Genomic DNA, 56,001 nt, shown 5'->3' on the forward strand with positions numbered 1-56,001 from the left:
CGCATGCCGGTCAGCAAGCCAGGTGAATTGCCGGCGGGCGGAGACGGCCGCTGGCCGCTGTGCGCCTCGGGATTTCGCTCCGTCCAATGGGGCGATCTGGAAGTCGGATTCACCACCACCGGCGCCGGCGATCACACAGCGCTGTACCAGGGTCTGCCCGGCGGCGTCTGCCCGTGCCCGCACTACGGATATGTCTTCAAGGGCACGATCCGCTGCCGCTATCCCGGACAGGATGTCGCCGACGAGGTCGCCCGCACCGGCGATGTCTATTACTTCGAGCCGGGACATGTGCTGATCTACGAAGAGGAAACCGAGGCGCTGGAACTCAATCCGGCGGAACAGCTGAACGTGCTCATGGACCACGTCGAGTCTGTCGCGCGCCGGGCCAGCGGCTAGTATTCGTTCGTGTCGTGGGTGGAACGCGCCGTTGAACGATCGGCGTCCGTGCAACGGTCACGGCAGCGGATCGCTCAGCAGGGTCGCCAGATGATGGACGCCGCTCTGACGCTGATCGCGGTCAAGGGTGACGAATTCACCACTCAGGAGCTGGCCGCGGAAGCCGGAGTGGCGCTGCAGACGTTCTACCGCTATTTCGCCAGCAAGGACGAACTGCTGCTCGCCGTGATCGGCGACGCCATGCGTGAGGCCTGCGAGCGCTGGGCTGAAGAGGCGGCGAAACTGCCCGACCCGCTGGCGCGGCTGCGCTATTACATCACCGCGACGCTGGAACGCCTCGACGGCGACGGCACGGACGTCGCGACCAGCCGGTTCATCGTCTCCACCCATTGGCGCCTGCATCGGCTGTTCCCCAAAGAGCTCGCCGACGCCGAGAAGCCGTTCGTCGACCTGCTGCGTGCCGAGGTGCAGGCCGCCACGGCCGCGGGCCAGCTGAATCCGTCTGACGCAGAATGGGATTCATGGTTCGTCACCGAACTTGTCCGGTCGGTGTATCACTACTACTCGTTCGCGGCGCATCCCGAGGGTGAGCTCGACGTGGTCAAGGAGCGGCTGTGGCGCTTCTGCCTGACCGCTCTCGGCGGCACCGCGTCCTGACCTCGATACCGGCCCACCCAGCGGCTGGCAGTTAGACGCTTGTTGAAACAAGATTGACGTTCTACTGTGAGCATGTGATTCGCACTCGAGCGATTCCGGCCGACCTGAGGACTCAGTACCAATCCGACGGGTGGTGGACGCGCGACACCCTCGGCGATCTGCTGGCCGGGGCGCTCGCGGCTGCGCCGGACAGCTCGTTTCGGGTGTACTCGGCTGACCGGCCGTACGAGGGCACGTTCGGTGACGTCGAGTCGGTGGCGCGCCGGCTGGCGGCGGGTCTGCGCGAACGCGGCGTCGGTCCGGGCGATGTGATCGCGTTCCAGTTGCCGAATTGGATGGAGGCCGCGGCGACGTTCTGGGCTGCCACATTGCTCGGTGCCGTAGTGGTGCCGGTCGTGCACTTCTACGGTCGCAAGGAGCTCGGCTACATCCTCGAAACCGCTCGGCCGAGAGTCTTCATCACCGCCACCGAGTTCGGGCGGATGAGTTACCAGCCGGACCTCGCCGCCGAGGTTCCCATAGTCGCTCTGGTCGATCGCGACTTCGAGGATCTACTCGCACCGACGCCGATGCCCGGGGTTCTCGACGCTGATCCGGCCGGGCCGACGCTGATCGCGTTCACCTCCGGCACCACCCGCGCGCCGAAGGGAGTCGTGCACAGTCACCAGACGCTGGGCTGTGAGATCCGTCAGCTCGCCCTGAACCATCCGGACCACCCGTCAGGACATGTCATGGCCTTACCGGTGGGGCACTTCATCGGAATGCTGGGTGGCCTCCTGTGTCCGGTGCTGAAGGGCGCGCCAATCCACTTGTGCGACGGCTGGAATCCCGATCTGGTTCTGACCCTCATGGCCCGCGACGGAGTGGCGTTCGGCGGGGGACCGCCGTATTTCATCACGAGTCTGCTCGACCATCCCGACTTCACCGACGACCACCTGCGCCACATCCCGTATGCGGGCTTGGGCGGGTCCGCGGTGCCGACGTCGTTGACCCGTCGGCTCAGTGATCTGGGAATTGTGGTGACCCGCTCGTACGGCAGCACCGAACACCCGTCGATCACCGGTGCCGCCCCGCACGCTCCCGAGGACAAGCGGTTGTTCACCGACGGCTGCGCGCGTCCCGGCGTCGAGGTCCGATTGGGCGCCGATGGCGAAATCTTCAGTCGCGGCCCGGACTTGTGCCTGGGCTACCTGGATCCGGAGCTGACCGCGAGCGCCTTCGACGCCGACGGCTGGTACCGCACCGGCGACATCGGTGTGCTCGACGCGGACGGTTACGTGACGATCACCGACCGCAAGGCCGACGTCATCATCCGGGGTGGCGAAAACATCAGCGCACTCGAGGTCGAAGAGGCCTTGCTGGCGATGCCGGAGGTGGCCGAGGCCGTGGTCGTCGCCGGCCCGGACGAACGCTTCGGCGAGCGTGTCGTCGCGGTCCTGAGGCTGCGGCCGGGTGCGACGATGCCCGTTCGCGAGGAAGTCAGGGCGCACTTCGAGGCACTGGGGCTCGCCCGCCAGAAGTGGCCCGAGGAGCTGCGCCAGGTCGACGACTATCCTCGCACGGCCAGCGGCAAGGTGCAGAAGTTCGTTGTGCGGCAACATGTCCGAGATTCCTGACGGCTGAGGAGAGATCGTTGACTGGACGAGTGGACGGCAAGGTGGCCCTGGTGACCGGTGCGGCGCGTGGCCAGGGCCGCAGTCATGCGGTCAGGCTGGCCGCTGAAGGCGCGGACATCATCGCGGTGGACATCTGCCGCCACATCGAGAACACGCCCGAGCCGGGGTCGAGTCCCGAAGAGCTCGCCGAGACAGCCGAACTGGTGAAGGCACATGATCGCCGGATCGTCACCGCCGAGGTCGACGTCTGCGACTTCGGCGCGCTGAAGTCGGCGGTCGACGCCGGTGTGGAGCAGCTGGGCCGCCTGGACATCATCTGTGCCAACGCCGGCATCGGCACACCCGGCGCGATGCTCGACGAGATGGACGAGGCGCGATGGCAACAGACGATCGACGTCAACCTCAGCAGCGTGTGGAAGTCTGTGAAAGCCGGTGTGCCGCACATCAAAGCCGGGGGCCGCGGCGGGTCGGTCATCCTCACCAGTTCGGTCGGCGGGTTGAAGGCCTACCCGCACGTCGGCCACTATGTCTCCGCCAAGCACGGCGTCGTCGGGCTGATGCGCACGTTCGCCGTTGAGCTGGGCCAATTCTCGATCCGCGTGAACTCGGTACACCCCACCCACGTGAGCACCGACATGCTGCTCAACGAGTCCACCTACAGGTCGTTTCGCCCGGATCTGGAGAACCCGGGGCCCGACGACCTCAAGCCGATCTGTTCGATGTTCCACATGCTGCCGATCCCGTGGATCGACGCCATCGACGTCAGCAACGCCGTACTGTTCCTGGCCTCCGACGAGGCTCGCTACGTCACCGGTGTGACGCTGGCCATCGACGCGGGCAGTTGCTTGAAATGACCGGCGCTTTCGACGGAATCCGGGTTGTCGAACTGGCCCAGTGGGTGTTCGTACCGGTGGCCGGTGCGCTGCTCGCCGACTGGGGTGCCGACGTGGTCCGCATCGAGCGGCTGGACGGCGACCCGTACCGGGGCCTGGCCACCCAAGGCATCGGCGCTGACCGCGGTGGCGTGAACTTGTCACTCGCGCTTGCCAATCGCGGCAAGCGGTCGGTCGCGTTGGACCTGCGCAACCCGAAGGGACTGGAGGTGCTGCACGAGCTTCTCGCCTCGGCCGACGTCCTGTTGACCAGTCTGCGGCCCGGTGCGCTCGAACGCCTGGGCCTCGACGAGCAGTCGGTGCGCGAACGCTATCCCCGGCTCGTCTACGCCAGGGGAACCGGTTTCGGTGTCCGAGGCCCCGACGCCAATCAGCCGGGCTACGACAGCTCGGCGTTCTGGGCTCGCGGTGGAGTGGGTTACATGCTGACCCCCCGCGAGCGGGACTACCCGATCAGCCAGCGCGGCGCCATGGGTGACCGCAACGGCGCGATGGCGCTGGCGTTCGGGATCTCCGCGGCGCTGCTCGAGCGGACGCGTACCGGAACCGGTTCGGTGGTTGACGTGTCCCTGCTGGCGACCGCGATGTGGATGCTGTCCTCGGACCTGCTCGCCATCCTGAACGACGGTGACGCTCAGCCGGTTTCGGGCCGCGGACCACAGGTGAACCCGCTCACCGCGACCTATCGCACCAAGGATGACCGGCACATTCAGCTGATGTTCCTGCAGGCGGACCGGTACTGGCCGGATTTCTGCCGGGTGATCGGCCGCCCCGAGCTGGTTGACGACGCCCGGTTCAGCGACATCGCCGCGCGGCGGACGAATGTCGCGGCGTGCTTCGCCGAACTCGATGCGATCTTCGCCCAGCGGACCTTCGAGGAGTGGAAATGCGTCCTGGGTGCGCTGGACGCGCCATGGGCGCCGATCCAGACCCTCGACGAGGTGGTGAGCGATCCGCAGGTGGTGGCGAACTCCTACATCGGCGATGTCGTCACCGACGAGGGAGTGTCCTATCGATTGCCTTCGGTGCCGGTTCAATTCGACGGTGAACCACCGACTCTGCGGCGGGCACCCGAACACGGCGAGCACACCGAGTCGGTGTTGCTCGAGCTCGGTTATGACTGGGACCGAATCGGCGCCCTCGCCGACGAGGGGGTCATCCCGTGACGGCAGCCCGCCCGCTGCCGGTGCCCGACGAGGCCTCCGCACCGTACTGGGCGGCCGCGGCGCAGCACGTCCTGACGGTCGCCCGCTGCGGCCACTGCGGATTCCTGGCCCTGCCACCCGATGCCGTCTGCGCCTCCTGCGGATCGACCGACCCCGGGTACACCTTCGTGCCGGTCAGCGGTGGGGGCACCGTGCGGTCCTGGACCGTGGTGCGGCAGTCCTTCCTGCCGGGGTTCGAGGTGCCGTTCGCGCTCGTGGACGTCGAACTCGACGAGCAGGCCGACCTTCGGGTGATCGGCCGGTTGCTCGGCCGCGTCGACGACGTGGCACTCGGCACGGCGGTTCGCGTGGTATTTGAGGATATTGCACCCGAAACTGCCATTCCCGCTTTCGAATTGGTGTCATGAGTATCGCGAACCGGGTGGCGGTCGTCGGTTACGCGCAGAGCCCGACGCGCCGCCGCGCTGAGCGTCCGCTGGGTGCCATCGCCGTCGACACCGCCCGAGCCGCGATCGCCGACGCCGGACTCACTGTGGATGTTGTCGATGGTTTCGTCAGCTCCAGCATGCTGCCCAGCGCCGGTGGGCATCAGATCGTCGACGGTGTCAGCACCGTGACCTCGGGCTGGCTGGCGCGCTCGCTGGGTGCGGAGCCACGCTACGTCGCCGGTTTCGACGGTATCGGCCAACTCAGCGGATCGATCGGCATGGCGGTCAACGCGATCATTGCCGGCGCCGCCGATTACGTTGTCGTGCACCGCGCATTGCACAACCCGGCGGGCTCCTATCACACCAACCCGAACCGGGAGTTCGGCGGTGCTCAGCAGTGGACGGCACCGCAGGGCTTCTTCGGGCCGCTGGCGATGATTGCGTTGCCGTACAACGAGTACCTTCATCGCTTCGGTGCGCGGCGCGAATCGATGGCCGCCGTCGTGACCGAGGCGCGCAGGAATGGCGCGCGGCTGCCCACCTCCTTTTGGGCCGGGCGGTCGCTGACCGTCGACGAGTATCTGGCCGAGCCGACGCTGGTGGACCCGGTATGCCGGTTGGACTGTGACATCCCGGTCGACGGCGTCGCCGCGTTCGTACTGACCTCTGCCGAGCGGGCTCGGGATCTACCGAACCGGCCGGTGTATGTCGCGGGCTTCGCGGGAAGTGGGCCACCACCGCGGCGGCTGCCGCTGCACTGGCCGCTCGACGACATCTTTGCCGGTGGCCTCGGCACGGTTGAACGACTATGGCAGCAGACCGGTTTGGGCATCACCGACGTCGACTTACCCCAGGTGTACGACGGCTTTTCGCCGCTGGTGTGGTTCTGGCTCGAAGCGCTCGGGCTGTGCCCGGTAGGCGAGGCGCACCGATTCGTGGCCTCGGGCGGGATCGACGCCGACCACGGTGGAGTGCCGGCGCTGCTGAGTGGCGGCGCGCTCGGCAACGGCCGCCTGCACGGAGTGCCGCAGATGGTCGAGTGCTACCTGCAGCTGGCGCGGCGTGCCGGGGAGCGGCAGCGTGACGCGTCGATTGGGCTTGCGTGCCAATCCTCGCCGCATTACGGCGGGGTTGTCGCGTACTCGTCATCACCGATCTGACGTTCAGTGCGGCATCAGGTCCTGCCAGTTCTCCGGTGTGGCTGCCAGATCGCTCTGTTGGTAGAGCTGGCCGTCGCTGCCGACGTAGCGGCCGGTGCGCGGGTCGTAGTTGGCGATGTACCCGTTCGGCTCCGAGGCGGGCGGCGGTGGCGGTGTGCCCTCCAGGGGTCCGAAGATGTTGGCGCCGGGGTTGATCCGTGAATCCGGTGGGACACCCTGAGCGATCAGGTTGGGGTCGAATGGGGAAGGGCCGAGCACGTGCTGGCGCATCGCGAGCGGCTCGAACGGCTGGTCGCTCTTGCAGATCTCGACAGTCGGTGCGCGTTTGCCGGGCTTGTCCATGCATGGCAGATTGCGCACCCCGCGCACGGCGATGGGGGAGTCCTGCGGCAGCTTGCAGTACAGGTTGTCCGGCGTGTCGACCACCGATTCGTCGGCGGGGGAGCGCCATTGCGACGGCGGGAGGAAGCCAACCGTGCACGCCGGCGGATCGGAGCTCTGCAGGGTGAACGCGCCCAGCGAGAGTCCAACCGGATTGTTGAGCTGCGACAGAGAGCCGAAGCCTGCCACATAGGGCGGCAACAGCACCAACAGCTGGCGCAGCGCCGGATTGTAGGTGACTCCTACTTCGCCGACCGTGGTCATGTTGGTCAGCAGCACCGGCAGTGTCGGCTGGAGTTGGGCCAGCAGTCGCGAAACCTCGTCTGCGGTGCCGGGGCCCGTCGCCAGCAGGGTACGGAAGTCGTCGTCATTGTTGACCACCTGGTGCGTCACCGCGCTCAGCTTGTGGGTCCAGGTGCGCAGCGCATCGGTGGTCCGGGCCTGTGAATCCAGCAGGGGCGCACTGTCGTCAAGCAGCGTCCGGGTGCGCTGCGCGGTCGCATTCGCATCGGCGGCGATGCGCGATCCGGAGTCCAGTAGTGACCCCACGTCGTACCCCGCTCCGTTGAAAGCCTGGAACGATTGATCGAGAAGGTCGGAAAGCTTCTGTTTGGGAACGCTTTTGACCAGCGCGCTGAGTTGGTCGAGTACGGGGCCGACCTTCTGCGGGACGCTGGTGTTCGCCTGCTCGATGACCGAGCCGTCGATGAGGAACGGCGGCCCGCCGCCGCGCGGGATCAGGTCGATGTACTGTTCGCCCACCGCGGACACGCTGCGCACGTTGGCTTGGACGTCGGCGGGAATCTCGGGCGTGGCGTTCAGCGCCAGCTCAGCCGTCGCCCCGGTGGCCGTCGGTGTCACGCTGGACACCCGGCCGACCTGCACGCCGCGGTAGGTGACGTTGCCGAATCGGTAAAGCCCACCGGTGTCCGGCAGCTGAACGGTCACGGTGATGTGCCCGATCCCGAACCAGGTCGGTACCTGGAGATACCCGAAGATCATCACCCCCATCCCGACCAGTGAGGCGATCGTGAAGATGACCAGCTGGGTTCGTACCAGGCGCGTGAGCATCAGTTGCCCCCAGCGCCCGCCGGATAGGGCCCGGCGAACACGGACTGGTCAGTGGTGGATGCCGATTCCGGCGGAGCGAGCGGTAGCAGTGGTTGCTCCGCCGGAGTCGGAGCTTGCGGTGCATCCTCCGGCGGTGGAGGCGCCACCCCGACGCTCAGTGGCTCGTAGGTGTAGTTGAGATGTACCGGGTCGCCGGGTGCCGGCACCAGCTGGGCATTGGGGTCGCCCCAGCGGGTTCCGAGGAACAACGAACGTTTGAGCCGCGGCACAGTGAGATCCATGCTCGCGAAGATGTTGACGTAATCGCCGCGGATCGCGCGGTCGATGAAGTTCTGCGGGAACGGATAGGTGGGCACTAGAGCCAGCACGGTGTCGAGGTAAGGCCCCACGTCGGCCAGCGCGCCGAGCGTCGGGTCCAGGTTCGTCAGATTGCGGACGAGGTCCTCTTGAGTGGTGTTGACGAGGCGCGTGGCGAGGTCGCTGAAGCGACCGAGTTCCTGCATCGCGGCGACGATGCGGGCACGTTCCTGTAACAGCACGTCGAGTGCCGGCGGCACGGTGTGCAGCGCCTCGGTGATGTCCGATTTCTGCGCGGCCAGCGTGGTGGTGAACCGGTCGAGCTCCTGGATCGAGGTGGCGAAGTGGTCGCGCTGGTCGTCGACGGTCCCGATGACGGTGTTGAGTCGCGAGATGATCTCGCGCACTTCGCTTTCCCGGCCGGTGAGCGCGGTGGCCGTGCTGTGGATGAACTCACCGACCTGGCCGAGGCCGCCCGCGTTCACCACCGCCGAGATCGACGCCAGGGTCTGTTCGGTCGACGGATACTTCGACGATCGGTTCACACCGATGGTCGCGCCAGGTTGCAGCCGGCCCCTGGGTGGTTCCCCGAGCGGTGGATCCAGAGCCACGTGCATAGAGCCGAGCAGGCTCGTCTGACCGATGGTCGCAACCGCGTTGGCCGGCACCACCACCTCCGGGCGCACCCGCACTTCGACGTCGGCGACCCAATTGCGCACGCGCAACGAGCCCACACTGCCGACGACGACGTCACTGAGCATCACCGGCGAATTAGATTCCAGCGTACCGATATTCGTGATCTGCACGTGGTAGACCGTGTTGCCCGACCCGGACGCTACCGCTCCGGGCAGCGGTAGCGAGTTGACGCCCTCGAAGGCGCAGCCCGAAGCCGACACAACGATGCACAGCGCTGCCGCGGTCACGCGCACGAGCCTCATGGCTGGCCTCCGGTGTAAGCCGACACCGCCGGGGGTTGGTCGGGGGGAGCGGGTGTGGGGCCGGGTCCACCGGGAGCGAGCGCCGGATCGGTGTACGTCACCTTGTCGGGAGTCAGCGACGGCATCAGCGCCGGGTTCATCGGGATCGGCAGATAGTTGAAGTTGAGCAGCCGCAACGCCGGGCCGAGATATTGGGCGCACAATTTGGCGCTTTCCTGCGCGGTGGTGTTGGCAACCGCGCCGATCGCCGAACAGATGAACGTGACGGGATTGGCGAAGTTGTTGACCACGAAGGTGCCCACTGCGCCGGGGAGGTTCGGGTTGACGATGTTGTAGCTGTTCGCGAAGGCCGTGGGGGCGACGTGCAGGATGTTCTCCAGGTCCGAGCGGTGGTCGGCCAACACCTGCGTGACGTTGGCGAGGCGCTGGACCTGCTCGGCCGTCTTATCCCGGGTACCCGCGACGAATCGCTTGACCTCACCTACTGCGACTGCGAGTTCGGACATCGCGGCGTCGAGATCGTCGCGACTGTCGGACAACACGGTGCTCAGCGTCGCCAGCCGATTTTGGAACGAGATGATCTGATCGCTGCTGTCACGCAGCGCCGTGACGAACGTCTGCAGGTTCTCGATGGTCGCTACGATGTCGCCGCTGCCGTCGGAGAGAATCCGCGCGAGCGAAGACAGCTGGGCGAACGTCTGCCGCAACTTCGGACCGTTGCCGTTCATCGCATCCGCAGTGCTTTCGATGAATCTGCCGACCGAACTGCTCGACACATCGCTGTCCGGCCCGAGTGCGGTTGCCAGCCGGGACAATTGGGTCTTGACCTCATCCCACTCGATGGGGACGGCGGTGCGTTCCTGGGGGATGACCGCCCCATCGCCCATCCGTGGCCGGCCCGGGACGTACAGCGGGGCCAGCTGCACATAGCGTGCGGCCACGAGGTTCTGCGCCACGATCACCGCCTTGGCGTCCGCGGGAACCCGCACGCCATGCTCGATCTCCATGGTCACCACGGCCCGTTCCGGCTGCGGCTCGATCGTCCGTATCGTGCCGACCTTGACCCCGGCGATTCGGACTTCGTCGCCGGCATACAGCGCAGTGGCCGACGAGAAGTACGCGGTGATGTGGTTGGGCCCGAAGTAGGTTTGGCGCACCAGAAGTGAGGCGGACCCGATCAATAGCGCGATGAGCAATGCGAGCAACGCGCGGGCCGGCCAACGCTTCATCGGCTACCGCCCGGTATGCCGTTGGTGGGCCACGGAAACAGCGCGCGTGGCTGCTGCGCGTCGCCGGCCCGAAAACCGAAGGCGTAGTCCAGGAAAGGCTGGAGGAGCTGGGGCGGGATGAGGTTGGGCACATACGCGCTGTAATAGGGCCCGTTGGCCACGGACTCGCTCGTTGTCATCTCGAACTTCTTCAATCCCGGCAGGGCTTTCGACAGATTGTCCCGGTTCTTCTCCAGCACGGCGGTTACCCGGTTCAGTCGATCCAGGGTCGGGGCCAATTGTGCTTCGTTTTCTTTCACCAGCCCGGTCAGGTTCGTGGCGACCGCGGCTGTGTTGGCCAGCAGTTCACTGATGGCCTGTCTGCGCTCGACGAGGACGGCGATCAGATCGTTGGCGTTGAGGATCAGCGTGTCGACCTGCTGGCTGCGCTTGCTGAGCACGTCGGTGACGGCCGAGGCGTTGTGCAACAGCGACGACAAGGTCTCACTGCGGCTGTTCAATGACCGCGACAGCCGCGTCAGGCTGTCGAAGGTTGGACCCAGTTGCGGCGCAACCTGATCCAGCGTCGCCGATAGCGTGTCCAACGATTGGTTGAGGGTGGCCGTATCGGTCGCGGCCACATTGGTGGTGAGGTCGTTGACGGCTTCGTTGAGTGAATACGGCGAACCGGTTCGCGAGGTCGGGATGGTGTCCCCAGGACGCATGGCAGACGGCCCGGCGGGCTCGAGCGTGACGATCCGCGCACCGAGAAGCGAGCCGGTTCTGATGTGCGCGGTGGTCTGCGAACCGAGCCGAACACCATCGTTGACCGCAAGCGTTGCGACGGCGCCGTGGTCGCCGAGCACGACCGCGGTGACGGTCCCGACTTTGACGCCGGAAACCTTGACGTCGTTACCCTCCGCCAGGCCGCCGGCTTCGGTGAACTCGGCGTAGTAGCGGATGGTCGTCGCCCACGACACCAGACGTTCGGGTTGGAGTCCGACGGCGATCACCAGAAGCACGAGGACGGTGCCGAGGAAGCCCGCCCGGACGAGTTCGGGTCTGTGGTACTTAAGCATTGGGCTCTGCACACCTCCCGTCACGCTGTTTGATGAAGGGGAAGACGGCGGTGCGGCCCTGAAGGTCGGAAACCCGGATGCTTATACCGCACAGGTAGTAGTTCACGAAGCTTCCGTAAGACCCAAGCCTCACCAGCTTGCGGTAGTTCTCGGGCAGGCGTTGCAGCGACGCGTCCACGAGGTCCTTGTCCTGGTCGAGTAGCGGTGCGAGCCGGTTGAGTTGGTTGACGGTGTTCGCCAGCGGCGGCCGGGTAGCGGTCAACAAATCGGCGATGGATGCCGTTCCGGCGCTCAGTGATTCGATCGCCGAACCGATCGTGTCGCGGTCGGCTGCCAGCTCGGTGGTCAGCCGCTGGAACTTGTCGATGGCACCGGAGAACCGCGCCCCCTCACTACCGAGTGCGCCCAGCACGGTGTCGAGGTTGTCGATGAGGTGTTCCAGTGCCCCGTTGTTATCGGCCAATGACGCCGAGAACGACGACGTTCTGCTGAGCAGTGACTGCAGATTGTCGCCCTGACCCTGGAAGATCTCAAGCAGCGCATTGGTCAGCGCGTTGACGTCCTGGGGAGCGAGCCCGCGGATCACCGGCTTGATGCCGCCCAGGAGCAAGTCGAGGTCGAGCGCCGGTTGAGTTCGTTCCGGCGGGATCTGCGACCCGCGCGGCAGCATCCGGCTGGAACCCGGTCCGTCGAGCAGTTCAAGGTAGCGATCGCCGACGAGGTTCAGATACCGGACTGCGGCCCTGGTTCCGGTGGTGAGGACGACATCGTCGTCGGCGGTGAAGGACACCAGCACCGTGTCGTCGGCGCGTAATTTCACGCCGTCGACCGTGCCGATCCGGACACCGGCCACACGTACGGAGTCGCCGGCCTTCAGGCTGGATGCGTCGCGGAAGACAGCGGAGTAACCATGCGCAGCGCCGCCCCGGAATTCACCGAAGACCAGGAACAAGAACACGGTCAACGTCGACATGACGATGACGAACACGCCCAACTTGGCGGCAGTGCGGCGCGTGGTCATCCGGGCTGCCCGATCTGGGCGGTATTGCGAGGCGGCCCGTCGATCGCGCCGAACAACCATTGCTTGAGCGCATCGGAATTCAGCACGATGCCCTGATTGCCGTAGCGCGTCGGGTCGGTTCCCACATCCGCGACGACCTTGGGCGGGTATGTGTTGAACTGCAACGGCAGTTGGCCCTTGCACTGCGGCGCCCCGGTCGCGGCGACCTTCGGCAGATCCTGTGGGTAGCGGTAGCGGTCGATCCCCAACGTAAGAGCGCCGAGGTCGTTGACGCCCGGCACCCTTGCCGGCGGCTTGAGGGCGAAGGCGATCATGCCGGTCAGTGAGCACGTCAATGCTTCGTGGTACTGATTGGTCAATTCCGTCGTCGGGACCAGCAGGCGCATGACGTTCGTCAGGCCTTCACGGTTGGCGCCGAGCACGTCGTTGCCGATGTCGGCCAGGCCGATGGTCGACACCAGGAACCGATCCAGATCGGCCTGGGTGTCTGTCAGGGTGCGGCTGATGCGGGTCCCGTCGGTGACGATCGTCATGAAATCCGGTGCGGCGTCGGCGTACGCGGCACTGACCGCAGGCAGCTTCTCCAACTCGTTGCTGAGCTCGGGAAGGCTGGGCTCGATCGTGCCGAGGAACGCGTTGAAGTCGCTCAGCGAGCGACCGAACGCCTCACCGCGACCACTCAGTGCCGTGGAGATCGCACCCAGGGTTTCGTTCAGCTTCGGTGGATCGATGTGCGCCAGAAGCGAATTGAGATCATCGAAGATGGTATTCACTTCGACGGTGACGTGCTGGGCGTCCAGGGTCTGACCGGCGCGCAGGGGTGTCCGCGACGGCTGCGGCGGTGGGACGAATTCCACTGTCTTGGCGCCGAACACGGTGGTGGCGCCGATGTCGACGAGCACGTTGTCGGGAATGACTCGCAGCCGGGCCGGCTCGATAGCCAGCTTGAGTTCGGCGCGGCCGTCTGCGGTTTCCCGCACGGCCGAGACAGTGCCGATCTGCGCCCCGTGCAGCTTCACCTTGGCGCCCGGGTCCATGAGCAGACCGGCCCGGTCGGCCATCACGACGACGGGCGAGGTGTCGTCGAACTTTCCGTTGAACATCGCGATCGCGACGACGACGACGGTGGCCATGACCACTACGGCGACCAGCCCGACCACCGGCCGCACGTAGCTTCTGGCACCGAAATCGCGTCCGGGCTTGGCGGCTACCGGCGCCGATGCGGTCGCTGCGCTCCACGTCGAGCGTGTCATGAGCTCCTGCACTGTGATGGGAATCTCATACTCGGATGACCGGGAAGATTACACACCGCCAGAACAATTGGATAGCTCTTGTTAAAAAGAGAGTGCCGTTCTACCCTCGAATGCGAGTTCGTCCCCAACAGCGGTCGGGAGAGTTCATGGCAGTGGTTTCCGAGCAGCGGACCTACGTGGCCGGCCGATGGGTCACCGGCGACGAGTTGATCAGCGTTGAGAACCCGGCCGACGAGACGCATGTCCACGACGTGACGGCCACACCGATCAGGGAGGTCGAGCGCGCGATCACCGAGGCGCGCGGCAGCTTCGACCGCGGGGTATGGGCCGACTTGGCCGTCGCCGATCGGGCGCGAGTGTTGCGCGATTTCGTCGACTTCATCGAGAGCAGCGCCGATACTCTCGTGCCCACTCTGGTTGCCGAGGCGGGGCAGTCACGCCGATTCGCCGAGATGACCCAGCTGCAGGCCGGTCTCAACCTGGCGCGGCAGACCATCAATCTCTACCTGTCGATGAAACACGAACAGGCCAGCCCTGTTCCGGTCGATGATCTGGTCCGCGGCCGCGTGGCGTTGAGCATCCGCCGTCATGAACCGGTCGGGGTGGTCACCGCGATCACGCCGTACAACGCTGCGCTGATCATGGGCTTCCAAAAGCTGATCCCGGCGTTGATGGCGGGGAACTCGGTGATCCTGCGACCGAGTCCGTTGACCCCGATCTCGTCGCTGATCTTCGGCATGGCGGCCGAGGCCGTCGGCCTTCCCCCGGGGGTGTTGAGCGTCGTCGCCGAGCAGGGCACTGCCGGGGCGGAGTTGCTCACCAGCCACGGCTGCGTCGACATGGTCTCGTTCACCGGCTCCACACTGGCCGGCCGCAAGATCCTGGCGCAGGCCGCGCCCACGGTGAAGCGGGTGTCGCTGGAACTCGGCGGGAAGTCAGCGCAGATCTACCTGGCCGATGCGATCGAGCGGGTCGCGGCGGGTGCGGCCATGGTGGTGATGAGCACCGCAGGCCAGGCATGCGTCGCGGCGACCCGCATGCTGGTCCCCGAGGATCAGCGTGAGCGGGTGCTCGAAACCGTTGGGGCGGTGTACAAATCCATCAAGGTCGGACCGCCGAGCTCGCCGGACGCAACGATGGGGCCGGTGATCAGCGCAGCCCAGCGTGAGCGGTGTGAGCGGCTGGTCGCAGCCGCGGAGGAGCACGGCGGAAAGGTCGTCTGTGGTGGCGGCCGTCCACCCGGCCTCGATCGCGGGTACTACGTCGAACCCACCGTGCTCGACATCCCGGACAACGCCAATCCCGCCGCCCAGGAAGAGATCTTCGGCCCGGTGATCGCGGTGCTCGGCTACCGCGATCTCGACCATGCCGTCGAGATCGCCAACGACAGCATCTACGGCCTGTCGGGTCAGGTGTACGGCGCCGACGTAGCGGCCGCGCTGTCGGTGGCGCGGCGGCTGCGCACTGGTGCGGTCAACGTCAACACGACCGTGTTCAGTGCCTATGCGCCCAGCGGTGGTTACAAGCAGAGCGGCCTCGGCCGCGAGCGGGGTCCCGACGGGATCCGCGAATTCCAAGAAGTCAAACACCTGTCGATAGGGGAGCTTTCGTAATGAGCGGCAACGGCAATGGCAACACCGACATCGACCTGAACTGGTTGATCTCGGTCGACGATCACATTCTCGAGCCGCCCAACCTCTGGATCGACCGGGTGGCCGCCAAGGACCGCGACCGCGCCCCGCACATGGAGAAGAACGACCACGGGGTCGACAACTGGGTATACGACGGGAAGCGTTATCCGAACTCGGGTTTGAGCGCGGTCGTCGGTAAGTCCAAGGAGGAGTTCAGCCCGGAACCGCTGTCCTACTCCGAGATGCGGCCGGGGTGTTACGACGCCAAGGCTCGCATCGAGGACATGGACCGATCCGGAGTGCTTGCATCGCTGTGCTTTCCGACGATCACCCGGTTCTGTGGCCAGCTGTTCATGGAGGCCAGCGACCGCGAATTCGGCTTCGAATGCCTGCAGCTCTACAACGACTGGCTGGTCGAGGAATGGTGCGGCGCAGCGCCGGGCCGCTACATTCCGCTGATGCTGATCCCGATGTGGGATCCCCCGCTCGCCGCCAAAGAGATGGAGCGGATGGCGGCCAAGGGGGTGACGACGTTCGCGTTCTCCGAGAATCCGGAACCGTTGGGACTGCCCACGATCCATGACGCCAACGGATATTGGGAGCCCGTGATGGCGGCGGCCAATGATCTCGAGATGGTGGCTAGTATGCACGTCGGGTCGTCGTCGACGCTGCCGAAGATCTGCGCCGATGCGCCGTTCATGGCCAACCTCACCTGGGGTGCCTCACGGACCTCGGGAACGATGCTCTCGTGGCTCTTCAGCGGCATGTTCCAGCGTTACCCGAAGCTGAAGATCGCACTCTCCGAAGGAGAAGTCGGCTGGATGCCGTACTTCCTGGAACGCGCCGAGCAGGTACTCGACAAGCAACGGTATTGGGTGATGCGCGGGGCGAAGTTCGATACCCACGCGGGGGCGGGCAATGCGATCGACCTCGACACGCTCGATATCCGTGAGACGTTCCGCAATCACATCTACGGCTGCATCATCGAGGACCGTCATGCGGTGCGAAGCCTCGACGAACTCGGTGAGGACAACATCATGTGCGAAACCGACTACCCGCACTCCGACTCGACGTGGCCGGACTGCATCGACGTCGCGCGCAACACGATGAAGGACCTCCCACCAGAAGTGCAGTACAAGTTGTTGCGCGGCAACGCCGAACGGCTCTACCGCTTCACCCCCGCTGAACCCCCCGTCCTGGCTGGCGCCTGAGCGTGGCCGGAGTACTGAACGGCAAGAGCGCCGTCGTCACCGGCGCGGGATCTGGGGTCGGACGCGCGTCTGCGCTCAGATTCGCGCAGCAAGGTGCGCGAATCGTCGTGGCCGACATCGACATCGAGCAGGCCAAGGAGACGGTCCGGCGGATCGAGGCGGCAGAGGGGACCGCCACGGCCGTCGGCGTCGACGTGTCGAACGAGGCGGCCGTGGAGGCGATGATCGCTGCTGCGGTGGACAGCTACGGCCGCCTGGACATTGTGTTCAACAACGTCGGCATCCCGACACCGCGGCTCGGCATGACGTTCGAGGACCACACCCTCGACGACTTCAACCGCCTGGTGGCGGTGAACCTCGGCGGTGTGTTCCTGGGTTGCAAATACGCTGTGCTGCAATTCAAGAAGCAGGGCAGCGGAGGTGTCATCCTCAACACCGGTTCGGTCGCCGGGCTGGTCGCCTGGGGCGGCACGGTGTACGGCGCGACGAAGGGCGGAGTGCTGCAGCTGACCCGTGCCGTCGCGGTTGAAGCCGCACCGTTCGGCATCCGGGTGAATGCCATCTGCCCGGCGGCGATGCCGCTGACCGGGTTCATGGCTGCCGGCGGGTTGGACGTCGACGACACGCAGCTGGCCGGCATCGCGGAAAAGGTCGGCGCACAGCACCCATTGGGCAACGCCATCACCGCCGAGGATTGCGCCGAGGCCGCGCTCTATCTGGTGTCGGACGCGGCGCGCAACATCACCGGGGTGGCGCTTCCCGTCGACGGCGGGTACGTGGCGCGATGACCACGCCCACGCTGGACCGGGACCGGCTGCGGGAGCTGTTCGACCTGCGCAGCTCCTACAACTCCTTCAGCGGCGGTGCCTACGAGGGCGACCCGTACCCGGCCTGGCATCGGCTACGGGAGCAGGGTCCTGTACTGCCGGGCGTCCTGCATGAGCTCACTGGCTGCACCGAGCCCATGTACTTCCACGGTCTGCCGTACCCGGACCGACCGCACTTCACCCTGTTCGACTACGAGACCTGCTTTGCGGCGCACCGCGATCCCGACGTGTTCGCGTCGTCGGCGGAACCGGTCGATCTCGACAGTGGCCCACTCGGACTCACCAACAGCATGCTGTCGATGGACGGTGCCCAGCACAAGCGTTACCGCGCCCTGGTTCAGCCGTCGTTCCTCTCGTCGAACGCCAGATGGTGGATTGACAATTGGATCTCCGAGACCGTTGACATGCTCATCGACAGCTTCGCGCGCGACGGTCGCGCCGAGCTCAACGTCGACTTCTGCGCGGCCATACCGATTCTCACGATCACCGGCAGCTTCGGGGTGCCGGTCGAGCAGGCACTCGAGATCAGGGAAGCGCTCACCCGCGACCCGCAGCGGGTCGTCGACATGCTCAAACCCATTGTCGCGGTGCGCCGTGCCGAACCGAAGGACGACCTCATCAGCGTTCTCGTGCAGGCGGAGCTCACAGACGAGGACGGCACGACCACCCGGCTGACCGATCGTGAGATCGACTCGTTCGTGCTGCTGTTGCTCGGCGCCGGTTCGGGCACCACCTGGAAACAGATGGGCACCACACTGACCGCACTGCTGCAGCGACCCGACCTGCTCGATGCAGTCCGGCAGGACCGGTCTCTGTTGCGGCCCGCCATCGAGGAGTCGGTGCGCTGGATGCCGACGGATCCGATGTTCTCCCGCTGGGTGGTCACCGACACCGAACTCGGCGGCGTCGAACTCCCTGCCGGCTCGGTGGTGCACATCAACATCGGTGCGGCCAACCGGGATCCGGAGCGGTGGGACCGACCCGACGAATACGACATCACCCGCCCGCTGCGGCCGAATCTCGGTTTCGGACAGGGTGCGCACATCTGCCTGGGTATGCACGTCGCCCGCGCCGAGATGGCGGTGGCGATTTCGACCCTGCTGGATCGGCTGCCGAATCTGCGGCTGGATCCCGACGCCGAGCCGCCCCGCTTCGTGGGCATGTACGAGCGCGGCGCCACCGCGATCCCGGTCCTCTTCGATCCAGCCTGAGGTGAGTATGGCCGAACAGAACTACACTGCTCCGGATCTCGTCCTCGTCGGTGCTGATCATGTTGCGGCATACCGTGATAGCAGCGGCGAGGTCGGCTATCTGTGGAACGGGGTGCCGACCCTGCTGTTGTCGGTGGCGGGCCGGCGTAGCGGGGAGACCCACACCTCGGCGCTGATCTTCGCCCGCGACGGCGACGACTACCTCGTCGTCGCGTCGATGGGCGGGGCGCCCAGACACCCGAATTGGTATTTGAACCTGCAAGCCAACCCCGCGGCGATGATCCAGGTGCGCGACCAGGAGATCGCGGTCACCGCGCGCACCGCCACACCTGACGAGAAGCCCCGGCTCTGGTCGATCGTGACGAGTGTGTGGCCGAATTACGAGGTCTATCAGTCACGGACGGACCGCGACATTCCCGTTGTGGTGCTGTCACCGTCATGACGAGCGTCGGCGTTCCGTCCGAGTCGTGGGTGGACCGCGCCGTCGAGCGGTCGGCGGCCGTGCAACGTTCGCGGCTGAGAATCGCCAAGCAGGTACGCCAGATGCTTGACGCCGCCCAGCGGCTGATCGCCGACAAGGGCGACGAGTTCACCACGCAGGAGCTGGTGACCGAGGCCGGTGTCGCCCTGCAGACGTTCTACCGGTATTTCGCGAGCAAGGACGAACTGCTGCTCGCGGTGATCGGCGACGCGATGGTCGTGGCCTGCGAGCACTGGGTGGCGAATGCCGCGCAGCTTCCCGATCCGCTGGCCCGCCTTCGGTACTACGTCCTGTCCACCCTCGAACGGCTCGACGGTGACAGTCGCAATGCCGCAATGTCGCGGTTCGTGGTGTCGACGCGCTGGCGGCTGCACCGGCAATTTCCCGAGGACCTGGCCGAAGCTGAAAAGCCGTTCGTCGACCTGGTGCGCGGCGAGGTCGGCGCTGCGATCGAGGCCGGCTTGCTGAATCCGCCCGACCCCGACTGGGATTCGTGGTTTCTCGCCGAGCTCATGCGCGCGGTGTACCACTTCTACGCCTTCGCCGCGCACAGCGAGGGTGAACTCGATGACGTCAAAGACCGACTGTGGCGGTTCTGCCTGGCTGCCCTGGGCGGCAGGCCGGAAACCGTCCGCGAGAAAGGTGTTGCCCCATGATCGATTCCAGTGTCGACTTCTTCACCAGCCCGGAGTTCGTCCCCGATCCGCACCCGTACTTCGACTACCTGCGCAGCCAGGGTCCGGTGGTGAGAGAACCCCACCACGGAGTGGTGGCCGTCACCGGATACGAGGAGACACTGGAGGTGCTCAAGGACGGCGAGCTGTGGTCCAGTTGCGTGTCGGTGGGCGGCCCGTTCCCGCCATTGCCGTTCACCCCGGAGGGCGACGACATCAGCGAGCAGATCGCAGCGCATCGTACCCAGATGCCACTGCACGAGCACATGGTGGCGATGGACCCGCCCAACCACACCAGGGCGCGTTCGCTGCTGTCTCGGCTGCTGACACCCAAGCGGCTGAAGGCGAATGAGGACTTCCTGCTCGAACTGGCCGACGCTCAGCTCGACGAATTCGTCGGAGCCGGCGAGTGCGAGTTCCTGACCGCCTACTCGAAACCGTTCTCGTTGCTCGCTGTTGCCGACCTGCTCGGTGTGCCCCGCGAGGACCACCCGCGGTTTCGCGGTGTGCTGGCCAGCCCGCACTTGATGGGCAACATCGAGGGCCAGGGTGCGGCGATCAATCCGCTGGAGTTCCTGGACGAGATGTTCAGCGGCTACATCGAAGACCGCCGCGCCCGCCCGCGCGACGACGTGCTGACCGAACTGGCGCTGGCCACCTATCCGGACGGGGCGCAGCCGCCCGTGACCGACGTCGTCCGCACCGCGAGCTTTCTGTTCGGCGCCGGCCAGGAAACCACCGCCAAGCTGCTCGGTGCGGCGCTGCGTATTCTCTGCGAACGTCCGGAGCTGCAGCAGGCGCTGCGCGACGATCCGACCCTGATCCCGGTGTTCGTCGAAGAGACCCTGCGCGTGGAGAGCCCCGTCAAGACCCAGTTCCGGTTGGCGGTTCGCTCGACAAAGCTTGGGGGAGTTGATATCCCAGCGGGTACCGTTGTGATGGTGTCGGCGGCGGCGACCAACCGCGACCCGGACCGGTTCGCGGCCCCGCACGAGTTCCGGCTCGACCGCAAGAACGTCCGAGAACAGATCGCGTTCGGTCGGGGCGTGCATTCATGTCCGGGGGCTCCATTGGCGCGGGTGGAGGGTCGGGTGTCGCTCGAGCGGATCCTGGCCCGGATGACCGACATCACCGTCGACGAGCGGTTCCACGGCCCGGCGGGTGCCCTCACGTTCACCTACGAGCCGACATACATTCTGCGCGGTCTGACCGATCTGCATCTGAGGTTCACTCCGGCCCGCTGATGACGAGTCGGGGAAAGTTCTGCACTGCAACGGCTTTCGGGCTCGCTGTTGCGGCACTGGCCTGGTCGCCGAGCGCATCGGCGACCGACGCGGCGCTCAACGGCACCTACGTGGCGACGTCCAACGGGGACTGGGCGAAAACCAACGACGTCTTCCACAACGAAGCCAGCGTCCGCAGCACCTGGACCATTCGCATGTCCTGCAACGACGCCGTCACGTGCAACGGCACCGTCGTCAGCGACGCCGGATGGAGCGCCGATATTGTCATCACCAACGGCGAATACGTCGTCAAACGCGAGCTGCCCGGTTGGGAGCGCTGCGCCGACGGAACCGGCCGCGTCGCGACCGGGCATCAGCGCTACCGCTTCTTCCCCGTCGGCCCCGACGGCTTCGTCCGGCCCGGGTCGCGGGTCTTCGCGGGCTTCGACAAGACGTCGGGCGACAGCGGCGCGTGCAGCCGCAACGAAGAACTGGAGATCGAGCTGCCGTTCCGGCTGGAGAAAGTGGACTGAAACTACTGCGCGCGGATATCGGCGGTCACCGCGTCGGTCAGCCGGACCAGATCCTGCGGCGCCAGCGAGACGTCCCAGCCCCGCTTGCCTGCGCTGCACAACACCCGCTCGAACCCCAGCGCCGACGCGTCGACCACGGTAGGCAGCCGCTTGCGCTGGCCCAGCGGCGAGATCCCGCCCAGCACATAACCGGTGGCGCGTTCGGCGGCCGCCCGATCGGCCATCGCGACCTTGGACAGTCCCAGTGCGGCGGCGGCGGCCTTCAGTGACAGCTTCCACGGCACCGGCAAAACCGCGACCGCCAGCACCGAACCGGACGCGATCACCAACGTCTTGAAGATCTGCTCGGGCACCAGCGAATCGCCGGCCAGGGCGGCGACCGCCTCGTCGCCGTAGGACTCCGACCGCGGGTCGTGGTCGTATCGCAGCACTTCATGCGGTGCTTTGGCGGCGATCAGCGCGACGATCGCCGGGGTCGCGGCACGACTCACGGGGCACAGCCTAACCACGGGAAATAGCGCGGTGAGAAATCCTGTTGTGGACAGTGGTCGCAGCAAGCAAGCCCGCGATCGACGGTCTCAACGAAAAAAGTGTTGGTCACAGCCTTAGGATTGGAAGGAGAGAAGTCCGGTGTCAGCTGCAGTCTGCATGATGGCCGAAGAGCAGGCACCCGCATTTCTCATCCGTCCGATACCGCTGCCGGAGCTCTTGAGGGGCGCCGCGGCAGAAGGGACTGTGTCACCCACGATGACCGACATCGACATCGAGGCCCCGCAGCGCGAAGAGTCCGATGCGGAGTTGACGGCACGCTTCGAGCGTGACGCCATTCCGCTGCTCGATCAGCTTTACGGCGGTGCGCTGCGGATGACGCGCAATCCGGCAGACGCTGAAGACCTGTTGCAGGAAACGATGGTCAAGGCCTACGCCGGCTTCCGCTCGTTCCGCGAGGGCACCAACCTCAAAGCCTGGTTGTACCGGATTCTGACGAACACCTACATCAACAGTTACCGCAAGAAGCAGCGCCAGCCGGCCGAGTATCCGACCGAGGAGATCACCGACTGGCAGTTGGCGGCCAACGCCGAGCACACCTCGACGGGTCTGCGTTCGGCTGAGGTCGAGGCACTCGAACTGCTGCCGGACACCGAAATCAAAGAAGCTCTGCAGGCATTGCCGGAGGAGTTTCGGATGGCGGTGTACTACGCCGATGTCGAGGGCTTCCCGTACAAGGAGATCGCCGAAATCATGGACACCCCGATCGGAACGGTGATGTCCCGGCTGCACCGAGGCAGGCGCCAGTTGCGTAGCCTGCTGGCCGATGTGGCCAAGGAACGCGGATTCTCCCGCGGACAAGCGGAGGATGCACCGGAGGAGGTGTCGTCATGAGCGACGATCAGGTACGCGGCGAGGAAGACTGGCGCCCGCCCATCGGCCCGGTGGACCCCGATCACCCCGAGTGCGCTGCGGTGATCGCCGAGGTGTGGACGCTGCTCGACGGTGAATGCACCACCGAGACCCGCGACCGGCTGCGTCATCACCTCGAAGAGTGCCCGACGTGCCTGCAGTACTACGGGGTTGAAGAGCGGATCAAGAAGCTGGTTGCGTCCCGCTGCAGTGGAGACAAGGCGCCCAGTCATCTGGTGGAGAAGGTCCGGCTACAGATCAGTCAGACCACGATCATCCGGCGCGGCTGACCCGCGACAAAAAAGTGCCCGGCAGATGCCGGGCACTTTTTGCTGTCAGGCGTTGGGCCGCTTGCCGTGGTTGGCCTTGCTGTGCTTGCGGTCACGCTTCTTACGGCCACGCTTGGCCATGATGTACCTCCATCGATCAGACGCTTGCATACAGTGTCTCACGGCCCGGTAGCGCCTCTGACCACCCGGTGTTGTGGTTCGATAGAGCGGCACTTAAGAGATGAGCAGTACCAAGAGTGAGGTGAAGATGGCCGAGGATGTGCGCGCCGAGATCGTGGCCAGTGTGCTCGAGGTAGTGGTCAGCAAGGGTGACCAGATCGGTGCGGGCGACACCCTGGTGCTTCTGGAGTCGATGAAGATGGAGATCCCGGTGCTCGCCGAGGTCGGCGGCACCGTCACCGAGGTCAGCGTTTCCGTTGGCGACGTCATCCAGGCCGGCGACCTCATTGCCGTGATCGACTAGCTTCGTGTCCACCCTCGGTGACCTGCTCGCCGAGCACACGGTGCTGCCGGGCAGCGCCGTGGACCATCTGCACGCAGTGGTCGGCGAATGGCAGCTGCTGGCGGACCTCTCGTTCGCCGACTATCTGATGTGGGTGCGCCGCGACGACGGCGCCCTGGTCTGCGTGGCTCAATGCCGGCCCAACACCGCCCCGACGGTCTTGATCCGGGACGCGGTCGGGACAGTCGTCGCCGCCGGCGACCTGTCGCTGGTGACGGCGGCGTTCACCTCGGGTGCGATCGGGCGGGGCGGCAGCGATCTCGAACTGCGCGACCCCGGCATGAACGTCGAAGCGGTCCCGGTCCGCTACAGCAATCAGGTGGTGGCCGTGCTGACCCATCAGACCGCGCTGGCCGAGCGGCGCACGTCGTCGCCCCTGGAGCGGGCCTACATGGACTGTGCGGGCAACCTGCTGCACATGCTGTCCGAGGGCACCTTCCCCAACGTCGGCGACCTGGCGCTGTCCCGGTCGAGCCCGCGGGTCGGCGACGGTTTCATCCGCCTCGACGTCGACGGTGTGGTCGCCTACGCCAGCCCGAACGCGCTGTCCGCCTACCACCGGATGGGGTTGGCCGCCGAGCTGGAGGGCCACAACCTGGTGGCGATCACCCGGCCGCTGATCTCCGACCCGTTCGAGGCGCAGGAATTGGCCGAGCATGTGCGCGACTCGCTGGCCGGTGGGTCGAGCATGCGCCTGGAGGTCGACGCCGGCGGTGCCGCGGTGCTGCTGCGCACGCTGCCGCTGGTGGTTCACGGCGCCGCTGCGGGGGCGGCGGTGCTCATCCGGGACGTCACCGAGGTGAAACGCCGCGACCGCGCTTTGCTGTCCAAGGACGCGACGATCCGCGAGATCCACCACCGGGTAAAGAACAACCTGCAGACCGTCGCGGCGCTGCTGCGCCTTCAGTCCCGCCGGACCAGCAATGAGGAGGCGCGCGAGGCGCTGATGGAGTCGGTGCGCCGAGTGGCCTCGATCGCCCAGGTGCACGAAGCCCTGTCGATGTCGGTGGACGAGGAGGTCAATCTCGACGAGGTGATCGATCGGATCCTGCCCATCATGAACGACGTCGCCCGGGTCGACACGCCCATCCGGATCAACCGGGAGGGCGCCTTGGGGGTGCTCGACGCTGACCGGGCCACCGCGTTGGTGATGGTGGTGACCGAGCTGGTCCAGAACGCCATCGAGCACGCCTTCGACTCGACGGCGAAAGGCGGCTGCGTGACGATCCGGGCCGAGCGTTCGGCACGGTGGCTGGACGTCGTGGTGCACGACGACGGCCGCGGGCTGCCGGATGGCTTCTCCCTGGAGAAGTCCGACCGGCTGGGCCTGCAGATCGTGCGGACGTTGGTCACCGCGGAACTCGACGGTTCCCTGGGAATGCACGACGTTCCCGGCGGCGGGACCGATGTTGTGTTGCGTGTACCACTCGGACGGCGTTCAACTGCCCGAGTTCCCCAATAGCAAATGTGACCGACACGACATTTGTAAATGAAAATCGCGGCCCTGGCATTTGCCGGGGCCGCGATCTGCAGAACTTCGAAAGTGCGGGCTAGACGCTGCTGCGCGCGCGGGTGCGGGCGTTGCGACGCTTCAGCGCGCGACGCTCGTCCTCGCTCATACCGCCCCAGACGCCGGCATCCTGGCCGGAATCCAAAGCCCAGGTCAGACACTCCGTCGTCACCGGACAGCGGTTACATACGAGCTTCGCGTCAGCGATCTGGGCGAGCGCCGGGCCGCTGTTCCCCACGGGGAAGAACAGTTCCGGATCCTCGTCACGGCAGACCGCCTTATGGCGCCAATCCATTTGTCGCTACTCCTTACTATGTGCGCAGCGAAGCGCACTCGCTTTTCGTTCGGCTGTTAATGCAGTGCACACAAATGTTTCTGTGTTGTTGCATCCGATCGTTTCACAGCCTCGACGGTTGTCAATAGAACTCAGTTAACAAGTGGGCAACCTCACTACAAGCTCTGGCTGGGGGTGGGTTACCAAACCCTCTACCCGTTTGTACTACACTCAACCCACCTGCGCCCTGAATATTTGGCGCGACTCTATTTCTGCAGGTCAGAGCGCTCCGCCGCGGGCGGAGCGAGGACGCAGAGGGCCCCCGGAACCGATCGGAACGTCATTTCCGCGCGTAGGCCCAGAAAATCCCCGTCGATCTGGCTGGCGACCGGTTCGTCGGCCGTGACCCGTACCCACGCCACGTCGTCCTCGCGGATCAGGTGCTTGGCCTTGATGACCGGCTTCTTCGACAGCATTCGGCGCACCAACATCAGGTTCCTCCAGACGTTCATGCTGGTGATCGCGAAAACCCCCAGGCCGGTCTCGAACGTGGTGTCCGGGTTCGTCCACACCGGCCTGGTGTTGGCGTAGGTCCACGGGCTGGAGTTGGAAATGAACGCGAAGTAAACCCCGGTTCGGGGCGGCTGGCCGGGCATCTCGAGGGTCAGCAGCGGCTCGTTGCGGGCGCTGGCCAGCATCTCGCGCACTGCCACCCGGACGTAGCGGCCGGCGGTGACCTTGCGGCCCTTGGCACGCTGCGCCTCGACCGCCGCCACCACGTCGCCGTCCACACCCATCCCGGCGGTGAAGACCGCCCAGCGTTCGCCGCAGTCCATCAGCCCGATCTCGCGCCACGGCGCGCCGTCGCGACGGGCGCTGAGCAGGTCGACAAGCTGATTGGTGGCGACGATCGGGTCTGGGCTGATGCCCAGCGCCCGGGCGAAGACGTTCGCGGAGCCGCCTGGCACCACGGCTACCGCGGGCAACGTCTCGGGCCGTTCCCGGCCAGGCCTGCCGAGCAGACCGTTGACCACTTCGTTCACCGTGCCGTCGCCGCCGTGGACGATGACCACGTCAGTCCCGTCCTGCCTGGCGGCTTCGGCGATCTCGATGGCGTGGCCGCGGTGGTCGGTGTGGACGACGGACAGGTCCACGCGGCTCTCCAGCGCGTGGGCGAGCAGGTCGCGGCCGGCTGCGGTGGTCGATGTGGCGTTCGGGTTGACGATCAGGACGGCACGCACGAGCCATGAGCCTAGACCGGTGCGGCACCGCTGTTCGAAGTGTTTGCCTGCTCATCACGAAGGGGACAGCTGCCGGTGGCATGCTCGCGATGTGATCGTGGGGTCGGAGCAGGGTTCGGCCAGTGCCGTCGGGTGGTTTCACCGGGCCTGCGAGGCGGTGGTCGCGCGGTTGCCACTCGGGCTGAATTCGCTTGTGCCGCCGACCTTTCTGGGCTTCGTGGTGATCAACTCCGGCACCTTCGCATTGGATCTGCTGGTGCTCACGCTGCTGCACGGTGTCCTTCATCTGCCGTTCGGGGTGGCGGTGACGGCGGCCTATGTCGGTGCCTTCGCGGCCAGTTACGTGCTCAACCGGGTGGTGAACTTCCAGTCGCACGGTGCGGTCGGTCCGCAGGTGGCCGTCTACGTCGTCGTGGTGGTGATCAACTACCTGGCGTTCATACTCGGGGTCTCCAGTGCGTTGCGTGCCCTCGGCGTCGAGTACCACCTGGCCCGGATCGCGGCGGGGGCCTGCGAGGGCCTTTACATGTATTGCGCGATGCGGTGGGTGGTGTTCCGGCGCTGAGCGCTCGGTACCGTACTGGCGTGACCGAATCCGCTGTCCCGCCGCCCGTGGTGCGTTATGCCGGTTTCGCGGCGGCTGCCGAAGGGGCGGTGGCGATCGTCGTGGCCGTGGTGTTGGTGGTGCGTGGGCTGGCCGGCGCCGACCAGCACATCGTCAACGGATACGGGACGGCCGGCTGGTTCGCGGTGATGGGCGCCGCAGTGCTGGCCGCGGGCTGGGCCCTGGCCACCGGACGGCGCTGGGGCAGGGGCATCGCGGTGTTCGCCAACCTGTTGCTGTTACCGGTGGCCTGGTACATCGTGGCCGCCCACCAGCCCGTCTACGCAGTGGCGATGGGTGGAGTGGCGATCGCCGTGCTCGCGCTGCTGTTCAGCCCGCCGGCTCTGCGCTGGGCGTCGCGCGCCGACGACTAAACCTCGGCGGCCAGCGCCTGGAGTTCCGCTCCGCTGACCCGGTAGTTGATCCATTCCGACATCTGCTTGCCGCCGACCGCGTCATAGAGCGCGATGGCGTTGACGTTCCAGTCCAACACTTCCCACGCCAGCCGGGTGTAGCCGTTGTCGATGCACTCCTTCGCCAGCGTCGCAAGCAACGTACGCGCCAGGCCGCGCCGGCGGAACTTGTCGCGCACGAACAGGTCTTCGAGGTAGATGCCGGCCACACCGTCCCACGTGGAGAAGGTGCGGAACCACAGCGCGACCGCGGCCGCTTCGCCGTCGATCTCGACCAGATGGCAGGACGCAGGCGGGTTGTCGCCGAACAGTGCTGCGGTGATTTGACTTTCGGTCACCGTGCATTGATCGGCAGCATGCTCGAACTCGGCGAGCTCGCGGATCATCGCGACGATCTCGGCCTCGTCGCCGGGTTGGGCCATCCGGATCACGGTCATTGCTGCACCCCCAGAGCTGACAGAATGGTGTTGAACTTGGTTGTGGTTTCGGCGACTTCGTCATCCGCGTCCGATTCGGCGACGATACCGCCACCGGCCTGGGCCAGCGCCGCGCGCCGGTCGGCCGACAGCTGCGCGCCGCGGATCGCCACCACCCAGCGGCCGTCGCCGCGCGCATCGCACCAGCCGACCGCGCCGGCGTAGAAGCCGCGGTCACCTTCCAGCGCCGCGATCAGATCGACCGCCGCCTGCGTCGGCACCCCGCCCACGGCCGGAGTGGGGTGCAGTGCCAACGCCAAATCGATTGCGGTGGTTGAGGTATCGCGCAACCGGCCGCGGATCGGCGTGGCGAGATGCCACAGCGCGGCGGTGCGACTCAATTGCGGTTTGGGTGCGACGTCGAGGTTGGCGCACAGCGGCTCCAGTGCAACACGCATGGTGTCCACGACGAGCTGGTGTTCGTGCCGGTTCTTGCCCGACTCGGCCAACGCGGTGCCGTTGGCGGCGTCCACCTGCGGGTCCGCCGACCGCGGCGCGGAACCCGCGAACGGCTGGCAGGTCACCACGTCACCGAAGCGGGCGACCAGCAGCTCAGGGCTGGCGCCCACCAGAGCGGTACCGGTGTACTCACCTCCGGCGACCGAGAGGTCGGCCAGGTAGGCGGTGGCTTCGGGATCAGCGGCCCGCAAACGACTCAGAATCGTCCGCTCGTCGAGCGCGGCGTCGGCGACCAGCCGCAGCGCGCGCGCCAAAACGACCTTCTGCAAAGCGCTTTCGGGATCGGTGAGGCGGCCCAGGGCACTGCGGATGCGGGCCCGGTGTTCCTCGGGTGCCGGCAGCATCGCGTCGATCCGCACCGCGGGCGACGCCGTCGTCGACCATGCGGGCAAGTGGTCACCGAACGTCACCGTCGTCGGCGTCAGCAGTGCCGCCTTGCTGCGAATGTCGAACGGCAGCGCACCCACCACCACGTCGGCCGAACCGTCGGTCAACGCCGCCGATGCCGCGGCGACATCGTCGTATCCCGTCTCGATGCCCTCGGCGACGACTGTTCCGGCGGGGCCGCTCAGCACAAAGGTTGGAACCGCGATCACGTCCCGGTGACCGGCTCGCGGTGGCTGGTCAACCCCAGCGCCGAGAGCTGCCGCAGTCCGTATTCGAATCCGCACACCGCGACCGACGCCGCGCCGAACCCGTACCGGGCACCTTCGCGCAGCGGCTGCTCGACCCAGCGGGTCAGCACCGAGCGGGAGAAGTGTCCGTGGCCGACGAACACCACGTCGCGGTCGACCATGTGGTCCAGCGCGTACGACACCGCCTGGTCGGCGCGCATGCTCACCTGGTCGACGCTCTCGCCGCCCGGGCAGCCGTAGGTCCACAGCAGCCAGCCGGGGGTGTCAGTGCGGATCTGGTGGGTGGTGAGCCCCTCGTAGTCCCCGTAATTCCATTCGGACAGCAGCGGGGACACCTCGTCGACGGTCAATCCGGCGAGCTCGGCGGTGGCCAGGGCGCGCTTGCGCGGGCTGCTGACCACGATCGGATTGTCCAAACCCAGGCGCTCGATCGTGTGCGCGGCCAATTCGGCCTGTTCGCGACCGTGCTCGGTGAGATCGAGGTCGGTGGTGCTGGTGTGCTGGCCACTCTTGGACCACTCGGTCTCGCCGTGCCGAAGCAGGACCAGCCGATGCGTACCGACGCTCACACCCACTGATTCTGCCCGATGACCAGGCGCGCCGTGGCGGCCGGGACGCAACGGCGGCGAACCTGCAAGGATGGTCCCCGTGACCCGAGTACTGGCGGTAGCCAATCAAAAGGGTGGGGTGGCCAAGACAACCACGGTCGCGTCTCTGGGGGCGGCTTTCGTAGATGCGGGCAAGCGTGTCTTGCTCGTGGACCTGGACCCGCAAGGCTGTTTGACGTTCTCGCTGGGTACCGACCCGGACAAGCTGCCGGTGTCGGTCCACGAGGTGCTGCTCGGCGACGTCGAGCCGAATGCGGCGCTGGTGGAAACGGCCGAGGGCATGACGCTGCTGCCGGCCAACATCGACCTGGCCGGCGCCGAAGCCATGCTGCTGATGCGGGCCGGCCGCGAGTACGCCCTCAAACGCGCGCTGGACAAGCTCGACCAGTTCGATGTGGTGATCATCGACTGTCCGCCGTCGCTGGGCGTTCTCACCCTCAACGGGCTGACCGCCGCCGACGAGGTGATCGTGCCGCTGCAGTGCGAGACGCTGGCGCACCGCGGGGTGGGGCAGTTCCTGCGCACGGTCGACGACGTGCAGCAGATCACCAACCCGAACCTGAAGCTGCTGGGTGCGCTACCCACGCTGTACGACTCGCGCACCACACACAGTCGCGACGTCCTGCTCGACGTCGCCGACCGCTACAACCTGCCGGTGCTGGCCCCGCCGATCCCGCGCACGGTGCGCTTCGCCGAGGCCAGCGCATCCGGTTCGTCGGTGCTCGCGGGCCGGAAAAGCAAGGGCAGCACGGCATATCGCGAATTCGCGGCCGCATTGCTCAAGCATTGGAAGTCCGGAAAGGCGCTGCCCACCTTCACTCCCGAGGTCTAAGCCTTCGGGCCGAACGCGGCCAGCGCGTCACCGTGCTGCTCGATCACCATCGAGCCGGTGACCGTCGGGACCACCGGTCCCGAGCCGGCCGGGTGCGCGACCGCGATAACGCGCTCGCTGGTGCCGCTGCCGGGTTCGTACACCCCGATGCCGTTGGTGAGCGGGATCAGGAGTCGGCCGGCCATCATCGCGCCGGGGCCCAGCGGCGCCACCGCGCCGGCGGCCTCGATGGTGTAGCGGTACGACAGCCGGGTGTCGAAGACCTCCACGCTGTCGCCGGTCCACCAGGTGTACAGGTCGCCGGCGTGGGTGACGGCCTGGGCCGAATTGGCAAGCACCGGAGGCTTTTTCAGCAATGTGCTGGCGATCTTGCTGCCGGTCTCGTCGTACACGGCGATCTGGGGTTGCGGGGACGGCAGGTACACCGCGGTGGTGGTGCCCGCCACCGCCAGCACGCGCGCCTCGGAATCAGCGGCGACACCGGGTAGCGGGACGTTCTTGGTGTCGGGCTCGTCTTCTTCCTTCGCCGGCTTGAGCAACGTCAGGCGCAGGTCCTTCTGGTCGCGGCAAGCTTCCAGCACCGACACCGCTTCGTCGCTCGCCGCTGCCGACATCAGCGTGCAACCGGCACCGATGCCCTGGTTGACCGGTTTCACCCGGGCGTCGATCTCGCCGTAGGACAGCATCCGCACCAGATCCGAGCGCCACAGCTCCAACCGGGTCGGCCCGGCCGAAAGCACGGCGCTGCCGTTCGAGCTGAGCACCACGTGCTCGTCGGCGTAGGCGGTGCGGGTCGGGCCGCGGCGTCCCGAGCCGCCGCTGATACTGCTGACCTGTCCGCAGCCGCGACGGTCCGGATACACCGCGACGGCGAGGTCGTAGACGTAGGAGACCCCGCACAGGGAGGTGTCGCGGGCGAACGTCCACCGGATCTGGCCGGTCTGCGGGTCATGACCGTCGACGGTCCGCCCGTTTCCGGTCACCACCGTGCCGCCCACGACGATCGGGCTCAGCGTGCGCGGGCTGGTCGCGGTCCACAGCTGGTTCAGCGTCTCGGGAACCACCCGCGCCGGGATCGGGTTGGGCGTCGGCGACGTGGCGGGCCGGCTGATCGTGGCCCGCGCAGAGCTGTTCCACCAGAACAGTGCGGCGATGACGGCCACGACAAGCGCGATCGTCGTAGCGGCGACGAGGTCGCCTTTGGTGCGGCGCTCGGGTCTGACCATCTAGGCGACGATAGCGGTCGTCAGCCTGCTGTTGCGGGGGCCTCGGCGGCGTTGCGCGGACGCCGCCGGCGCCGCCGCTTGCGGGCCGGGCTGTCGTCGCCACCCTCGGCCGATTTGGCGCCGCCGCCGTCGGCGGGTGCGTCCGTCGCCGTCTCGACGTGCCCGCTCGCGCCCTCGCCGGCGCGGGTGCGACGACGAGAACGATTGCGGGAGGGCCGCTCCCGATTCGAGTCGGTGGAGCTGATCCGCGTTCCGTCTTGCGCCTTGTTGCTCGGCGCCTTGGCGCCCTGCGACTTGCGTGCGGCACCGATCGCGCCGCCGGCATCGGCGGGGATGCCCAGTTCGGAGTACAGGTGCGGGGAATTGGAGTAGGTCTCGGCCGGGTCGGGGCAGTCGAGCTTGAGCGCCTTGTCGATCATCGACCAGCGCTCCAGCTCGTCCCAGTCGACCAGGGTGATCGCGATGCCGGTCTTGCCGGCCCGCCCGGTGCGCCCGATGCGGTGCACGTAGGCCTGCTCGTCCTCGGGGATCTGGTAATTGATCACGTGGGTGATGTCGTCGATGTCGATGCCGCGGGCCGCCACGTCGGTGGCCACCAGCACGTCGATGTCACCGGTGCGGAACGACTTGAGCGCCTTCTCGCGGGCGATCTGGCCGAGGTCGCCGTGTACCGCGCCGACTTTGAAGCCGCGCTCGGCGAGTTCGTCGGCGACCTTCTGCGCGGTGCGCTTGGTGCGGGTGAAGATCATCGTCGCGCCGCGGCCCTCGGCCTGCAGGATGCGGCTGACCATCTCGACCTTGTCCAGCGCGTGCGCGCGGTAGACGAACTGCTCGGTACTGTCGTGGGTCGCTGACCCCTGAACGCCTTCGGCCCGGATGTGGGTCGGCTGGTTCATGAACGTGCGGGCCAGGGTGATGATCGGGTCCGGCATGGTCGCCGAGAACAGCATCGCCTGGCGCTTCTCGGGGATCTGCTTGAGGATGCGCTCGATATCGGGCAGGAACCCAAGGTCGAGCATCTCGTCGGCCTCGTCGAGCACCAGCATGCTCAGCCCGCCGAGTTGCAGGTGTCCCTGCTGAGCGAGGTCGAGCAGCCGACCGGGCGTCCCGATCACGACGTCGACGCCCTTCTGCAGGGCCGCGATCTGGGCCTCGTAGGGGCGCCCGCCGTAGATGGAGGTGACGGACAGCTTGCGATCGCCTTGGCCCGCAGCGTCCACCTTTAAATACCGAGCGGCGCTCGCGAGGTCTTCGTACACCTGCAGGCAGAGCTCGCGGGTCGGCACCACGACCAGCCCGCGCGGGATACCGCTGAGTTCGCGCTCGGTGTCGGTGGTGATGCGCTGCAGCATCGGCACGCCAAAGGCCAGGGTCTTGCCCATGCCGGTGCGGGCCTGGCCGATGAGGTCATCGCCCGCCAGCGCCATCGGCAGGGTCTGCTCCTGGATCGCGAAGGCGAATTCCTTGCCGTCTTCGGCCAGTGCCCGGACGATCTCGTCACGCACTCCGAGCTGGGCGAACGTGAGCTGGGGATGGGTTGTCAAAGGTGTCATGTGGTGGCGTTGTGCCTTCCGTAGTCGGTCCTCGAATGCGTTGTCACGCGCGCACGAGTTCTGACTTCGGAATGGAGTCGGCGCCATCGTTTCGATGCTCCGAATCGCCGGGCCCTGCACTGAGGGAGGCGGGCCCACTGCGTGCACGCACATTTCCTTGACCACGCCTCACGGCGTTCGTCAGCCCCCATCATAGCTGGTTGCGCTCTCCGGGACTGATCGGCGCTCCCGCCGGGACTACAGTGGCGGCCATGACCGCCCCTCAGCCCGCCGCGGACTCACCGGCGCGGATCACCGCCGACCATCCCGGCGTCAACGAGTTGTTCGCGTTGCTCGCCTACGGCGAGGTCGCGGCCTTCTATCGGCTGACCGAAGAGGCGCGGATGGCTCCGGACCTGCGGGGCCGGATCAACATGGCCAGCATGGCCGCTGCCGAAATGGCGCATTACGAGCTGCTGCGCGAGGCCCTGGAGGCCCGCGGTGTCGACGTCGTCCCGGCGATGACCCGCTACGCGTCGGCGCTGGAGAACTACCACCGGCTGACGACGCCGAGCACGTGGCTGGAGGCGTTGGTCAAGACCTACGTCGGCGATGCGCTGGCGGCTGATTTCTACCTCGAGATCGCCGACGTGCTGCCCGACGAGGTTGCGGCCGTGGTGCGGGGAGTGTTGTCCGAGACCGGTCACTCGCAGTTCGTGGTTGCCGAGGTCCGCAAGGCCGTGACCAGCAGTGGACGGCAACGCAGCCGATTGGCGCTGTGGTCGCGCCGGCTGCTCGGCGAGGCGATCACCCAAGCCCAGTACGTGCTGGCCGAGCGCGACGAACTCGTAGACCTGGTGCTGGCCGGTCCGGGTGGCCTCGGGCAGGTCGCCGATTTCTTCGACCGGCTGCAGCGCACGCACGCCGAGCGGATGGGCGAGCTCGGACTCGCTTGACTAGCGGTTGCAGGTGGCCGAGATCGTGTTGTCGGTCGAGGCGGCCACGGTCGCGCCGCGCGCGTCGGTGATCCAGCAGTTCAGCTGGCTTCCGTTGCTGCTGGCCGTCACGTAGTTCACCGGCACGGTCGGGACGACGGTCAACCGCCACGGCAGCGAGACGTTTTCGACCGTGCGCAGCGCGCCCACCTCGTCGGCGTAGGTGATCGTCACCGGGTCGTCGGGGCGCTGATTCCCGGCGACGGTGTAGACGATCTCGCCGGAATCGACCTGAACCTGTGCCATCGGGGCGGCGGCCGCGCTGGGCGGTGTGACCATCACCGGTGTCTCCACCGGCAGGCCGGGAACCGTGACGGTGACCGGCGCGGGGGGTGGCGTCGACGTCCGGGGACCGGGAACGGCCACCACGGTGCGGGTCGGGGTGGCGCCGGAGTCGGCGGTGATGCTGGCCGCGTCGCCGGTCCGCACCACGAACGTCGTCGCCGCGGCAGCGGCCACGACGCCGGCGGTGGTCAGCGCCACGCGGGGCCACTGGACCAACCGCTGTCGGCGCTTGTTGTCGCTCACAAGGCAAGGTTATGGACGCCCACGGCTCGGCACGGCGCGCCGCGCGGTCTGTTGCCATGCTGTTATCGCAGCTTGACGCCCTATTCGCTAACCGCGAACGACTGGCCGCGACTGCGCGCATCGTTTGTTTCGAGGCGTCCACTAGCCTTCTGGGAGTAGACGCGCATGCGACGCAGACGAGAGAGAAGGGGCCAGCGTGGAGGTCAAGATCGGTGTCACGGACAGTCCGCGTGAGCTCGTGTTCAGCAGCTCCCAGACGCCCGCTGAGGTCGAAGAGTTGGTGACCTCGGCGTTCTCCGGGGAGGGCCCGGATGTGCTGAGCCTGTCCGACGACAAGGGACGCCGCTTCCTGGTGCAGACCAGCAAGATCACCTATGTCGAGATCGGTGTCGCGGACGTGCGCCGGGTCGGATTCGGGATCGCTGCCGGCGGACCTGCCGGCGCGTAACCGCTAGGAGCGCGTCAGCGGGACGTGTGACAGTCCGCCCCAGGCGAACTGCACCGTCCCGTCGACCGCGACCTCCTTGGAGACCGGGCGGTCGGCGTCCAGCCAGTACCGCGCACAGTCGACGCTGATGGCCACCAAGCCGACCGCGATCATGCGGGCGCGATGTGGATCGAGCCCGGAATCGCGGCTGATCAGGTCGAACACCGCGTCCGTGCAGGATTCGGTGGCCACCTTCACCTGCGAGGCGACCTGCGGCTCGGTGACGTAGTCGTTCTCGAAGATCAACCGGTAACCCTGGCCGTCGTGCTCGATGAAATCGAAGAACGCCTGCACCGCGGCACGCAGCCGCTGACGGTTGTCGGTGGTGGTGCGCAGGGCCTGCCGAACCCCGGACACGAGGTTCTCGATATGCCGGTTCAGGACGGCGAGATACAGCTCAAGTTTGCTCGAAAAGTGTTGATAGAGAACCGGTTTGCTGACACCGGCCCGATCGGCGATCTCGTCCATCCCGGCGGCGTGATAGCCGCGGTCGACGAAGACCTCACTGGCTGCGATCAGCAGTTGACCACGACGCTCATCACGCGGCAGGCGGCTCCCGCGCCGCGGGGTGGTGGCGGCGGGACGGTCGCCATTGGCCGTTCGAGCGGACTTCCGCTCGGCCGTGTCGGCGAGTTCGCTCATCGAGTCCTCAATCTGGTGTTGTGGCCGGGCGCAATGCCCCCGCGCTCCCAGCCCCGTCGGATCGACATTACTACCCGGGCGGGGTTACTCGCCCGTAGCAGCGTTCGGCGGCACGGGCGCGCCGGAAGTCCGGTGTTCGGCTGTTGTGCCATCCTGGGGCGGTGACCTACGACCCGGGGCACCGCGGCGGCGGTCGTGTGCCGGTGCTGCGCGACGAGTGGCGCGAGCCGCTGCGTGCCTTGCGCGATCCCCTGGCTGGGGAGTCGGGCCGCCCCAGATCCAACCGGGATCAGCGTCGTCAATGGCGTAAGCAGAGCTGGCTGGGCCGGTTCATCTCCACCTACGGCTGGCGTGCGTATGCGCTGCCGGTTCTGGTGGTGCTCACCGGGGTGGTGCTGTACCAAACGATGACCGGGACCGCCGCCCCCGCCGTCGAACCCACCGCCCAGCGCGCAGTACAAGGCCCCCCGACCATCGGGTCCAGCGGCACCGCCATCATCGGCGCGCCGCCACGCGGGCTGACCGAGTTCGACGCCAACCTGCCGACCGGGATCCTGCCCGAGGGCGGGGCGTTCTCCGAGGCCGGCGCCAAGACCTGGCACATCGTGCCGGGCACGACACCGAAGGTCGGTGAGGGCACCGCCAAGACGTTCACCTACACCGTGGAAGTCGAGGACGGCGTCGACACCACGTCGTTCGGCGGTGACGAGGGATTCGCCCGGATGGTCACCGAGACACTCGCCAACCCCAAGAGTTGGATTCACAATCCGCAGTTCGCCTTTCAGCGGGTCGATGCCGAGAACGTCAAGCCCGACTTCCGGGTATCCCTGACCTCGCCGATGACGGTGCGCGAAGGCTGCGGGTACGAGATCCCGCTCGAGTCGTCCTGTTACAACCCGGCCTACGGGCCCGACGCGCAACCCCGGGTCTTCATCAACGAGTCACGCTGGGTACGGGGTGCGGTGCCGTTCCAGGGCGACATCGGTTCCTATCGGCAATACCTGGTCAACCACGAGGTCGGCCACGCGATCGGATACCAGCACCACGAACCGTGTGCCGACAACGGTGGCTTGGCGCCGGTGATGATGCAGCAGACGTTCTCCACCAATGACAATGACGCGTCGCGGTTCGACCCGGAGTACGTCAAGGCCGACAGCAAGACCTGCCGGTTCAACCCCTGGCCGTATCCGATCGCCTGACGACCGATGCGGGGCGAGGTACGAGCCCCGAGGAGGAGTCAGGCAATTCGGCCTGCGCCTAGTCATCGGGAAGCTTTCGCCGGTGTTTGCCGTTGTCCTGGCCAGCTGCTGAGATGGATGTGAACGTCTTTCAGGCAGCCGCCTACTGAGCGATCCGAGGAGTGCCGGTGCCGTCGTTGCCGCCGCTGGTCGAGCCAGCCGCCGAACTCACCCGCGACGAGGTCGCGCGCTACAGCCGCCACTTGATCATCCCGGATCTCGGCGTCGACGGTCAGAAACGCTTGAAGAACGCCAAGGTGCTGGTGATCGGCGCGGGCGGCCTCGGCTCACCCACGCTGCTGTACTTGGCGGCCGCTGGTGTCGGCACGATCGGCATCGTCGAGTTCGACGTGGTCGACGAGTCGAATCTGCAACGCCAGATCATCCACGGCCAGTCCGATATTGGTCGTTCGAAGGCCGAAAGCGCCCGCGACTCGGTCCTCGAGGTCAATCCGCTGGTGACGGTCCGCCTGCATGAGCAGCGGCTGGAACCCGACAACGCGGTGCAGCTTTTCGAGCAGTACGACCTGATCCTCGACGGCACCGACAACTTCGCCACGCGATATCTGGTCAACGACGCCGCGGTGCTGGCGCACAAGCCCTATGTGTGGGGTTCGATCTACCGCTTCGAGGGCCAGGCCTCAGTGTTCTGGGAGGACGCTCCCGACGGCTTGGGCCTGAACTATCGCGACCTCTACCCGGAGCCGCCGCCCCCGGGCATGGTGCCGTCCTGCGCCGAGGGCGGCGTGCTGGGAATCCTGTGCGCGTCGATCGCGTCGATCATGGGCACCGAGGCGATCAAGCTGATCACCGGAATCGGCGAGACGCTGCTGGGCCGGCTCATGGTGTACGACGCGCTGGAGATGACCTACCGCACCATCAAGATCCGCAAGGATCCCGAGACGCCGAAGATCACCGAGCTCATCGACTACGAGTCGTTCTGCGGGGTGGTGTCCGACGCCGCCGCCGTAGCCGCGCAGGAGTCCACCGTTACGCCGCGTGAACTGCGTGAGCTGCTCGATGCCGGCAAGAACCTGGCGTTGATCGACGTCCGGGAGCCGGTCGAGTGGGAGATCAACCACATCACCGGCGCCGAGCTGATCCCGAAGTCGGTGATCGAGTCCGGTGAGGGCCTGGCGAAGCTGCCGCACGACCGCACGCCGGTGCTGTACTGCAAAACCGGTGTCCGCTCCGCGGAAGCACTGGCTGTCGTCAAGAAGGCCGGTTTCGCCGATGCGCTGCATCTGCAGGGCGGCATTGTGGCCTGGGCAAAGCAAATCGATCCCGACATGGTGGTCTACTGACGGCTACTTTGCTCCGCGACAATTTAGGCTGTCGGGGTGGCTGACGGGGTTAATGACGAGCGCCCGCCTGAGCATGTGCTGGCGGCGTTCGGTCTCAAGGCCCACGACCCCGAGCCGCTCGGCACGGGCTGGGAAGGCGGCTTCAAGTGCGGCGAGGTGGTGTTGTCGGTGATCGCCGACCATGCCAGGGCCGCCTGGTCGGCGAAGGCTCGCGAGACGTTGTTCGTCGACGGGGTCCGTCTGGCGCGGCCGGTACGGTCCACCGACGGGCGCTATGTGGTCTCGGGTTGGCGGGCAGATACATTCGTCGCCGGTAGCCCTGAGCCGCGCCACGACGAGGTGGTTTCGGCCGGTGTGCGGTTGCACGAAGCGACGGCCAAGCTCGAACGGCCGCGGTTTTTGACCCAGGCGCCGGTCGCACCGTGGAGCGACGTCGACGTGTTCATCGCCGCCGACCGTGCGGCGTGGGAGGAACGCCCGCTGCACTCGCTGCCGCCGGGCGCGCTGGTGGCGCCCGGCTCGGCTGACGGTGAACGGTCGGTGGAACTGATCAATCAGTTGGCCGGCTTGCGCAAGCCCACCAAGAGTCCCAACCAGCTGGTGCACGGCGACCTGTACGGCACGGTGTTGTTCGCCGGGACGGCCGCGCCGGGTATCACCGACATCACGCCGTACTGGCGGCCGGCCTCCTGGGCGGCCGGAGTGGTCGTCGTCGACGCCCTGGCGTGGGGCGAGGCCGACGACGGTCTCATCGAGCGGTGGGATGCGCTGCCGGAATGGCCGCAGATGTTGTTGCGGGCATTGATCTTTCGCCTCGCTGTGCATGCTCTGCATCCGCGTTCGACGGCGGCTGCGTTCCCCGGTTTGGCCCGCACCGCCGCACTGATCAGGTTGGTTCTCTAGAACTCGTGGCGCGCTTGCGCCAGATTCACCCGGCCGTCGTCGGCCAGCACGCCTTCGGCGCGCAGCAACTCGAGTTGACGGGTCACCAGATGGGCGGCAGGGCGGCCCGACGCGGTGATCACCCGGTGCCACGGTAGGTCCGAGGAGTCGGTGCGCATGATCCAGCCGACGATGCGCGGGCTGGAAAGCTCTGCTGCCGAGGCGATGTCACCGTAGGTGGCGACCCGGCCCGCCGGGATGGCGGCCACCAATTCGCGCACCCGCTCGACCTGCTCATCGGTGATCGGGGCCATCGCTAACGCTTCAGCAGATCCCGGATGACCGTTGCGGTCTCCTCCGGTTTGGCGTGCGGCACCATGTGCTGGCAGTCGAGGTCGACCAAGGTGAAGTCGTCGCCGAGCCGATCGGACAGGCCGTCGGTCAATTCCCGGCTGACATACGGCGGGTCGGTCCACTGCGCGCGCACCAGCGTCGTCGGAGTTCCTATGTGCGGCAGCACGATATCGCGGGCCAGTTCACTCCAGTACGACATCATCGCGGGCACACAGATCCGCCATCCGACGCGGCCGTTGGGAAGTGCGATGAGATGCTCGTCGAGATCCTCGTCGAGCTCGGTCGGGTCCACGTCGGCCCATGAGCCGCTGAACTTCTCGGTGCGCGCCTCGTCGCGATCCGGGTAGTCGGGGGAGGCCAGCATCGAGTCGGCGATCTCGCGCATCCACTGCCCGTCCAGTCCGATCGCGGGGTCCAGCAGCACCAACCCGGACACCAGATCCGGGCACGCCGCCGCGAGATGCAGCGCGATCGCGCCGCCGAACGAATGGCCCACCACCAGCACGGGCCCCTCGGCGTCGTTCTCCACCAGCGTCGCCAGCGCGGCGACGTTGGCATCTATCGTCCACGGCGCCGACCACGACGATCTGCCGTGCCCGATCAGATCGGGTGCGGCCATCGCGAATTCGGGAAGGTGGTGCTCGGAGAGGACCCGCCAGCGACGGCCGTGGCCGGTCAATCCGTGGATGGCCAGAATCCGGACCGGTCCTGCCGGGCCGAAGCGGTGGACGTGAAGGTCGTGGGTCACGCGTCTCATGCTGCCAGTTCGGGTGGGAACGCAGCGACCGGGGAACGGCGCAGTCTGAACTTGTCGGTGGTGCGTGGTGACATACCGGCATGACCACCGCACTGCTGGCTCCGGTGACCGAACCTGCCGATGTGCTCCGCCCGGAGCTGCGCGGCACGGTTCGAATCGTCGGCGGTCCGGGCACCGGTAAGACCAGCCTGCTGGTGGCGGCAGCCGCGGCGCATATCATCGCCGGTACCGACCCGGAATCGGTTCTGCTGCTGACGGGTTCGGGCAGGCTGGCCGCGTCCACCCGCAGCAAGCTCACCGCCGAACTGCTGGCAGCGCGTTCCGCGGAACCGTGCCGTGCGGTGGTGCGCGAACCGCTGGTTCGTTCGGTGCACAGTTACGCCTTCGCGGTGCTGCGGCAGGCTGCCGCCCGCGCGGGTGACCCGCCGCCGCGTCTGGTCACCGGCGCCGAGCAGGACGGCATCATCCGCGAGCTGTTGGCCGGCGACATCGAGGACGGAGACGCGTCGGCCTCGCGCTGGCCTCAGCTGCTTCGTCCCGCACTGACCACCGGTGGCTTCGCCACCGAATTGCGGGACCTGCTGGCCCGCTGCGCCGAGCGCGGGGTGGACCCGTTGCAGCTGCAGCGGATCGGCCGGTTGTCCGGGCGGCCCGAGTGGGTGGCGGCGGGCCGGTTCGCCCAGCAGTACGAACAGGTGATGTTGCTGCGCGCAGCTGTCGGGACCGCCGCGCCGCAGGCCACCGTGCCGGCGCTGGGCGCTGCCGAACTGGTCGGCGCGGCGCTGGAGGCGCTGGCTGCTGACGCCGAACTGCTGGCGGCCGAGCGATCCCGAATCCGCCTGCTACTCGTCGACGATGCCCAGCACCTCGATCCCCAGGCCGCGCGGCTGGTCCGGGTCTTGGCCGCCGGCGCCGAACTGACCCTGCTGGCCGGCGATCCGAACCAAGCGGTGTTCGGCTTTCGCGGAGCCGATCCGGCGGTGCTGACCGCCGCCGAAACATCGGTGGTCGAACTGAACCGCTCCCACCGGTGCGCGCCCGCGGTCGCGCACGCGATCAGCGGGATCGCCGCCGGATTGCCGGGCAAGACCGCCTGGCGTGCCCTTGGACGGAAGTGGCGGCGAGGACGGGTCGGTCGCCGTGCGGGTCGCGGGTTCGGCGCATGCCGAGGCTGCGCTGATCGCCGACACGTTGCGCCGTGCGCACCTCCTCGACGGTGTGCCGTGGTCGCAGCTGGCCGTCATCGTGCGGTCGCCCTCGGCCGCCGCGGCCCTACCCCGCGCGCTGGCCGGTGCCGGTGTTCCGGTCGACTCGGCTCACCTCGCCGGACCTGTCGCCGAACAGCCTGCGGCACAAGCACTCCTGAGCGTGCTGGCCGCCACCGCCGACGGCCTCGACAGCGAGCGGGCGGTGTCGCTGCTGACCGGGCCGATCGGTCGGGTGGACCCGGTGACCTTGCGTCAGCTGCGCCGGGCGCTCCGCCGCGGGGGTTCCGGTGATGTCGGCGAGCAGATCGTCGCGGCGCTCACCACCGGCCCGGTCGACCTGCCGGCGACGCTGGCCCGCCCGGTGAAGCGGGTGCGTGCGGTGCTGACGGCGGCGGCACGCGGCCACACGCGCAATCGCGACCCGCGTTACACCCTCTGGCAGGCGTGGGAGCGCAGCGGATTGCAGAAGCGCTGGCTGAACGCGGCCGAGCGCGGTGGTACCGAGGGCGCGCTGGCCGACCGCGACCTGAGGTGCGTCACCGCGTTGTTCGACATCGCGGACGACTACGTCACACGGACGGCCGGGGCGTCGCTGCGGGGACTTTTGGATCATGTTGCGGGCCTGCAGCTTCCACCCATCACTGCCGACGGACCGGCCTCGGAGACGGTTGCCGTGCTGAGCCCGCACGCAGCGCTGGACCGCGACTGGGATCTCGTGGTGATCGCCGGCCTGCAGGACGGCTTGTGGCCCAACACCACACCGCGCGGCGGGGTGCTGGGCACCCAGCGGCTGCTCGATGTGCTCGACGGCCTCGGCGATGACGTGTCGGCACGGGCGCCGCTGCTGGCCGAGGAGCGCAGGCTGCTCGTTGCCGCAATGGGTCGCGCCCGGCGCCGTTTGCTGATCACCGCTGTCGACAGCGACGCCGGGGACGATGCCGCGCTGCCATCGCCGTTCGTCACCGAGCTGGCGGAGTTCGCATGCGCGGAGGCCGATCGGTCCGTCCAGCCGGTGGTCGCGCCGCCGTTGCTGGCGCCCGCGGCAGTCGTCGGCCGGCTGCGGGCCGTGGTCTGCGCACCGGCTACGGCGGTGAGCGATGGTGAACGTGCCACCGCGGCAAAGCAATTGGCGCGGTTGGCTGCCGACGGCGTGCCCGGTGCCGACCCGGTGCACTGGTACGGCATGACGCCGGTGAGCACGCCGGAGCCGCTGTGGAACGGTCCGCAGCACACCGTCACCCTCAGTCCGTCGACCCTGCAGACACTCGCCGACTGCCCGCTGCGCTGGCTCGCCGAACGGCACGGCGGCACCGCACGCCGCGAGCTGCGTTCCACGCTCGGTTCGGTGGTGCACGCGCTGATAGCCGAGTCGGCGAACGCTGAGCAGCTGATCAGTGATCTGGAAAAGCTCTGGAGCACAATCCCTTTCGAATCGCCCTGGTATGCGGACAACGAACTCGACCGGCACCGGGCCATGCTCGAGGCGTTCGTGGCGTGGCGTTCGGCAAGCCGTCATGAACTGACCGAGATCGGAACCGAGGTCGATGTCGACGGCGTGATCGCCGAGCCCGAGGAAGGCCGGCCGGGGGTGCGGGTGCGCGGGCGGGTCGACCGGCTCGAGCGCGACGCGGAAGGCCGGCTGGTGATCGTTGATGTCAAGACCGGTAAAAGTCCGGTCACCAAGGACGAGGCGCAGCGCCACGCTCAGCTAGGGCTCTACCAGTTGGCCATCACCGAGGGCGCACTGATCGACGGTGATCGTCCCGGTGGCGGCCGGTTGGTCTACGTCGCCAAACCGAACGCATCGGGCGCTACCGAACGTGAGCAGTCCGCGCTGACCCCGGATAGCGCAGGCGAGTGGCGGCAGACCGTGCAGCAGGCGGCGGCCGCAACGGCTGGGCCGCAGTTCGTTGCCCGGGTCAACGACGGCTGCGCCCACTGTCCGATGCGCGCCGCCTGCCCGGCGCACACCGCACCTCGAACGGAGCCGTCATGACCTTCAGTCCGACGGAATTAGCTGAGGCGCTTGGCCTTCCGACTCCCACCGACGAGCAGGCCGCCGTCATCGCCGCCCCGCCAGGGCCGCTGGTCGTCATCGCCGGCGCCGGTGCCGGCAAGACCGAGACCATGGCCGCACGCGTGGTGTGGTTGGTGGCCAACGGATTCGCCGATCCGGGGCAGGTGCTCGGACTGACCTTCACCCGTAAGGCGGCCGGGCAACTGCTGCGCCGCGTACGGTCCCGGTTGGCCCGCCTGGCCGGTCACCTCGGCGGTGCGGCGCAGGGAGCGCCGACGGTGAGCACCTATCACGCGTTCGCCGGTGCGCTGCTGCGCGAGTACGGCCCGCTGCTTCCGGTGGAGCCCGACGCCCGGCTGCTGAGCGAAACCGAGTTGTGGCAGCTGGCCTACGAAGTGGTCAGCAACCATCCCGGTCCGTTGGACACCGAGAAGGACCCGGCCGGAGTGACCCGGATGGTGCTGAAGCTGTCCGGTGAGCTGGCCGAGCACCTGGTCGACACCGATCAGCTGCTCGACACCCACCTCGAACTCGAACGCCTGGTGCATCACCTGCCGGCCGGACGCTACCAACGCGATCGCGGCCCCAGCCAGTTTCTGCTGAAAATGCTGGCCACCCAAACCGAACGCACCGCGCTGGTGCCGTTGATCGATGCTCTGCACGCGCGGATGCGGGCCGACAAGGTCATGGACTTCGGCTCGCAGATGGCGGCGGCGGCCCGGTTGGCCTCGACTTGCCCGCAGGTGGGGGAGCAGTTGCGGGAGCGATACCGCGTGGTGTTGCTCGACGAGTACCAGGACACCGGTCACGCCCAGCGCATCGCGCTGTCGTCGTTGTTCGGGGCCGGCGCCGACGAGGGCCTGGCGCTGACCGCGGTCGGAGACCCCATCCAGTCCATCTACGGCTGGCGCGGCGCATCGGCCACCAACCTGCCGCGCTTCACCACCGACTTCCCGCAAGCCGACGGCTCCCCGGCGCCCACTCTGGAGCTACGCACCAGTTGGCGTAACCCGCCCACCACGCTGCACATCGCCAACGAGATCTCGGCCGAGGCCCGCCGCCGCTCGGTCGCGGTGCGCGCGCTGCGGGCCCGCCCCGGCGCCGAACGGGGCACCGTCGGCTGCGCACTGCTCACCGATGTGGCCGCCGAGCGGGAATGGGTCGCCGACCAGATCGCCGCGCGATACGAGGCTGCCGGCGACGAGCCGCCGACCGCCGCGGTGCTGGTGCGCCGCAACGCCGACGCCGGACCGATCGCTGAAGCGCTGAGTGCGCGCGGTGTCCCGGTTGAGGTTGTCGGTCTGGCCGGGCTGCTGTCGATTCCGGAGGTCGCCGACGTGGTGGCGATGGTGCGCCTGGTGGCCGATCCGGCCGCCGGTGCGGCTGCGGTCCGTGTGTTGACGGGGCCGCGCTGGCAGTTCGGCGCGGCCGACCTCGCCGCCCTGTGGCGTCGGGCCGTCGCGCTGGACGGCACGCGACCGGCGACCGCCTCCGCCGAGGAGATCATCGCCTCGGCCGCACCCGACGCCGATACCGCAAGCCTGGCCGACGCACTGGCTGACCCGGGTCCTGCCGAGGCGTACTCGGCAGAGGGCCACCGCCGCATCACTCAGCTCGCCAGCGAATTGGCAAGATTGCGAACGCTATTGAGTCACCCTCCGACTGAGCTCGTCGGCGAGGTACGCCGCGTCATCGGGGTCGACGCGGAAGTGCGGGCTGCCCGACCGGTCGCTGCGGGATGGTCCGGGGCCGAACACCTCGACCGGTTCGCCGACGTCGTCGCCGACTACGCCGCCCGGCCCGGTGCGAGCGTCGACGGATTGCTGGCCTACCTCGACGCGGCCGAGGTCGTGGAGAACGGGCTGGCGCCCGCCGAGGTCAGCGTGGCCACCGGGCGTGTGCAGGTGCTGACCGTGCACGCCGCCAAGGGGCTCGAGTGGCAGGTGGTCGCCGTCCCGCACCTGTCTGCCAGAGTCTTTCCGTCCACCGCTTCCAAGCGGACCTGGTTGTCCGACCCCGCCGACCTGCCGCCGTTGCTGCGCGGCGACCGGGCCGCCGACGGCCTGCACGGGGTGCCCGTGCTCGACACTGCACTCGTCAACGATCGAAAAGCATTGTCCGACAGCATCATGGCGCACAAGAAGCAGCTCGAGCAGCGCCGCCTCGACGAGGAACGCAGGCTGCTGTACGTCGCGATCACCCGCGCCGAGGACACCCTGCTGCTCTCCGGCCACCACTGGGGTCCCACCGAAAGCACGCCCCGCGGGCCGTCGGATTTCCTGCGCGAGATCAAGGACATCATCGACGACGCCGACGCCGCCGGGCAGCCCTGCGGTGAGGTTGAGCAATGGGCCCCTCCGCCCGCCGACGGCGAGCCAAACCCGTTGCGCAACAGCGTCCGTGAAGCGGTCTGGCCCGCCGATCCGCTCGGCCGCGCGCGCGCCGATATCGAACGCGGAGCTGCGCTGGTCCGATCGGCCTCGAACGGCGCCGTCCAGGACGCCGGTGAGGACCCGGAGGGGTGGGCCGCGGACGTCGACGCGCTGCTGGCCGAACGGTCCCGCATTGCCGCACCGCCGCCGACCGAACTGCCCGGCCAATTGTCGGTCAGCGCTCTGGTTGAACTCGACCGCGATCCTGCAGCGTTGCGCCGCCTGACCCGCCGGTTGCCGTCGCGCCCAGATCCGCACGCGATCCTGGGCACCGCCTTCCACGAGTGGGTGCAGCGCTTCTACGGCGCCGAGCGGTTGTTCGACCTCGACGACCTGCCCGGCGCCGTCGACGGTATCGCCACCGAGACGCGAGAACTGGCTGTCCTGCAGGATGCGTTCACGAAATCCCGGTGGGCCGCGCGCACACCGGTGGACGTCGAAGTTCCGTTCGAGATGGCGATCGGCGACACCGTGGTGCGTGGCCGGATCGATGCGGTGTTCGCCGATCCTGACGGCGGAATGACCGTCCTGGACTGGAAGACCGGCGAACCACCGGCCGACGATGACGCCAAGCGGCACGCCGCCATCCAACTCGCGGTCTATCGGCTGGCCTGGGCGGCGCTGAAGGGCTGCCCAGAGTCAGACGTTCGCGCGGCGTTCCACTATGTGCGCGCAGGCGTCACCGTGATGCCGGAAAACCTGGCCGGCCCAGAGGAATTGGTGGCGCTGCTGGCCGGTGCTAGTAACGCGGAGCGTTGCGTCTGATCGCCAGCGCCTGAACGATCATCGGCACCTGCAACGGCAACCGGGCCAGCGCTACCAGTTTCATCGGCAGCGGCTTGTCCTTCCACAGCCGAACCATGTTGACGTTGGCCGGGAACACCGCGAGGAACAACGCGATCGCGAACGCCGCTCCGGCGCGACGGGTCCGCGGCACCAGCAGCATGGTGCCGATCCCGACCTCAGCCACCCCGGAGGCGTAGGTGTAGAACCGGGCATCACCCGGAAGCTCGGCGGGCACGATGTCGTCGAACGGCTTGGGAGCCAGGAAGTGCCCGACACCGATGCCGATGAGCATCAGCGCGGTGCGGTAGGCAGGCAGCTGGCTCGGGCTGCGTGAGGGTTCGAGTTCGGTAGTCGTCGTCGGCATGGGTACATAATGCTGGAGTGGTGGCGCTCAGGCCGAAGAATGTGGGGGCGAGAGGGTTGGGCACGATGACGGAGTCGCGTGGCCAAGGGTAGGTTGCGGCGCAGGCTCGAGGCGATCGACGAGAACCTCGCAGCCAAGCCCGACAGCGCTCTCGTCGACTATCTGCACATCCCGGAGAAGTTCGTCAGCCCGGGCCGCCGCATCGCCCGTCGGCTGCTCTACGCCATGACGGCGTTGTTCCTGGCGGTCTTCATCGTCTACCTCGACCGGGACGGGTACCGCGACGTCCGCGAGGGGCCGCTGACCTTCCTGGACTGCCTGTACTACGCGACGGTGTCGCTGTCGACCACCGGCTACGGCGACATCACGCCATTCACCGAGACCGCGCGCCTGGTCAACGTCTTGATCATCACCCCGCTTCGGGTGGCCTTCCTGATCGTGCTGGTCGGTACCACCGTCGAAACCCTGACCACGGCGTCGCGGCAGGCTCTCAAGATCCAGCGTTGGAGGAACAGCGTGCGCAACCACACCGTCGTCATCGGTTACGGCACGAAGGGCAGGACGGCCGTCGCAGCGATGGTCGGCGACGGCGTCGCACCGGCCGACATCGTCGTCGTCGACACCGACCAAGCCTCCCTGGACCGGGCCAACGCGGCCGGCCTGGTCACCGTGCGTGGCGACGCCAACAAGTCCGACGTGCTGCGGCTGGCCGGCGCCCAGCACGCCAACTCGATCATCGTGGCCACCAACAGCGACCCGACCGCGGTGCTCGTCACCCTGACCGCGCGTGAGCTGGCCCCGAAGGCCAAGATCATCGCCGCGGTGCGGGAAGCCGAAAACCAGCACCTGCTGCGGCAATCCGGTGCCGACTCGGTGGTCGTGTCGTCGGAGACGGCAGGCCGGTTGCTCGGCATCGCCACCACCACGCCCAGCGTCGTCGAGATGATCGAAGACCTGCTGACACCGGACGCCGGTTTCGCGATCGCCGAACGTGAGGTCGAGCACAAGGAGGTCGGTGGCTCACCGCGGCACCTGCCCGACATCGTGCTCGGCGTGGTCCGCGGCGGGAAGCTGCTGCGGGTCGACGCCCCGGACGTCGACGCCCTGGAAGCGACCGACCGGCTGCTGTATGTCCGGGCCACCGGAGAAGACTGACGACGTGGCTTTCCGACTGCGGAACATTCCGCTGCTGTCCCGCGTGGGCGCCGACCGTGCCGATCATCTGCGCACCGACGTCGACGGCGCCATCGCGGGCTGGGCCGACGCGGCGCTGCTGCGGGTGGATCACCGCAACCAGGTGATGGTCAGCGGTGGACGGGTGTCGCTAACGCGGGCGGCCGAGTTCGCCGACAAGCCGCCGCCGGACGCGGTGTTCTTGGGCCGGCTGGAGGACGACCGCCATGTGTGGGCGGTGCGCGCCGCGCTGGAGGCGCCCGAGAACGGCGACGGCGAAGTGTCCGACCTGCGCCGCGGCGGTCAGCAGATCGACGATGTCAGCGCCCAGCTGCTGGCTTCCGCGCTGGCCCTGCTGAACTGGCACGAGAACGCCCGGTACAGCGCGGTGGACGGCTCACCGACCAAGGCGGTCAAGGCCGGCTGGTCGCGGCTCAATCCGCTCACGGGACACGAGGAGTTTCCGCGCATCGACCCGGCGATCATCGTGTTGATTCACGATGGCCACGACCGGGCGGTGCTGGCCCGTCAAACCGTGTGGCCGCAGCGGCTGTTCTCGTTGCTCGCCGGGTTCGTCGAGGCGGGGGAGTCGTTCGAGAGCTGCGTGGTGCGCGAGGTCAACGAGGAGATCGGCCTGTCGGTGCGCGACGTCGAGTATCTGGGCAGCCAGCCGTGGCCGTTCCCACGATCACTGATGGTGGGATTCCACGCGATCGGCGATCCCGAGCAGGAGTTCGTCTTTCACGACGGCGAGATCGCCGAGGCGGCGTGGTTCACCCGCGCGGAAGTCCGCGAGGCGCTCGAACACGGCGACTGGAGCAGTGACTCGCCGTCGAAACTTCTGCTGCCGGGTTCGATTTCGATCGCTCGCGAGATCATCGAATCGTGGGCGGCCGAAGGTTAGTCAGGACGCCCCCATGCGCCCAAACCGACAAATGGCCGCGAAAGTGCGAGAGAACCGCCGCAATTCGTCGATCTCGGCGTCGGCTCAGGACGCCAGTTTGGCCTGAACGTCTTTGAGGCTGGGGTTGGTCAGCGCCGAGCCGTCGGCGAACTTCACCGTCGGGACCGTCTGGTTGCCGTTGTTGACCGACATTACGAACTGGGCGGCGGCCGGGTCGTGCTCAATGTCGACCTCGGTGAACGCGATGCCCGCCGATTTCAGCGCGGTCTTGAGGCGCTTGCAGTAGCCGCACCACACGGTGGAGTACATGGTGAGCTGGGGATCGTTGCCACTCATGGGCTCGAACCTATCGGCACGGCCACCGCGCAATGTCCCCACCCCCTGCCAAGATGGAGCCCATGCCGGTGACCTTCGACCATCTGACCGGCCTCGACGACGAACAGCGCGAGGCCGTGCTGGCCGCCCGGGGGCCGTTGTGTGTGCTGGCCGGCGCCGGCACCGGCAAGACGCGCACCATCACCCACCGGATCGCGCACCTGGTGGCCAACGGTCATGTGGCCGCCGGGCAGGTGTTGGCGGTGACATTCACCTCGCGCGCCGCGGGGGAGATGCGCTCTCGGCTGCGGGCCATGGACGCGCAGGACATTGGCGCCCCGGTCGGGTCGGTGCAGGCGTTGACATTCCACGCCGCCGCGCGTCGTCAGCTGCAGTACTTCTGGCCGCGCGTCGTCGGCGACACCGGCTGGCAGCTGCTGGACACCAAGTTCTCCGTCGTCGCGCAGGCGGCGAGTCGGGCCCGGCTGCAGGTCAGCACCGACGACGTCCGCGATCTCGCTGGTGAAATCGAATGGGCGAAGGCCTCGTTGATCAGCCCCGAGGGGTACGCCGCGGCGGTGGCCAAAATCCAGCGCGACATCCCGCTGGACGCCGAAAAGGTCGCGATCGTCTACGCCGGTTACGAAAAGTTGAAAGCCAACCGCGACGGGATCGCGCTGCTGGATTTCGATGACCTGCTGTTGCATACCGCGGGGGCGATCGAAAACGACGCGGCGGTGGCCGCCGAGTTCCGGGACCGCTACCGCTGTTTCGTCGTCGACGAGTATCAGGACGTCACGCCGCTGCAGCAGCGGGTGCTCGACGCGTGGCTGGGCAACCGCGACGACCTGACCGTCGTCGGCGACGCCAACCAGACCATCTACTCGTTCACCGGCGCCTCGCCGCGCTACCTGCTCGACTTCTCGCGCCAGTTCCCGGACGCGACGGTGGTCCGGCTGGAACGCGACTACCGGTCCACGCCGCAGGTGGTATCGCTGGCCAACCGGGTCATCGCCGCGGCGCGCGGCCGGGTGGCCGGCAGCAAGCTGCATCTGATCGGTCAGCGTGAGCCGGGTCCGTCGCCGACCTTCCACGAACATCCCGACGAGGTCGCCGAGGCGGCATCGGTCGCGCGTTCGATCAAGCGGCTCGTGGAATCCGGAACGCCCGCAGCCGAAATCGCGGTGCTGTACCGCATCAACGCCCAATCCGAGGCGTACGAAGAGGCGCTCACCGAGGCCGGGATTCCGTTCCAGGTGCGTGGCGGCGAGGGCTTCTTCAGCCGTCAGGAGATCAGGCAGTCGCTGCTGGCACTTCAGCGCGCCGCCGACCGCGGCGCCGAGGGTGAGCTACCGCTGATCGTGCGACACATCCTCGAACCGCTCGGCCTCACCGACGAACCGCCGGCCGGCGCCAAGGCCCGCGAGCGCTGGGAGGCGTTGGCGGCGCTTGCCGAACTCGTCGACGACGAGGTCGCCGCCCGCCCGCAGCTGGACCTGCCTGCGCTGGTGGCCGAATTGCGGGTGCGTGCCGACGCCCGGCACCCACCGGTGGTGCAGGGTGTGACGCTGGCGTCGCTGCACGCCGCCAAGGGTCTGGAATGGGACGCGGTGTTCCTGGTCGGCGTGGCCGACGGCACATTGCCGATCTCGCACGCGCTGGCCCACGGTCCCGACAGCGAGGCCGTGGAGGAGGAGCGTCGTCTCCTGTACGTCGGAATCACCCGGGCTCGAATGCATTTGGAGCTCAGTTGGGCCCTGGCCCGCACGCCAGGTGGCCGGCAGGGGCGGCGTCCGTCACGGTTCCTCAACGGCATCGCACCGCAGACCCAGGCCGAGCCGACGCCGAGCCGGCCCCGCCGGCAGAAGGGCGCCACCCCGCGGTGCCGGGTGTGCAACGCCGTGCTCAGTACGCCGCCGTCAATCATGTTGCGCCGCTGTGAAACCTGCTCGGTCGACGTCGACGACGAGCTGCTGAACCAGCTCAAGGACTGGCGGTTGCGTACCGCCAAGGAGCTGAAAGTGCCTGCCTACGTTGTCTTTACCGACAATACCTTGATTGCGATTGCCGAGTCGCTGCCGGCCGACGATGCGGCGCTGGTGGCGATTCCCGGCATCGGCGCGCGCAAGCTCGAGCAGTTCGGACCCGACGTGCTCGAGCTGGTTCGCGCCCGGCAGTAAGTCAGCGGCCGGGCCCGTAGTTGCCGGTCCGGGTGGTGGCGTTGGTGCCGTTGTCCGCGAATCCTGAGGTGCCCCGGCCCGTGTAGCTGTTGACGTCGCCGACGCCTTGGGTTGCCGTGCCACCAGGGTGGTTGGCGGTGGCGCCGCCGCTGTAGCTTGACGGGCCGCCCACTCCGAGGGTGGCCATACCCATACCGCCCGGGTGATTGGCGGTCGAACCGCCGGAGTAGCTCGAGGGGCCACCGACACCGAGTGTCGGTCCGGAGCCTGCGCCGGTCACCGCTCCCGATTCGCCGCCGGCGTGCTCGGATGCCGCGGCGACGGGGGAGCCGCCCAGGGCGATCGCGGCGAACAACACGGCGCCAATCAGCGTCAGAAGGCGAATCGGACTGTGTTTGAGGTCATTTCGTGTCTGATCCATGCCTCAAGCATGGATGCGGGATCCGCCCGGGTCACGAGACTCATAGTGAACACAAAAGTGGCACCGACCCCGGCGGAGAGCCGGAGCCGGTGCCAACCGTCGGGGTGATTCAGGCGTTCACCGCGGCCAGCGCGGCGTCGTAGTCGGGCTCCTGGACGATCTCGGGAACGAGCTCGGTATAGACGACCTTGCCATCGGCGCCGATCACGACGACGGCCCGGCCGAGCAGCCCCGCCATCGGTCCGTCGACGAGCGTGATGCCGTAGTCCTCACCGAAGCTGCTGCGGAAAGCCGAGGCAGATGTGACGTTCTCGATGCCTTCGGCGCCGCAGAACCGGCTCTGTGCGAACGGCAGGTCCTTCGACACGTTCACGACGGTCACGCCACCGGCGCCGACACGCTCGTTGAACTGCCGGACGCTGGCAGCGCAAATTCCGGTGTCGATGGACGGAAAGATGTTGAGCACCACAGCCTTTCCGCTGAACTGGCCGCTCTCAACGTTGCCGAGATCGGTGCCGGTCAGCTCGAAGGCGGGAGCCTGGTCGCCGACGGCGGGCAGCTCTCCGACGGTGTTGATGGGGTTTCCCTTGAGGGTTATCTGTGCCATAGGAATTAGTTTCTCAGGAGCGGCGTTGCCGCTTCTGAGCGGGTCAGCCGATATGCGACAAGGCCTCCGCGTGCGTTCACTCCCGGCACGGGTCCGAGAGGTCCGACGAGGTCAAAACCGCAGGTCAGAAAATCGCTTGTGGCGAAATCGTGTTAGGGTTTAGCCTCTAAAAACGAAATCCTGTGCCGATCGATGGCTACAGGGCGGCATGACGAGAGGAGGGGCCGACGATGATCAGCAGCACTACGGACTTTGGCGTAGCTGGCATGGCGCATCGTGCGTGGTCCTTCCGTGCCGTCACGGCGACCACCGCGCATCAGGCTAATGGTGCCCATGCCGTCGGCGCAGCCGCCGCCATTTCGGCGCAGCCCAAGCGTCGCGCCAACGCCGCCCCGACGATCGCGTCCGTGGACAGGAGCTTCATCTAGGAAAGCTCCCAGACGACAGCCAACTGGCCACGGACCCGAAGTCACAAGGATCCGTGGCCTTTGTGTTTCCACCCGACTCCTGGCCCGGATCCCTCGAAAGAGAACAGCCATTCGACCAGGAAGCAGGTGAGCGAGACATGTCGACATCGACAGTCCGCCAAGAGAAGCTGCCGGTGTTGCCGTGCCACGTCGGGAATCCCGACTTGTGGTTCGCCGAGAGTCCCATGGATCTGGAGCGCGCGAAGGTGCTCTGCGGGGAATGTCCGATCCGGCGGCAATGCCTTGCCGCCGCGCTGGACCGCGGCGAGCCGTGGGGAGTTTGGGGCGGCGAGATCATCGAACGCGGCAGCATCGTGGCGCGCAAGCGGCCACGGGGGCGTCCGCGCAAGGACGTGATCGCGGCCTAGCGGGGTCGGGCCCGAGCCGGACTAATGCGCCGGTTCGGGCTCGACGAATCCCGGAACGAACTTCGCGGCCAGCTCGCGCGTGGGCACGTGGGCGTCGAGCTGGCAGGAGATCGCCACCGTCGACGCGATCACCCGCAGCGGGATCGCCAGCTTGGCCGGCAGGTCCATCGCCCGGGCGGTCTTGATCTGCTCCGACGAGACGTTCATGTTCGCTGCGGCCATCTTCTGCAGCCACCGGCGGGTGTAGTGGAACACCTCGACCTCGATCGGTTCCACGTACTGGCGCAGCATGTCGTCGATCTCGCGCACCGAGACCTGCTCGCCCTTCTGAATGAAGCCGACCCGTTCCATCGTGGGCAGCAGCTCGTCGTACTTCTTGTCGCGAGCCAGCGAGATGATCTGCCCGATCTCGATCGGCAGTCCGTTCGGCAGTGGGCCTACCGCGCCGAAGTCGATGACGCCCATCCGACCGCCGGGCAGCATCATGAAGTTCCCCGGATGCGCGTCACCGTGGATCATGCCGAGCCGTGCCGGGGCGTCGAAGGTCAGCTCGATAAGCCTTGTGCCACACAGGTCTCGCTCGTCGGGAGTGCCCTCACGGATGATCTGCGCCATCGGCACGCCGTCGATCCACTCGGTGATCATCACCTTCGGCGAACTGGCGATGACGTGCGGCACCACGAAATGCGGATGGTCCTGGTAGGCCTTGGCGAAGGCGCGTTGGTTGTCGGCCTCGAGCCGGTAGTCCAGCTCCATCTCGGTGCGTTCGATGAGCTCGTCGACCACGCCCTCCACGTCGGCGCCCGGCGCGAGCTGCTTGAACACGCTGACCAGGCGCTGCATGGTCTTCAGGTCGGCGCGCAGTGCTTCGTCGGCGCCGGGGTACTGGATCTTGACCGCGACCTCGCGGCCGTCGGACCACACTCCCTTGTGCACCTGGCCGATGCTGGCCGACGCCACCGGGGTGTCGTCGAACGACTGGAAGCGCTCACGCCACTTGGTGCCGAGCTGACCGTCGAGCACCCGGTGCACCTTCGCCGCGGGCAGCGGCGGGGCGTCTTTCTGCAGCTTGGTCAGGGCCTCGCGATAGGGCTCGCCGAACTCCGGGGGGATGGCGGCTTCCATCACCGACAGCGCCTGGCCCACTTTCATGGCCCCGCCTTTGAGCTCGCCGAGGACGGTGAACAACTGATTGGCGGCCTTCTCCAACAGCTCGGCCTGGACCTCGTCTTTCGACTTTCCGGTCAGTCGTTTGCCCAGCCCCAGCGCCGCCCTGCCGGCGAAGCCGACCGGGATGGTCGCCAGCTTGACGTTGCGGGCCGCGCGGCCTCGCTTGATGTCTGCCACCAGACCATCATCCCTGACGGCGCCCTCCTGGCAACCATCGATGTCAGCATTCACAGCGTGGATGCCGTGACCAGCGCCGAGCCGTGATGGTGTTGTTACTCACATCGACCTGCAGGGTGGTATTCAGCGTGGCCGGGGGAGCGCCGGCCGCCTCTTGTCCGCGCACCGCGGTGATGATGCGCGTGAGCTGTCCCAGGGCGACGGCGGCGGTTGCCAGCACGGTCGGACGGTCGGCGGAGCCGATCACGTCTCGTAGCTGAGCGGCCAGCGCCGGCCAGGCCCCGTCGCGGTCGGTGCGGTGCAAGTCGGCGCATGCCAGGCAGCTCGTGACGCCGGGGATCACCAACGGGCCGACCAGCCCGGCACCGTCGCGGACGCGCACCGGCAGGTGCGGAACGCCAACGGTGTGCAGGTCACGCACCAGCCGGGGATCGGCCACCAGGTAGTCGGTCAGCACGACCATGTCGGCGGCGGCTGCCGATACCGAGGCACCGGCATGGCTCGTCTGGGCAATCCGCGCCCCGGAACACCGAAGCGCGTCGACCAGCAGATCCGATAGCGGGCCGACGCCGTGCACCCGGACCGACAGCGCGCGCGAGGCGCTCGTGCGGGTACGGCACCGGACCACACCGCTGCTCACCAGCGCGTCGAGCAGTTGATCGAAGTCCTTCGCCAACCCGTGAGAGACGGCCCGCCGCCGCAGTTCGGCCTTGCCGGCGGGAATCTGCATGCCACGCAACAGCGAGGCCAACGCCGCCGGCGTCACACCGTCAGGGGGCCGGACCAGCACGGCGCGGCGTGGATCCCAGCCCACCTGCACCACATCGTCGGGTCGCAACAGCACCGGCATCGCCGGGTCGAGCGCAT

Annotated in this window: 58 protein-coding genes and 1 pseudogene; 34 read left to right on the forward strand and 25 right to left on the reverse strand. The window is 67.4% G+C overall.

The genetic code is table 11. The features are described 5' to 3' along the window. Positions 1 to 3 precede the first annotated feature (3 nt). From AB431_RS08095 to AB431_RS08125, 7 genes are all read left to right on the forward strand, one after another. Positions 4 to 396: a hypothetical protein gene (locus AB431_RS08095; protein ID WP_082135595.1), complete on the forward strand. Its 393-nt coding sequence runs from the start codon at positions 4 to 6 to the stop codon at positions 394 to 396. A gap of 48 nt (positions 397 to 444) precedes the next feature. Further along, positions 445 to 1,053, forward strand: a complete 609-nt coding sequence (locus tag AB431_RS08100) for a TetR/AcrR family transcriptional regulator (protein WP_047333203.1) — start codon at positions 445 to 447, stop codon at positions 1,051 to 1,053. Positions 1,054 to 1,127: 74 nt separating this feature from the next. After that, the gene (locus AB431_RS08105; RefSeq protein ID WP_235435854.1) at positions 1,128 to 2,669 is read left to right on the forward strand and encodes an AMP-binding protein; all 1,542 of its coding nucleotides are present in this window, start codon (positions 1,128 to 1,130) and stop codon (positions 2,667 to 2,669) included. A gap of 17 nt (positions 2,670 to 2,686) precedes the next feature. Then, positions 2,687 to 3,523, forward strand: a complete 837-nt coding sequence (locus tag AB431_RS08110) for a mycofactocin-coupled SDR family oxidoreductase (protein WP_047329501.1) — start codon at positions 2,687 to 2,689, stop codon at positions 3,521 to 3,523. After that, a complete protein-coding gene (locus AB431_RS08115; RefSeq protein WP_047329502.1) occupies positions 3,520 to 4,728 on the forward strand; it encodes a CaiB/BaiF CoA-transferase family protein in 1,209 nt (402 codons plus the stop codon). Before AB431_RS08110 ends, AB431_RS08115 begins: the two co-directional genes overlap by 4 nt. Beyond that, entirely contained in the window at positions 4,725 to 5,135 is a 411-nt protein-coding gene (locus AB431_RS08120) for a Zn-ribbon domain-containing OB-fold protein (protein ID WP_047329503.1), read from the forward strand. The genes AB431_RS08115 and AB431_RS08120 overlap by 4 nt, the downstream gene beginning before the upstream one ends. Then, a complete protein-coding gene (locus AB431_RS08125) occupies positions 5,132 to 6,316 on the forward strand; it encodes a thiolase family protein (RefSeq protein ID WP_047329504.1) in 1,185 nt (394 codons plus the stop codon). The genes AB431_RS08120 and AB431_RS08125 overlap by 4 nt, the downstream gene beginning before the upstream one ends. A 3-nt stretch (positions 6,317 to 6,319) precedes the next feature. Here AB431_RS08125 and AB431_RS08130 read toward each other — a convergent pair whose 3' ends face one another. Genes AB431_RS08130 through AB431_RS08155 form a run of 6 tightly spaced genes read right to left on the reverse strand, consistent with a single transcriptional unit; the run spans position 6,320 to position 13,564 of the window. After that, positions 6,320 to 7,768 (reverse strand): MCE family protein, encoded by a 1,449-nt coding sequence (locus AB431_RS08130; RefSeq protein WP_047329505.1) that lies wholly within the window; start codon positions 7,766 to 7,768, stop codon positions 6,320 to 6,322. Then, positions 7,768 to 8,988, reverse strand: a complete 1,221-nt coding sequence (locus AB431_RS08135; protein ID WP_369803060.1) for an MCE family protein — start codon at positions 8,986 to 8,988, stop codon at positions 7,768 to 7,770. The genes AB431_RS08130 and AB431_RS08135 overlap by 1 nt, the downstream gene beginning before the upstream one ends. Positions 8,989 to 8,999: 11 nt before the next feature. Then, on the reverse strand, positions 9,000 to 10,232 hold the full coding sequence (locus AB431_RS08140; RefSeq protein WP_082135597.1) for an MCE family protein: 1,233 nt from the start codon (positions 10,230 to 10,232) through the stop codon (positions 9,000 to 9,002). Continuing rightward, entirely contained in the window at positions 10,229 to 11,290 is a 1,062-nt protein-coding gene (locus tag AB431_RS08145) for an MCE family protein (protein ID WP_047329507.1), read from the reverse strand. Before AB431_RS08145 ends, AB431_RS08140 begins: the two co-directional genes overlap by 4 nt. Continuing rightward, entirely contained in the window at positions 11,283 to 12,311 is a 1,029-nt protein-coding gene (locus tag AB431_RS08150; protein ID WP_047329508.1) for an MCE family protein, read from the reverse strand. Before AB431_RS08150 ends, AB431_RS08145 begins: the two co-directional genes overlap by 8 nt. After that, complete coding sequence (locus tag AB431_RS08155; protein ID WP_047333206.1) at positions 12,308 to 13,564, reverse strand: MCE family protein; 1,257 nt, start codon at positions 13,562 to 13,564, stop codon at positions 12,308 to 12,310. Before AB431_RS08155 ends, AB431_RS08150 begins: the two co-directional genes overlap by 4 nt. 146 nt (positions 13,565 to 13,710) lie before the next feature. On the opposite strand from AB431_RS08155, the gene AB431_RS08160 reads away from it, so the two are divergent. From AB431_RS08160 to AB431_RS08195, 8 genes are read left to right on the forward strand one after another with little or no spacing between them, the layout of a single operon-like run. Then, positions 13,711 to 15,177 (forward strand): aldehyde dehydrogenase family protein, encoded by a 1,467-nt coding sequence (locus AB431_RS08160; protein ID WP_047329509.1) that lies wholly within the window; start codon positions 13,711 to 13,713, stop codon positions 15,175 to 15,177. Beyond that, entirely contained in the window at positions 15,177 to 16,406 is a 1,230-nt protein-coding gene (locus tag AB431_RS08165; RefSeq protein ID WP_047329510.1) for an amidohydrolase family protein, read from the forward strand. The genes AB431_RS08160 and AB431_RS08165 overlap by 1 nt, the downstream gene beginning before the upstream one ends. A gap of 2 nt (positions 16,407 to 16,408) precedes the next feature. Beyond that, positions 16,409 to 17,194 (forward strand): SDR family NAD(P)-dependent oxidoreductase, encoded by a 786-nt coding sequence (locus AB431_RS08170; protein WP_047329511.1) that lies wholly within the window; start codon positions 16,409 to 16,411, stop codon positions 17,192 to 17,194. Continuing rightward, the gene (locus tag AB431_RS08175) at positions 17,191 to 18,444 is read left to right on the forward strand and encodes a cytochrome P450 (RefSeq protein ID WP_047329512.1); all 1,254 of its coding nucleotides are present in this window, start codon (positions 17,191 to 17,193) and stop codon (positions 18,442 to 18,444) included. Before AB431_RS08170 ends, AB431_RS08175 begins: the two co-directional genes overlap by 4 nt. A 7-nt stretch (positions 18,445 to 18,451) precedes the next feature. Continuing rightward, positions 18,452 to 18,886: a nitroreductase family deazaflavin-dependent oxidoreductase gene (locus tag AB431_RS08180; protein ID WP_047329513.1), complete on the forward strand. Its 435-nt coding sequence runs from the start codon at positions 18,452 to 18,454 to the stop codon at positions 18,884 to 18,886. 59 nt (positions 18,887 to 18,945) lie between these two features. Then, the gene (locus AB431_RS08185) at positions 18,946 to 19,581 is read left to right on the forward strand and encodes a TetR/AcrR family transcriptional regulator (RefSeq protein ID WP_047333207.1); all 636 of its coding nucleotides are present in this window, start codon (positions 18,946 to 18,948) and stop codon (positions 19,579 to 19,581) included. After that, complete coding sequence (locus tag AB431_RS08190; protein WP_047329514.1) at positions 19,578 to 20,843, forward strand: cytochrome P450; 1,266 nt, start codon at positions 19,578 to 19,580, stop codon at positions 20,841 to 20,843. Before AB431_RS08185 ends, AB431_RS08190 begins: the two co-directional genes overlap by 4 nt. After that, positions 20,843 to 21,355, forward strand: coding sequence for a hypothetical protein (locus AB431_RS08195; RefSeq protein ID WP_047329515.1), 513 nt, complete (start codon positions 20,843 to 20,845; stop codon positions 21,353 to 21,355). The genes AB431_RS08190 and AB431_RS08195 overlap by 1 nt, the downstream gene beginning before the upstream one ends. Positions 21,356 to 21,357: 2 nt before the next feature. Here AB431_RS08195 and AB431_RS08200 read toward each other — a convergent pair whose 3' ends face one another. Then, the gene (locus AB431_RS08200; protein WP_047329516.1) at positions 21,358 to 21,846 is read right to left on the reverse strand and encodes an aminoacyl-tRNA deacylase; all 489 of its coding nucleotides are present in this window, start codon (positions 21,844 to 21,846) and stop codon (positions 21,358 to 21,360) included. Positions 21,847 to 22,102: 256 nt separating this feature from the next. On the opposite strand from AB431_RS08200, the gene AB431_RS08205 reads away from it, so the two are divergent. Continuing rightward, positions 22,103 to 22,738: a sigma-70 family RNA polymerase sigma factor gene (locus AB431_RS08205; RefSeq protein WP_162489440.1), complete on the forward strand. Its 636-nt coding sequence runs from the start codon at positions 22,103 to 22,105 to the stop codon at positions 22,736 to 22,738. Next, positions 22,735 to 23,046: a mycothiol system anti-sigma-R factor gene (gene rsrA, locus AB431_RS08210; RefSeq protein WP_047329517.1), complete on the forward strand. Its 312-nt coding sequence runs from the start codon at positions 22,735 to 22,737 to the stop codon at positions 23,044 to 23,046. The genes AB431_RS08205 and rsrA overlap by 4 nt, the downstream gene beginning before the upstream one ends. Before the next feature lie 45 nt (positions 23,047 to 23,091). On the opposite strand, the gene AB431_RS31530 is transcribed toward rsrA, so the two are convergent. Further along, the gene (locus AB431_RS31530; protein ID WP_011728008.1) at positions 23,092 to 23,166 is read right to left on the reverse strand and encodes a 50S ribosomal protein bL37; all 75 of its coding nucleotides are present in this window, start codon (positions 23,164 to 23,166) and stop codon (positions 23,092 to 23,094) included. 127 nt (positions 23,167 to 23,293) lie between these two features. On the opposite strand from AB431_RS31530, the gene AB431_RS08215 reads away from it, so the two are divergent. After that, complete coding sequence (locus tag AB431_RS08215; protein ID WP_047333209.1) at positions 23,294 to 23,509, forward strand: biotin/lipoyl-binding carrier protein; 216 nt, start codon at positions 23,294 to 23,296, stop codon at positions 23,507 to 23,509. 4 nt (positions 23,510 to 23,513) lie between these two features. Then, positions 23,514 to 25,010 (forward strand): sensor histidine kinase, encoded by a 1,497-nt coding sequence (locus AB431_RS08220; protein WP_047329518.1) that lies wholly within the window; start codon positions 23,514 to 23,516, stop codon positions 25,008 to 25,010. A gap of 88 nt (positions 25,011 to 25,098) precedes the next feature. On the opposite strand, the gene AB431_RS08225 is transcribed toward AB431_RS08220, so the two are convergent. Together AB431_RS08225 and AB431_RS08230 are read right to left on the reverse strand one after the other, a co-directional pair. Further along, the gene (locus AB431_RS08225; protein ID WP_047329519.1) at positions 25,099 to 25,353 is read right to left on the reverse strand and encodes a WhiB family transcriptional regulator; all 255 of its coding nucleotides are present in this window, start codon (positions 25,351 to 25,353) and stop codon (positions 25,099 to 25,101) included. Between the two features lie 245 nt (positions 25,354 to 25,598). Continuing rightward, positions 25,599 to 26,573 carry a diacylglycerol kinase family protein gene (locus tag AB431_RS08230; RefSeq protein ID WP_047329520.1) on the reverse strand — a complete coding sequence of 325 codons (975 nt, stop codon included), beginning with the start codon at positions 26,571 to 26,573 and terminating at the stop codon, positions 25,599 to 25,601. Between the two features lie 91 nt (positions 26,574 to 26,664). Between AB431_RS08230 and AB431_RS08235 the strand changes: the two genes are divergently transcribed. Together AB431_RS08235 and AB431_RS08240 are read left to right on the forward strand one after the other, a co-directional pair. After that, entirely contained in the window at positions 26,665 to 27,138 is a 474-nt protein-coding gene (locus AB431_RS08235; protein ID WP_047329521.1) for a GtrA family protein, read from the forward strand. 20 nt (positions 27,139 to 27,158) lie between these two features. Beyond that, complete coding sequence (locus tag AB431_RS08240; RefSeq protein ID WP_047329522.1) at positions 27,159 to 27,551, forward strand: hypothetical protein; 393 nt, start codon at positions 27,159 to 27,161, stop codon at positions 27,549 to 27,551. Here AB431_RS08240 and AB431_RS08245 read toward each other — a convergent pair. Genes AB431_RS08245 through AB431_RS08255 form a run of 3 tightly spaced genes read right to left on the reverse strand, consistent with a single transcriptional unit; the run spans position 27,548 to position 29,729 of the window. Continuing rightward, positions 27,548 to 28,027 (reverse strand): GNAT family N-acetyltransferase, encoded by a 480-nt coding sequence (locus AB431_RS08245; protein WP_047329523.1) that lies wholly within the window; start codon positions 28,025 to 28,027, stop codon positions 27,548 to 27,550. The two genes, AB431_RS08240 and AB431_RS08245, sit on opposite strands and share 4 nt — an antisense overlap. Next, a complete protein-coding gene (locus AB431_RS08250; RefSeq protein ID WP_082135871.1) occupies positions 28,024 to 29,118 on the reverse strand; it encodes an isochorismate synthase in 1,095 nt (364 codons plus the stop codon). The genes AB431_RS08245 and AB431_RS08250 overlap by 4 nt, the downstream gene beginning before the upstream one ends. Beyond that, complete coding sequence (locus AB431_RS08255; RefSeq protein WP_047333210.1) at positions 29,118 to 29,729, reverse strand: acid phosphatase; 612 nt, start codon at positions 29,727 to 29,729, stop codon at positions 29,118 to 29,120. Before AB431_RS08255 ends, AB431_RS08250 begins: the two co-directional genes overlap by 1 nt. A gap of 70 nt (positions 29,730 to 29,799) precedes the next feature. Between AB431_RS08255 and AB431_RS08260 the strand changes: the two genes are divergently transcribed. Continuing rightward, positions 29,800 to 30,600 (forward strand): ParA family protein, encoded by an 801-nt coding sequence (locus tag AB431_RS08260; RefSeq protein WP_162489408.1) that lies wholly within the window; start codon positions 29,800 to 29,802, stop codon positions 30,598 to 30,600. Here the strand turns inward: AB431_RS08260 and AB431_RS08265 are convergent. Next, positions 30,597 to 31,826 carry a hypothetical protein gene (locus AB431_RS08265; protein ID WP_047329525.1) on the reverse strand — a complete coding sequence of 410 codons (1,230 nt, stop codon included), beginning with the start codon at positions 31,824 to 31,826 and terminating at the stop codon, positions 30,597 to 30,599. The genes AB431_RS08260 and AB431_RS08265 overlap by 4 nt on opposite strands. Positions 31,827 to 31,846: 20 nt before the next feature. After that, entirely contained in the window at positions 31,847 to 33,379 is a 1,533-nt protein-coding gene (locus AB431_RS08270) for a DEAD/DEAH box helicase (RefSeq protein WP_047329526.1), read from the reverse strand. Between the two features lie 251 nt (positions 33,380 to 33,630). Between AB431_RS08270 and AB431_RS08275 the strand changes: the two genes are divergently transcribed. Beyond that, positions 33,631 to 34,314, forward strand: coding sequence for a ferritin-like fold-containing protein (locus AB431_RS08275; protein ID WP_047329527.1), 684 nt, complete (start codon positions 33,631 to 33,633; stop codon positions 34,312 to 34,314). Here the strand turns inward: AB431_RS08275 and AB431_RS08280 are convergent, their stop codons facing one another. Next, positions 34,315 to 34,881, reverse strand: a complete 567-nt coding sequence (locus tag AB431_RS08280) for an MmpS family transport accessory protein (RefSeq protein ID WP_047329528.1) — start codon at positions 34,879 to 34,881, stop codon at positions 34,315 to 34,317. Positions 34,882 to 35,077: 196 nt separating this feature from the next. Here AB431_RS08280 and AB431_RS08285 point away from each other — a divergent pair, with 196 nt between their 5' ends. Continuing rightward, the gene (locus tag AB431_RS08285) at positions 35,078 to 35,329 is read left to right on the forward strand and encodes a DUF3107 domain-containing protein (protein ID WP_047329529.1); all 252 of its coding nucleotides are present in this window, start codon (positions 35,078 to 35,080) and stop codon (positions 35,327 to 35,329) included. 3 nt (positions 35,330 to 35,332) lie between these two features. On the opposite strand, the gene AB431_RS08290 is transcribed toward AB431_RS08285, so the two are convergent. Next, positions 35,333 to 36,010, reverse strand: a complete 678-nt coding sequence (locus AB431_RS08290) for a TetR/AcrR family transcriptional regulator (RefSeq protein WP_047329530.1) — start codon at positions 36,008 to 36,010, stop codon at positions 35,333 to 35,335. 161 nt (positions 36,011 to 36,171) lie between these two features. Between AB431_RS08290 and AB431_RS08295 the strand changes: the two genes are divergently transcribed. The 3 genes from AB431_RS08295 (at position 36,172) to AB431_RS08305 (ending at position 39,455) form a co-directional block, all read left to right on the forward strand. Then, entirely contained in the window at positions 36,172 to 37,209 is a 1,038-nt protein-coding gene (locus AB431_RS08295; RefSeq protein ID WP_047329531.1) for a DUF3152 domain-containing protein, read from the forward strand. Positions 37,210 to 37,376: 167 nt separating this feature from the next. Further along, positions 37,377 to 38,552: an adenylyltransferase/sulfurtransferase MoeZ gene (moeZ, locus tag AB431_RS08300; RefSeq protein WP_047333212.1), complete on the forward strand. Its 1,176-nt coding sequence runs from the start codon at positions 37,377 to 37,379 to the stop codon at positions 38,550 to 38,552. 36 nt (positions 38,553 to 38,588) lie between these two features. Continuing rightward, the gene (locus AB431_RS08305) at positions 38,589 to 39,455 is read left to right on the forward strand and encodes a TIGR02569 family protein (protein ID WP_082135598.1); all 867 of its coding nucleotides are present in this window, start codon (positions 38,589 to 38,591) and stop codon (positions 39,453 to 39,455) included. On the opposite strand, the gene AB431_RS08310 is transcribed toward AB431_RS08305, so the two are convergent. Both AB431_RS08310 and AB431_RS08315 read right to left on the reverse strand, forming a co-directional pair. After that, entirely contained in the window at positions 39,452 to 39,748 is a 297-nt protein-coding gene (locus AB431_RS08310; RefSeq protein ID WP_047329533.1) for an MGMT family protein, read from the reverse strand. The genes AB431_RS08305 and AB431_RS08310 overlap by 4 nt on opposite strands. 2 nt (positions 39,749 to 39,750) lie before the next feature. Then, the gene (locus tag AB431_RS08315; protein WP_047329534.1) at positions 39,751 to 40,536 is read right to left on the reverse strand and encodes an alpha/beta fold hydrolase; all 786 of its coding nucleotides are present in this window, start codon (positions 40,534 to 40,536) and stop codon (positions 39,751 to 39,753) included. A gap of 89 nt (positions 40,537 to 40,625) precedes the next feature. Between AB431_RS08315 and AB431_RS08320 the strand changes: the two are divergent. Next, a pseudogene (locus tag AB431_RS08320) lies at positions 40,626 to 43,749 on the forward strand (PD-(D/E)XK nuclease family protein). Beyond that, positions 43,746 to 46,967, forward strand: coding sequence for an ATP-dependent DNA helicase (locus tag AB431_RS08325; protein ID WP_047333213.1), 3,222 nt, complete (start codon positions 43,746 to 43,748; stop codon positions 46,965 to 46,967). Before AB431_RS08320 ends, AB431_RS08325 begins: the two are co-directional and overlap by 4 nt. On the opposite strand, the gene AB431_RS08330 is transcribed toward AB431_RS08325, so the two are convergent. Continuing rightward, entirely contained in the window at positions 46,942 to 47,352 is a 411-nt protein-coding gene (locus AB431_RS08330) for a MauE/DoxX family redox-associated membrane protein (RefSeq protein WP_047329535.1), read from the reverse strand. The two genes, AB431_RS08325 and AB431_RS08330, sit on opposite strands and share 26 nt — an antisense overlap. A 78-nt stretch (positions 47,353 to 47,430) precedes the next feature. Here AB431_RS08330 and AB431_RS08335 point away from each other — a divergent pair, with 78 nt between their 5' ends. Together AB431_RS08335 and nudC are read left to right on the forward strand one after the other, a co-directional pair. Then, positions 47,431 to 48,507, forward strand: a complete 1,077-nt coding sequence (locus AB431_RS08335) for a TrkA family potassium uptake protein (RefSeq protein WP_047329536.1) — start codon at positions 47,431 to 47,433, stop codon at positions 48,505 to 48,507. After that, positions 48,482 to 49,429 carry an NAD(+) diphosphatase gene (nudC, locus tag AB431_RS08340; RefSeq protein WP_047329537.1) on the forward strand — a complete coding sequence of 316 codons (948 nt, stop codon included), beginning with the start codon at positions 48,482 to 48,484 and terminating at the stop codon, positions 49,427 to 49,429. The genes AB431_RS08335 and nudC overlap by 26 nt, the downstream gene beginning before the upstream one ends. A gap of 84 nt (positions 49,430 to 49,513) precedes the next feature. On the opposite strand, the gene AB431_RS08345 is transcribed toward nudC, so the two are convergent. After that, positions 49,514 to 49,765 (reverse strand): mycoredoxin, encoded by a 252-nt coding sequence (locus AB431_RS08345; protein WP_047329538.1) that lies wholly within the window; start codon positions 49,763 to 49,765, stop codon positions 49,514 to 49,516. A gap of 62 nt (positions 49,766 to 49,827) precedes the next feature. Between AB431_RS08345 and AB431_RS08350 the strand changes: the two genes are divergently transcribed. Further along, complete coding sequence (locus AB431_RS08350) at positions 49,828 to 51,924, forward strand: ATP-dependent DNA helicase UvrD2 (RefSeq protein ID WP_162489409.1); 2,097 nt, start codon at positions 49,828 to 49,830, stop codon at positions 51,922 to 51,924. Between the two features lies 1 nt (position 51,925). Here the strand turns inward: AB431_RS08350 and AB431_RS08355 are convergent, their stop codons facing one another. After that, a complete protein-coding gene (locus AB431_RS08355; protein WP_047329540.1) occupies positions 51,926 to 52,345 on the reverse strand; it encodes a hypothetical protein in 420 nt (139 codons plus the stop codon). Positions 52,346 to 52,454: 109 nt separating this feature from the next. Continuing rightward, positions 52,455 to 52,952, reverse strand: a complete 498-nt coding sequence (gene tpx / locus AB431_RS08360) for a thiol peroxidase (protein WP_047329541.1) — start codon at positions 52,950 to 52,952, stop codon at positions 52,455 to 52,457. 266 nt (positions 52,953 to 53,218) lie between these two features. Between tpx and AB431_RS30775 the strand changes: the two genes are divergently transcribed. Beyond that, a complete protein-coding gene (locus AB431_RS30775; protein WP_158423526.1) occupies positions 53,219 to 53,380 on the forward strand; it encodes a hypothetical protein in 162 nt (53 codons plus the stop codon). Between the two features lie 137 nt (positions 53,381 to 53,517). Continuing rightward, entirely contained in the window at positions 53,518 to 53,787 is a 270-nt protein-coding gene (locus tag AB431_RS08365) for a WhiB family transcriptional regulator (protein WP_047329542.1), read from the forward strand. A 21-nt stretch (positions 53,788 to 53,808) separates the two neighbouring features. Here AB431_RS08365 and AB431_RS08370 read toward each other — a convergent pair whose 3' ends face one another. Further along, positions 53,809 to 55,176, reverse strand: a complete 1,368-nt coding sequence (locus AB431_RS08370; protein ID WP_047333214.1) for an AarF/ABC1/UbiB kinase family protein — start codon at positions 55,174 to 55,176, stop codon at positions 53,809 to 53,811. A gap of 1 nt (position 55,177) precedes the next feature. Further along, complete coding sequence (locus AB431_RS08375; protein ID WP_047333215.1) at positions 55,178 to 55,984, reverse strand: TOMM precursor leader peptide-binding protein; 807 nt, start codon at positions 55,982 to 55,984, stop codon at positions 55,178 to 55,180. Between the last annotated feature and the right edge of the window lie 17 nt (positions 55,985 to 56,001).

Source organism: Mycobacterium sp. EPa45, from assembly GCF_001021385.1.
Classification (GTDB): domain Bacteria; phylum Actinomycetota; class Actinomycetes; order Mycobacteriales; family Mycobacteriaceae; genus Mycobacterium.

What these genes read in the sequence shown, in the direction of transcription:
- AB431_RS08095 (WP_082135595.1), top strand. Translation starts at nt 4, where the DNA reads ATGCCGGTCAGCAAGCCAGGTGAATTGCCGGCGGGCGGAGACGGCCGC.
- AB431_RS08115 (WP_047329502.1), top strand. Translation starts at nt 3,520, where the DNA reads ATGACCGGCGCTTTCGACGGAATCCGGGTTGTCGAACTGGCCCAGTGG.
- AB431_RS08125 (WP_047329504.1), top strand. Translation starts at nt 5,132, where the DNA reads ATGAGTATCGCGAACCGGGTGGCGGTCGTCGGTTACGCGCAGAGCCCG.
- AB431_RS08130 (WP_047329505.1), bottom strand. Translation starts at nt 7,768, where the DNA reads ATGCTCACGCGCCTGGTACGAACCCAGCTGGTCATCTTCACGATCGCC.
- AB431_RS08140 (WP_082135597.1), bottom strand. Translation starts at nt 10,232, where the DNA reads ATGAAGCGTTGGCCGGCCCGCGCGTTGCTCGCATTGCTCATCGCGCTA.
- AB431_RS08145 (WP_047329507.1), bottom strand. Translation starts at nt 11,290, where the DNA reads ATGCTTAAGTACCACAGACCCGAACTCGTCCGGGCGGGCTTCCTCGGC.
- AB431_RS08150 (WP_047329508.1), bottom strand. Translation starts at nt 12,311, where the DNA reads ATGACCACGCGCCGCACTGCCGCCAAGTTGGGCGTGTTCGTCATCGTC.
- AB431_RS08155 (WP_047333206.1), bottom strand. Translation starts at nt 13,564, where the DNA reads ATGACACGCTCGACGTGGAGCGCAGCGACCGCATCGGCGCCGGTAGCC.
- AB431_RS08160 (WP_047329509.1), top strand. Translation starts at nt 13,711, where the DNA reads ATGGCAGTGGTTTCCGAGCAGCGGACCTACGTGGCCGGCCGATGGGTC.
- AB431_RS08165 (WP_047329510.1), top strand. Translation starts at nt 15,177, where the DNA reads ATGAGCGGCAACGGCAATGGCAACACCGACATCGACCTGAACTGGTTG.
- AB431_RS08175 (WP_047329512.1), top strand. Translation starts at nt 17,191, where the DNA reads ATGACCACGCCCACGCTGGACCGGGACCGGCTGCGGGAGCTGTTCGAC.
- AB431_RS08180 (WP_047329513.1), top strand. Translation starts at nt 18,452, where the DNA reads ATGGCCGAACAGAACTACACTGCTCCGGATCTCGTCCTCGTCGGTGCT.
- AB431_RS08190 (WP_047329514.1), top strand. Translation starts at nt 19,578, where the DNA reads ATGATCGATTCCAGTGTCGACTTCTTCACCAGCCCGGAGTTCGTCCCC.
- AB431_RS08195 (WP_047329515.1), top strand. Translation starts at nt 20,843, where the DNA reads ATGACGAGTCGGGGAAAGTTCTGCACTGCAACGGCTTTCGGGCTCGCT.
- AB431_RS08205 (WP_162489440.1), top strand. Translation starts at nt 22,103, where the DNA reads ATGACCGACATCGACATCGAGGCCCCGCAGCGCGAAGAGTCCGATGCG.
- rsrA (WP_047329517.1), top strand. Translation starts at nt 22,735, where the DNA reads ATGAGCGACGATCAGGTACGCGGCGAGGAAGACTGGCGCCCGCCCATC.
- AB431_RS08215 (WP_047333209.1), top strand. Translation starts at nt 23,294, where the DNA reads ATGGCCGAGGATGTGCGCGCCGAGATCGTGGCCAGTGTGCTCGAGGTA.
- AB431_RS08225 (WP_047329519.1), bottom strand. Translation starts at nt 25,353, where the DNA reads ATGGATTGGCGCCATAAGGCGGTCTGCCGTGACGAGGATCCGGAACTG.
- AB431_RS08245 (WP_047329523.1), bottom strand. Translation starts at nt 28,027, where the DNA reads ATGACCGTGATCCGGATGGCCCAACCCGGCGACGAGGCCGAGATCGTC.
- AB431_RS08260 (WP_162489408.1), top strand. Translation starts at nt 29,800, where the DNA reads ATGGTCCCCGTGACCCGAGTACTGGCGGTAGCCAATCAAAAGGGTGGG.
- AB431_RS08265 (WP_047329525.1), bottom strand. Translation starts at nt 31,826, where the DNA reads ATGGTCAGACCCGAGCGCCGCACCAAAGGCGACCTCGTCGCCGCTACG.
- AB431_RS08270 (WP_047329526.1), bottom strand. Translation starts at nt 33,379, where the DNA reads ATGACACCTTTGACAACCCATCCCCAGCTCACGTTCGCCCAGCTCGGA.
- AB431_RS08275 (WP_047329527.1), top strand. Translation starts at nt 33,631, where the DNA reads ATGACCGCCCCTCAGCCCGCCGCGGACTCACCGGCGCGGATCACCGCC.
- AB431_RS08290 (WP_047329530.1), bottom strand. Translation starts at nt 36,010, where the DNA reads ATGAGCGAACTCGCCGACACGGCCGAGCGGAAGTCCGCTCGAACGGCC.
- AB431_RS08310 (WP_047329533.1), bottom strand. Translation starts at nt 39,748, where the DNA reads ATGGCCCCGATCACCGATGAGCAGGTCGAGCGGGTGCGCGAATTGGTG.
- AB431_RS08325 (WP_047333213.1), top strand. Translation starts at nt 43,746, where the DNA reads ATGACCTTCAGTCCGACGGAATTAGCTGAGGCGCTTGGCCTTCCGACT.
- AB431_RS08330 (WP_047329535.1), bottom strand. Translation starts at nt 47,352, where the DNA reads ATGCCGACGACGACTACCGAACTCGAACCCTCACGCAGCCCGAGCCAG.
- nudC (WP_047329537.1), top strand. Translation starts at nt 48,482, where the DNA reads ATGTCCGGGCCACCGGAGAAGACTGACGACGTGGCTTTCCGACTGCGG.
- AB431_RS08345 (WP_047329538.1), bottom strand. Translation starts at nt 49,765, where the DNA reads ATGAGTGGCAACGATCCCCAGCTCACCATGTACTCCACCGTGTGGTGC.
- AB431_RS08350 (WP_162489409.1), top strand. Translation starts at nt 49,828, where the DNA reads ATGCCGGTGACCTTCGACCATCTGACCGGCCTCGACGACGAACAGCGC.
- AB431_RS08355 (WP_047329540.1), bottom strand. Translation starts at nt 52,345, where the DNA reads ATGGATCAGACACGAAATGACCTCAAACACAGTCCGATTCGCCTTCTG.
- tpx (WP_047329541.1), bottom strand. Translation starts at nt 52,952, where the DNA reads ATGGCACAGATAACCCTCAAGGGAAACCCCATCAACACCGTCGGAGAG.
- AB431_RS30775 (WP_158423526.1), top strand. Translation starts at nt 53,219, where the DNA reads ATGGCGCATCGTGCGTGGTCCTTCCGTGCCGTCACGGCGACCACCGCG.
- AB431_RS08365 (WP_047329542.1), top strand. Translation starts at nt 53,518, where the DNA reads ATGTCGACATCGACAGTCCGCCAAGAGAAGCTGCCGGTGTTGCCGTGC.
- AB431_RS08375 (WP_047333215.1), bottom strand. Translation starts at nt 55,984, where the DNA reads ATGCCGGTGCTGTTGCGACCCGACGATGTGGTGCAGGTGGGCTGGGAT.